Origin of the sequence: Planktotalea arctica (assembly GCF_002105285.1) — a bacterium.
GTDB classification, from domain to species: Bacteria; Pseudomonadota; Alphaproteobacteria; order Rhodobacterales; family Rhodobacteraceae; genus Planktotalea; species Planktotalea arctica.
Window position 1 is genome coordinate 1 of record NZ_MUHR01000003.1, and the last position, 57369, is coordinate 57369.

General features: G+C 58.0%; 52 protein-coding genes and 3 tRNA genes (1 of these 55 only partly in view). 36 read left to right on the plus strand and 19 right to left on the minus strand.

Translation table 11 applies throughout. The annotated features are described in order from the left end of the window. Positions 1-3219: Ig-like domain-containing protein (locus B9P63_RS03670; protein ID WP_139816195.1), on the plus strand; the 3219-nt coding region annotated here is incomplete at its 5' end. Between the two features lie 655 nt (positions 3220-3874). Continuing rightward, positions 3875-4573, plus strand: coding sequence for a Hint domain-containing protein (locus B9P63_RS03680; RefSeq protein WP_085307223.1), 699 nt, complete (start codon positions 3875-3877; stop codon positions 4571-4573). Here B9P63_RS03680 and B9P63_RS03685 read toward each other — a convergent pair. Further along, positions 4565-5155, minus strand: a complete 591-nt coding sequence (locus B9P63_RS03685) for a nucleotidyltransferase family protein (protein ID WP_342743549.1) — start codon at positions 5153-5155, stop codon at positions 4565-4567. The two genes, B9P63_RS03680 and B9P63_RS03685, sit on opposite strands and share 9 nt — an antisense overlap. Then, positions 5155-7560, minus strand: a complete 2406-nt coding sequence (locus B9P63_RS03690) for a GcvT family protein (RefSeq protein WP_085307224.1) — start codon at positions 7558-7560, stop codon at positions 5155-5157. Before B9P63_RS03690 ends, B9P63_RS03685 begins: the two co-directional genes overlap by 1 nt. Before the next feature lie 155 nt (positions 7561-7715). On the opposite strand from B9P63_RS03690, the gene B9P63_RS03695 reads away from it, so the two are divergent. Further along, positions 7716-10136, plus strand: coding sequence for a GcvT family protein (locus B9P63_RS03695; protein ID WP_085307225.1), 2421 nt, complete (start codon positions 7716-7718; stop codon positions 10134-10136). A gap of 115 nt (positions 10137-10251) precedes the next feature. Here the strand turns inward: B9P63_RS03695 and B9P63_RS03700 are convergent, their stop codons facing one another. Then, positions 10252-10449 carry a YgaP family membrane protein gene (locus B9P63_RS03700; RefSeq protein WP_085307226.1) on the minus strand — a complete coding sequence of 66 codons (198 nt, stop codon included), beginning with the start codon at positions 10447-10449 and terminating at the stop codon, positions 10252-10254. Positions 10450-10530: 81 nt separating this feature from the next. Next, a complete protein-coding gene (gene mmsB / locus B9P63_RS03705) occupies positions 10531-12447 on the minus strand; it encodes a 3-hydroxyisobutyrate dehydrogenase (RefSeq protein WP_085307227.1) in 1917 nt (638 codons plus the stop codon). A gap of 166 nt (positions 12448-12613) precedes the next feature. Here mmsB and B9P63_RS03710 point away from each other — a divergent pair, with 166 nt between their 5' ends. After that, positions 12614-13582 carry a glycosyltransferase family 2 protein gene (locus B9P63_RS03710; protein WP_085307228.1) on the plus strand — a complete coding sequence of 323 codons (969 nt, stop codon included), beginning with the start codon at positions 12614-12616 and terminating at the stop codon, positions 13580-13582. Positions 13583-13660: 78 nt separating this feature from the next. On the opposite strand, the gene B9P63_RS03715 is transcribed toward B9P63_RS03710, so the two are convergent. Beyond that, positions 13661-15160 carry a CoA-acylating methylmalonate-semialdehyde dehydrogenase gene (locus B9P63_RS03715; RefSeq protein WP_085307229.1) on the minus strand — a complete coding sequence of 500 codons (1500 nt, stop codon included), beginning with the start codon at positions 15158-15160 and terminating at the stop codon, positions 13661-13663. Between the two features lie 102 nt (positions 15161-15262). Between B9P63_RS03715 and B9P63_RS03720 the strand changes: the two genes are divergently transcribed. The 3 genes from B9P63_RS03720 to coaD all read left to right on the plus strand — a co-directional run bounded on the left by B9P63_RS03720 (position 15263) and on the right by coaD (position 17259). Further along, positions 15263-16177, plus strand: a complete 915-nt coding sequence (locus B9P63_RS03720) for a LysR family transcriptional regulator (RefSeq protein WP_085307313.1) — start codon at positions 15263-15265, stop codon at positions 16175-16177. Between the two features lie 77 nt (positions 16178-16254). Further along, positions 16255-16689: a CBS domain-containing protein gene (locus B9P63_RS03725; protein ID WP_085307230.1), complete on the plus strand. Its 435-nt coding sequence runs from the start codon at positions 16255-16257 to the stop codon at positions 16687-16689. A 78-nt stretch (positions 16690-16767) separates the two neighbouring features. Beyond that, on the plus strand, positions 16768-17259 hold the full coding sequence (gene coaD, locus B9P63_RS03730) for a pantetheine-phosphate adenylyltransferase (protein WP_085307231.1): 492 nt from the start codon (positions 16768-16770) through the stop codon (positions 17257-17259). A 20-nt stretch (positions 17260-17279) separates the two neighbouring features. On the opposite strand, the gene tpiA is transcribed toward coaD, so the two are convergent. The 3 genes from tpiA to B9P63_RS03745 all read right to left on the minus strand — a co-directional run bounded on the left by tpiA (position 17280) and on the right by B9P63_RS03745 (position 18909). Beyond that, a complete protein-coding gene (gene tpiA, locus B9P63_RS03735; RefSeq protein ID WP_085307232.1) occupies positions 17280-18029 on the minus strand; it encodes a triose-phosphate isomerase in 750 nt (249 codons plus the stop codon). Positions 18030-18082: 53 nt separating this feature from the next. Continuing rightward, a complete protein-coding gene (locus B9P63_RS03740) occupies positions 18083-18463 on the minus strand; it encodes a HesB/IscA family protein (protein WP_085307233.1) in 381 nt (126 codons plus the stop codon). 83 nt (positions 18464-18546) lie between these two features. After that, positions 18547-18909, minus strand: a complete 363-nt coding sequence (locus B9P63_RS03745; RefSeq protein WP_085307314.1) for an SUF system Fe-S cluster assembly protein — start codon at positions 18907-18909, stop codon at positions 18547-18549. Positions 18910-19030: 121 nt separating this feature from the next. Here B9P63_RS03745 and B9P63_RS03750 point away from each other — a divergent pair, with 121 nt between their 5' ends. After that, the gene (locus B9P63_RS03750) at positions 19031-20248 is read left to right on the plus strand and encodes a multidrug effflux MFS transporter (protein WP_176219095.1); all 1218 of its coding nucleotides are present in this window, start codon (positions 19031-19033) and stop codon (positions 20246-20248) included. Here the strand turns inward: B9P63_RS03750 and rimK are convergent. Continuing rightward, a complete protein-coding gene (rimK, locus tag B9P63_RS03755) occupies positions 20245-21633 on the minus strand; it encodes a 30S ribosomal protein S6--L-glutamate ligase (RefSeq protein WP_085307315.1) in 1389 nt (462 codons plus the stop codon). The two genes, B9P63_RS03750 and rimK, sit on opposite strands and share 4 nt — an antisense overlap. 129 nt (positions 21634-21762) lie before the next feature. On the opposite strand from rimK, the gene tgt reads away from it, so the two are divergent. Next, entirely contained in the window at positions 21763-22929 is a 1167-nt protein-coding gene (tgt, locus tag B9P63_RS03760) for a tRNA guanosine(34) transglycosylase Tgt (RefSeq protein WP_085307235.1), read from the plus strand. Positions 22930-23258: 329 nt separating this feature from the next. Beyond that, on the plus strand, positions 23259-25664 hold the full coding sequence (gene lon, locus B9P63_RS03765) for an endopeptidase La (protein ID WP_085307236.1): 2406 nt from the start codon (positions 23259-23261) through the stop codon (positions 25662-25664). Between the two features lie 109 nt (positions 25665-25773). On the opposite strand, the gene B9P63_RS19380 is transcribed toward lon, so the two are convergent. Beyond that, positions 25774-26127: a hypothetical protein gene (locus B9P63_RS19380; RefSeq protein ID WP_245830543.1), complete on the minus strand. Its 354-nt coding sequence runs from the start codon at positions 26125-26127 to the stop codon at positions 25774-25776. Here B9P63_RS19380 and B9P63_RS19385 point away from each other — a divergent pair. The 5 genes from B9P63_RS19385 (at position 26117) to B9P63_RS03790 (ending at position 27593) form a co-directional block, all read left to right on the plus strand. Next, positions 26117-26401: an HU family DNA-binding protein gene (locus tag B9P63_RS19385; protein ID WP_245830544.1), complete on the plus strand. Its 285-nt coding sequence runs from the start codon at positions 26117-26119 to the stop codon at positions 26399-26401. The genes B9P63_RS19380 and B9P63_RS19385 overlap by 11 nt on opposite strands. Positions 26402-26441: 40 nt before the next feature. After that, positions 26442-27023 carry a histidine phosphatase family protein gene (locus B9P63_RS03775; RefSeq protein ID WP_085307238.1) on the plus strand — a complete coding sequence of 194 codons (582 nt, stop codon included), beginning with the start codon at positions 26442-26444 and terminating at the stop codon, positions 27021-27023. Positions 27024-27089: 66 nt separating this feature from the next. Next, positions 27090-27165: transfer RNA gene (locus B9P63_RS03780), tRNA-Val, on the plus strand. Positions 27166-27291: 126 nt separating this feature from the next. Next, positions 27292-27368 (plus strand) — tRNA-Asp (locus tag B9P63_RS03785). A 148-nt stretch (positions 27369-27516) separates the two neighbouring features. Continuing rightward, positions 27517-27593, plus strand: a tRNA-Asp gene (locus B9P63_RS03790). 15 nt (positions 27594-27608) lie between these two features. Here B9P63_RS03790 and B9P63_RS03795 read toward each other — a convergent pair. Further along, entirely contained in the window at positions 27609-28478 is an 870-nt protein-coding gene (locus B9P63_RS03795; RefSeq protein WP_085307239.1) for an alpha/beta fold hydrolase, read from the minus strand. After that, positions 28475-29848: a M20/M25/M40 family metallo-hydrolase gene (locus tag B9P63_RS03800; RefSeq protein ID WP_085307240.1), complete on the minus strand. Its 1374-nt coding sequence runs from the start codon at positions 29846-29848 to the stop codon at positions 28475-28477. The genes B9P63_RS03795 and B9P63_RS03800 overlap by 4 nt, the downstream gene beginning before the upstream one ends. 293 nt (positions 29849-30141) lie before the next feature. Here B9P63_RS03800 and hemA point away from each other — a divergent pair, with 293 nt between their 5' ends. The 5 genes from hemA (at position 30142) to B9P63_RS03825 (ending at position 35704) form a co-directional block, all read left to right on the plus strand. After that, positions 30142-31365, plus strand: a complete 1224-nt coding sequence (gene hemA, locus B9P63_RS03805) for a 5-aminolevulinate synthase (RefSeq protein WP_085307241.1) — start codon at positions 30142-30144, stop codon at positions 31363-31365. A 123-nt stretch (positions 31366-31488) separates the two neighbouring features. Continuing rightward, entirely contained in the window at positions 31489-32742 is a 1254-nt protein-coding gene (locus B9P63_RS03810) for a helix-turn-helix domain-containing protein (protein WP_085307242.1), read from the plus strand. A gap of 103 nt (positions 32743-32845) precedes the next feature. After that, positions 32846-33991: a flavodoxin-dependent (E)-4-hydroxy-3-methylbut-2-enyl-diphosphate synthase gene (gene ispG / locus B9P63_RS03815; RefSeq protein WP_085307316.1), complete on the plus strand. Its 1146-nt coding sequence runs from the start codon at positions 32846-32848 to the stop codon at positions 33989-33991. Positions 33992-34034: 43 nt separating this feature from the next. After that, positions 34035-35168, plus strand: a complete 1134-nt coding sequence (locus B9P63_RS03820) for a DNA cytosine methyltransferase (RefSeq protein WP_085307243.1) — start codon at positions 34035-34037, stop codon at positions 35166-35168. Next, the gene (locus tag B9P63_RS03825) at positions 35165-35704 is read left to right on the plus strand and encodes a GIY-YIG nuclease family protein (protein ID WP_085307244.1); all 540 of its coding nucleotides are present in this window, start codon (positions 35165-35167) and stop codon (positions 35702-35704) included. Before B9P63_RS03820 ends, B9P63_RS03825 begins: the two co-directional genes overlap by 4 nt. A gap of 9 nt (positions 35705-35713) precedes the next feature. On the opposite strand, the gene B9P63_RS03830 is transcribed toward B9P63_RS03825, so the two are convergent. Both B9P63_RS03830 and B9P63_RS03835 read right to left on the minus strand, forming a co-directional pair. After that, on the minus strand, positions 35714-36460 hold the full coding sequence (locus B9P63_RS03830; RefSeq protein WP_085307245.1) for a DsbA family protein: 747 nt from the start codon (positions 36458-36460) through the stop codon (positions 35714-35716). An 18-nt stretch (positions 36461-36478) separates the two neighbouring features. Beyond that, a complete protein-coding gene (locus B9P63_RS03835) occupies positions 36479-37786 on the minus strand; it encodes a M48 family metalloprotease (RefSeq protein ID WP_085307246.1) in 1308 nt (435 codons plus the stop codon). A 55-nt stretch (positions 37787-37841) separates the two neighbouring features. Between B9P63_RS03835 and B9P63_RS03840 the strand changes: the two genes are divergently transcribed. Continuing rightward, on the plus strand, positions 37842-38987 hold the full coding sequence (locus B9P63_RS03840) for a pyridoxal phosphate-dependent aminotransferase (RefSeq protein ID WP_085307247.1): 1146 nt from the start codon (positions 37842-37844) through the stop codon (positions 38985-38987). Between the two features lie 72 nt (positions 38988-39059). On the opposite strand, the gene xth is transcribed toward B9P63_RS03840, so the two are convergent. Beyond that, positions 39060-39839 (minus strand): exodeoxyribonuclease III, encoded by a 780-nt coding sequence (gene xth / locus B9P63_RS03845; RefSeq protein WP_085307248.1) that lies wholly within the window; start codon positions 39837-39839, stop codon positions 39060-39062. Positions 39840-40406: 567 nt separating this feature from the next. Here xth and B9P63_RS03850 point away from each other — a divergent pair. Further along, complete coding sequence (locus tag B9P63_RS03850; protein ID WP_085307249.1) at positions 40407-40739, plus strand: DUF6749 family protein; 333 nt, start codon at positions 40407-40409, stop codon at positions 40737-40739. A gap of 64 nt (positions 40740-40803) precedes the next feature. Then, positions 40804-41895, plus strand: coding sequence for a DUF6902 family protein (locus B9P63_RS03855; RefSeq protein ID WP_085307250.1), 1092 nt, complete (start codon positions 40804-40806; stop codon positions 41893-41895). Positions 41896-41963: 68 nt separating this feature from the next. On the opposite strand, the gene B9P63_RS03860 is transcribed toward B9P63_RS03855, so the two are convergent. Beyond that, positions 41964-42287: a HesB/IscA family protein gene (locus B9P63_RS03860; RefSeq protein ID WP_085307251.1), complete on the minus strand. Its 324-nt coding sequence runs from the start codon at positions 42285-42287 to the stop codon at positions 41964-41966. An 81-nt stretch (positions 42288-42368) separates the two neighbouring features. Between B9P63_RS03860 and B9P63_RS03865 the strand changes: the two genes are divergently transcribed. From B9P63_RS03865 to B9P63_RS19130, 7 genes are all read left to right on the plus strand, one after another. Beyond that, positions 42369-43505 (plus strand): deoxyguanosinetriphosphate triphosphohydrolase, encoded by a 1137-nt coding sequence (locus B9P63_RS03865; RefSeq protein WP_085307252.1) that lies wholly within the window; start codon positions 42369-42371, stop codon positions 43503-43505. Positions 43506-43565: 60 nt separating this feature from the next. Next, complete coding sequence (gene argS, locus B9P63_RS03870) at positions 43566-45299, plus strand: arginine--tRNA ligase (RefSeq protein WP_085307253.1); 1734 nt, start codon at positions 43566-43568, stop codon at positions 45297-45299. A gap of 81 nt (positions 45300-45380) precedes the next feature. Continuing rightward, entirely contained in the window at positions 45381-46460 is a 1080-nt protein-coding gene (locus B9P63_RS03875) for an SPOR domain-containing protein (RefSeq protein ID WP_095532990.1), read from the plus strand. Then, complete coding sequence (locus B9P63_RS03880) at positions 46460-47467, plus strand: glycoside hydrolase family 3 N-terminal domain-containing protein (protein ID WP_085307255.1); 1008 nt, start codon at positions 46460-46462, stop codon at positions 47465-47467. Before B9P63_RS03875 ends, B9P63_RS03880 begins: the two co-directional genes overlap by 1 nt. Further along, a complete protein-coding gene (locus tag B9P63_RS03885) occupies positions 47457-48275 on the plus strand; it encodes a segregation and condensation protein A (RefSeq protein ID WP_085307256.1) in 819 nt (272 codons plus the stop codon). Before B9P63_RS03880 ends, B9P63_RS03885 begins: the two co-directional genes overlap by 11 nt. A gap of 46 nt (positions 48276-48321) precedes the next feature. Beyond that, positions 48322-48933 (plus strand): SMC-Scp complex subunit ScpB, encoded by a 612-nt coding sequence (gene scpB, locus B9P63_RS03890; protein WP_095532991.1) that lies wholly within the window; start codon positions 48322-48324, stop codon positions 48931-48933. Between the two features lie 77 nt (positions 48934-49010). Continuing rightward, positions 49011-49157 carry a hypothetical protein gene (locus tag B9P63_RS19130; protein ID WP_176219096.1) on the plus strand — a complete coding sequence of 49 codons (147 nt, stop codon included), beginning with the start codon at positions 49011-49013 and terminating at the stop codon, positions 49155-49157. A 130-nt stretch (positions 49158-49287) separates the two neighbouring features. Here the strand turns inward: B9P63_RS19130 and B9P63_RS03895 are convergent, their stop codons facing one another. From B9P63_RS03895 to ccmI, 3 genes are read right to left on the minus strand one after another with little or no spacing between them, the layout of a single operon-like run. Then, a complete protein-coding gene (locus B9P63_RS03895) occupies positions 49288-49518 on the minus strand; it encodes a DUF1289 domain-containing protein (protein WP_085307317.1) in 231 nt (76 codons plus the stop codon). Between the two features lie 9 nt (positions 49519-49527). Then, a complete protein-coding gene (gene ruvX / locus B9P63_RS03900; protein WP_085307258.1) occupies positions 49528-50001 on the minus strand; it encodes a Holliday junction resolvase RuvX in 474 nt (157 codons plus the stop codon). Continuing rightward, on the minus strand, positions 49998-51230 hold the full coding sequence (gene ccmI, locus B9P63_RS03905) for a c-type cytochrome biogenesis protein CcmI (RefSeq protein WP_085307259.1): 1233 nt from the start codon (positions 51228-51230) through the stop codon (positions 49998-50000). Before ccmI ends, ruvX begins: the two co-directional genes overlap by 4 nt. A gap of 245 nt (positions 51231-51475) precedes the next feature. On the opposite strand from ccmI, the gene B9P63_RS03915 reads away from it, so the two are divergent. The 6 genes from B9P63_RS03915 to B9P63_RS03940 form a co-directional block, all read left to right on the plus strand. Next, positions 51476-52720 (plus strand): sarcosine oxidase subunit beta family protein, encoded by a 1245-nt coding sequence (locus tag B9P63_RS03915; protein WP_085307261.1) that lies wholly within the window; start codon positions 51476-51478, stop codon positions 52718-52720. Beyond that, entirely contained in the window at positions 52717-53292 is a 576-nt protein-coding gene (locus tag B9P63_RS03920) for a hypothetical protein (protein ID WP_139816196.1), read from the plus strand. Before B9P63_RS03915 ends, B9P63_RS03920 begins: the two co-directional genes overlap by 4 nt. Next, on the plus strand, positions 53286-53615 hold the full coding sequence (locus B9P63_RS03925) for a sarcosine oxidase subunit delta (RefSeq protein WP_085307263.1): 330 nt from the start codon (positions 53286-53288) through the stop codon (positions 53613-53615). Before B9P63_RS03920 ends, B9P63_RS03925 begins: the two co-directional genes overlap by 7 nt. Next, positions 53612-56629, plus strand: coding sequence for a sarcosine oxidase subunit alpha family protein (locus tag B9P63_RS03930; RefSeq protein WP_085307264.1), 3018 nt, complete (start codon positions 53612-53614; stop codon positions 56627-56629). Before B9P63_RS03925 ends, B9P63_RS03930 begins: the two co-directional genes overlap by 4 nt. Continuing rightward, positions 56622-57188 carry a sarcosine oxidase subunit gamma gene (locus B9P63_RS03935; protein WP_085307265.1) on the plus strand — a complete coding sequence of 189 codons (567 nt, stop codon included), beginning with the start codon at positions 56622-56624 and terminating at the stop codon, positions 57186-57188. The genes B9P63_RS03930 and B9P63_RS03935 overlap by 8 nt, the downstream gene beginning before the upstream one ends. A gap of 134 nt (positions 57189-57322) precedes the next feature. Next, positions 57323-57369 carry the 5' end (the start) of a superoxide dismutase gene (locus tag B9P63_RS03940; protein ID WP_085307266.1) on the plus strand. The gene runs 553 nt beyond the window's last position, so 47 of the gene's 600 nt are visible here — the first part of the coding sequence; it begins with the start codon at positions 57323-57325; its stop codon lies beyond the right edge, outside the window.

Consider the following 57369-nt stretch of genomic DNA (forward strand, 5'->3'; position numbering starts at 1 on the left):
CTGGGCAACGACAGCGATCCGGACGGCGACCCCCTGACGGTGATCTCGGCAAGCTCGCCCAATGGCACGGTCACGATCAATCCCGATGGCACGCTGGATTACCAGTCCGATCCCGGTTTTGAGGGCACGGACAACATCACATATGTGATCGAGGACGGGCGCGGCGGTTCGGACACCGGCGTTGTGCGCGTTTCGGTGCGTGACACTGGCGGCGGCAACACTGCCCCGACTCCGGTCGCGGATGTTGCGGCGACGCCCGTCGATACGCTGCTGGACGATCTTGATGTTCTGGGCAATGACAGCGATCCGGACGGTGATCCGCTGACGGTTGTTGCGGCCACGGCTGGCAATGGCACGGTCACGATCAATCCTGACGGCACGTTGGATTACCAGCCTGATCCGGGCTTTGAGGGTATCGATACGATCACCTATGTGGTCGATGACGGCAATGGCAGCACGGTTTCTGCGCCGGTCACGGTCACGGTGGGTACGCCGCCGCTGAATTCTCCGCCCGTCGCAGTGAATGATGCGCCAGCAAGCACACCGCTGGATACGCTGCTCGAAGATATTGATGTTCTGGGCAATGACAGTGATCCGGACGGCGATCCTCTGACTGTTACGGCGGCCACAGCGCCCAACGGCACGGTTACGATCAACCCTGACGGCACGCTGGATTATCAGCCTGACCTCGGGTTCACTGGTGATGATACTATCACCTATGCGATCACCGACAGCATCAGTGGTACCGATACGGCGACACTCGTCGTGACGGTCGGCACGGCGAACCTGGATCCAAATGCGGATCCTGATACGTCGAGCACGACTGCGGGCACGCCTGTCACCATCTTCCCGCTTGGCAATGACAGTGATCCGGATGGCGATCCTTTGACGATCACCTCCGCGAGCGCGCCCGATGGCACGGTTACGATCTCTGCTGACGGGACCTCCGTAACCTATACGCCGGACCTCGGTTTCGATGATGACGTGGATTCGATCACCTACACTATTTCCGATGGCAATGGCGGCTCGGACACCTCTTCGATTCAGGTGATCGTGGGAACGCCGGGCCTTGACGGTATTGTCGAGGGCACAGGCGGTGATGATCTTATTGATCTTGGCTATCTGGGTGATCCGGATGGCGATCAAATCGACAACTCTGATGCGATTGCACCGGGCGCTGGCGCTCAGGATGATGTGGTCGAAGCAGGCGCGGGCGATGACACCATCGACTCCGGGCTTGGTGATGACTTTGTAACGGCTGGCCCTGGCGATGATGATATCACGACAGGCGAGGGCGATGACACAGTCTTCGGCGGCCTTGGCCTCGATACGATCGATACGGGCGCTGGCGAGGATTCGGTCTTTTCCGGTGATGGGGACGATTCCATTACGACCGGCGACGGCTCTGATACCGTGCTCGCAGGTATTGGCGATGACGTGATCGACACAAGCGGTGCAATTCCGCTTCTGGACGATGCGCCATTCCCCTCCATCCCGACTGACAGCGATCCGGAAGACGATCGCGACTTTGTCGATGCAGATGAGGGCAATGATCTGATCACCACCGGTGATGACGCAGATACGATCTTCGGCGGCGAGGGTGACGATACGATCAACTCGGGTATCGACGATGACGAAGTCTACGGGGATGGTGGCGATGACCTCATCAACGATGAGCAAGGCTCTGACTTTATCAATGCTGGCGCTGGCGATGATACGATCAATGCGGGTATCGACACCTTCTCCGATTACATCGGCGATGATCCCAACCTGCCCCTTACGGACAGCGGCATCACCTTTGTCACTGATCCTGATCGGGATGATGGCCGGGATACGGTCTTCGGCGGCGCGGGCAATGACATTATCAACACGGGCGATGATGCGGATAGCATCGACGGCGGTGCGGATAACGACACGATCAATGCGGGTATTGACGACGATACGGTGCGCGGCGGTCTTGGCGATGATAGCATCTTTGGCGGCCATGGCTCGGACACGATTTCCGGTGGCGACGGTGATGACTTCATCGATGCGGGCCACACGGGAACACCGGGTTATATCGGCGATGTCGAAGATGCGCTGGAGCTTCCGGGCCTCGAGCTGAATGACCGCGATGTGGTTACAGGCGGGGCTGGCAACGATACGATCTTCGGCGGCGACGACGACGACTCGATCATTGGTGGTCAGGGCAACGACTTCATCGATGGTGGCATCGACGATGACACGCTTATTGCGAGTTCCGGAAATGACACTGTCCTAGGCGGTTCTGGTGATGATCTTATCACTGGCGAGGGTGGTCTGGACTCACTTGTTGGCGGTGATGGTAGCGATACAATCGACGGCGGCGGCGACAGCGATACGATTATCGGTGGCGCAGGTGCAGACAGCATCTTTGGCGGTAGCGGCGAAGACAGCATTGTCGGCGCGACAGCAGGCGACACGATTGACGGCGGCGAAGGTCCAACGGACTTTGACACGCTCGATCTTCGCGGCGCAGGCGCGGCGGCAAACGTCGGGGGTCGTACGACCATCGATTATGATGCCCCGGGCTCTGAAGGCGGTATCGTCAACTTCCTTGATGCGGCAGATGTGCTCACGGGTACGGCGCGTTTCGACAATATCGAGAACGTCATTCCCTGCTTTACGCCCGGAACGCTGATCGCAACGCCAACCGGCGAGCGCAAAGTGGAAGATTTGAAGGCCGGGGACCGCGTCATCACGCGCGACAATGGCATTCAGGAAATCCGCTGGAGTGGTTCAAAGGATCTGAGCGGCGCACAGCTTGCTGCGAATGATCACCTGCAACCGATCCTGATCCGTGCAGGCGCTCTTGGGGCCAATCTGCCCGAGCATGATATTCTGGTTTCGCCGCAGCACCGTATGTTGCTGACAACAGATCAGGCGGCCATGTATTTTGAAGAACGTGAAGTTCTTGTGGCAGCCAAGCATCTGACGATCTTGGACGGTGTGGACCGTGTGACCAGTTCGGGCACGACCTATATCCACATCATGTTCGAACAACATGAGGTAGTTTTGTCCAACGGCACCTGGTCCGAGAGCTTCCAGCCAGGCGATTACACGCTTGATGGGATCGGCAAGGAACAGCGCGACGAAATTCTGGAACTTTTCCCGGAACTCGCCACGCAAGTTGGCTCCGAAGCCTATCAGGCTGCGCGCCGGACCTTGAAGAAATACGAAGCAGCACTTCTGCTTGGGTAAGGCACCCCTGTAGAGGTTCATGCCTCACCGAGATATGCAGCTCTGGTGAACAGGGGGCTGATCACCAGTATAGAAAAGAGGCGGGAAACCGCCTCTTTTCGCCATTGAAATGCGAGGCTTTTTACCATGGGATCGCTTTTTTACGGTTTATTATCAGATGTTTAAGAGAATTTTTTGTGAAGCGCTGCGTTTGTTCGCCCTTGGGGGCGCTGTGACAAGGGAACATGCGGCACCGGTTTTTTGAAGGAAGCCCCACGTCGCGGAATGCTTCATGACAAAGCGGCAGATGACACAACTCTGGGGCACGCGTGCAAGACATCTTACCGAGCCGTTTCACTGAGCCATCGCACCTTGCCGCCTGCGTGCGAATCGATTCAGCGAATGAGCAGTTTTTGTACGCTCCAAAGCCAAAATTCGGGAATGGTTTACGCGATTTTTTCCATCTGCGCGGGGCTTTTCGAAGGCTTTGAAACAGAACCTCTGTGCGCTGAGTTGTAACCCTCCCCTATAACACTTTTAGGTTGCACTCTTGCGCGGGTTTTCCCAAATGCCGTGAGTGAACCACATGTTTGCCGCATTTGCGCCCTGATTGAAGGGCATCTCTGTTTACGTAGAGTGAGACCACGGTAAGTTGGCCTGCGAAGAAGCGAGAGTGATGAGTGTTTTTGGTTCAGGTTTAAGTCTTCGTAACGCCGTTGGTTCTGTTGTGTGCGACTATCACGGTGCGGGTGGCCAACTCTCGCATCGAGCTACTTCCTACTGCCCCTGTTTTACCCCCGGAACGCTGATCAAGACTGACTTTGGCGAAGTTCCGGTCGAAGAACTGACTGTGGGCACGCGTGTTTTGACGCGTGACAACGGGTATCGTGCGATCGTTTGGACGGGTCATCGCCTTCTGGAACAAGACGTTCTAAGCGCGCATCCGTCGCTGTACCCGATCCGTATCTCCAAAGGCGCGCTTGGCCCGAACTTGCCCGAGCGCGACACGCGGGTGTCACCGCAGCATCGCATGCTATTGAACAATGACCAGATACGCGCATGGTTCGATGCGGACGAAGTCCTCGTGGCAGCGCATCTGTTGACCTGTTTCAAGGGTGTCGCACGCGAGGCTGTGCAGAATGTTACCTATATTCATTTCATGTTCGATCAGCACGAAATTGTTCTGGCGGATGGCGCATGGTCGGAAAGCTACCAACCAAGCGATATGCGCCTCGGGGCGATCGACGAGCAACACCGCGTCGAGCTTTTGAGCATCTTTCCAGAACTGGCAGACGATGCCGGATTGGTCTTTCCAGCCGCACGTGCGTCGATCGATGCTGCGCAGTTTTCCAAAGCGGTTCTGCCGTCAGAGTGACGCGCGCCATGCGCTCCACTCTTCGGGTGTATCAAGATCGAGGCGCGCCTTTTGTCCGTCCAGTGCGTGAAATCTGAGCTGCGCCTTGTGGCTTTTCAGGATCGGCGCTGCGCCTTGATCGCCTGATAGATCACTGAAACCACTTAGACATGCACGCGGAAAGATAACCGGATGTCCGGGTGTTCCATCTCGGCATGTGGCTTGTAAAATACCCTCGGGATCGCCTGCATAGGCCGCTACCAACTGCTTCAAATCACTGGTTTCAAGGCTTGGCATATCGGGTGGCAAGACCATCATTGCCTCGACGCCCTCGGGCATCGCAGCCGCCCCCGCGCGCAAGGAGGCGGACATGCCGTGCGCTGCATTTGGGACGGGGATTAGTGCCACGTCCAAAGCCGTGAGCGCTCTGGCCCTTGGGTGATCTAGGCTTGGCAAGGTGGCAAAAACCTCCATGCCAGCTGCCAAAGCGCGCGAGGCCATGAGGGCCAAACAAGGCTGGCCACCCACATCTTCGAGCAATTTGTCCGCCCCGCGCATACGCGACGACGCCCCCGCCGCAGGCAAGAGGCAGGCCATACGCATCAGCCGCGCATCCGTGCGCCGTCCGCATCGAACAGGGCTTCTGTGATCAATGTCGCCTTGCGCATTTGTCCAAGAATTTCGATCTCCACGACCAGTCCCTCTTGCGCCAAGGCGCGTGGGATCAACGCCTGTGCGATCGACTTGCGCGCATGATGCGAGTAGCCGCCGGAGGTGCAAAAACCCTGTACTTCGCCGTCGATCCACACAGGTTCATAAGCGACCACATCGGCCGTCTGCGCATCCACTTCGAAGGCGCAAAGCTGGCGGGTAGGGGGGCTGGCGCGCTCGTGTTCTGCCGCGGCGCGGCCGATGAAATCGGTGTTTTTCTTGAAGCTGATGAAACGATCCATTCCGGTTTCTGCGGCTGTATAGTCGGGGGAGAATTCCGACAGCCACGAGCCAAAGAATTTATCAAGCCGCAGGCTCATCATCGCGCGCATCCCGAAAGGTGTCATGCCGTGCTGTTTTCCCTCGCTCCAGAGCGTGGTCCAAAGGCGGCGCTGATCCATAGGATCGCAGTAGATTTCATAGCCAAGATCGCCCGTGTAGCTCAGGCGCTGCACGATGCAATCGACGCTGCCCAGTGTGATCATCTTGACGTCCATAAACCGCATTTCAGCAAGTTCTGGCGCAAGCGCATTGACGATTTGAGCAGATTTGGGGCCTGCGATCTGAAAGCCCGTCATGCGGTCCGACACATTGCGAACACTGACACCTTCTTGGTTATGCTGCTCGAACCAGCGGTGATGTATCGTTTGATATCCGTAGCTTGCAGTCAGTTGGAACCAATCCTCGCTTATGCAGGACACTGTGAAATCACCCATCAAACGCCCCTTTGGCGATAGCATGGGCGTCAGCGAGACACGGCCCGGCAAAGGGATACGCCCCGCCATGATCCGGTCCAGCCACGCGCGCGCGCCGCTCCCGGTGACTTCGAATTTACCAAAGTTTTGTAGCTCATTTATACCGACATGGGCGCGCACCGCTTCGACCTCGCGGCGGGTTGCGTCAAAGGCATTGGAGCGGCGGAAACTGGGGGTTTCGAATGCCGGCTCATCACCTACGGCAAAGTAATTTGCCACCTCCAATCCGAATTGCTGCCCCCAAACCGCACCCATTTTGGTGAACGTGTCATACATCGGCGTGGTGCGATGCGGGCGCGCAGCGGGCAGTTCTTCGTTGGGGTAGCTGACCGAAAAGCGCTTTTGATAGTTCTCAATGACCTTTGGCAATGTGTAGCCCTTGGTGATCCAAGGGCCAAAACGAGCAACATCCATCGCCGTGACATCGCGCTCCGTCTCGCCCTCGATCATCCATTGAGCCAGCATCAACCCAACGCCGCCACCTTGGCTAAAGCCTGCCATGACGCCGCAAGCGGACCAGTAATTGCGCAGGCCCGGCACAGGGCCGACCAGCGGATTGCCATCGGGCGCAAAGGTGAACGGACCGTGGATCACCGATTTGATGCCAGCGGTTTCGAGGACGGGAAAGCGTTTGTAAGCAAAAGCGATACTGTCTTCGATCTTGTCGTAATCGTCGGGCAAAAGTTCATGGCCAAAGTCCCACGGCGTGCCGTCAACGGCCCAAGGGCGGCAGGGTTGCTCGTAAAAACCAATGCACAGCCCGCGACCTTCTTGGCGCAGATAACTCTCGCCCGCGGGGTCCATCACATGCGGATGCTCGCCGTCCATCTCCATGATCTGGGGGATGTCATCAGTGACGATATATTGATGTTCCATCGGGTGCAGTGGCAGATAGGCACCCGCCATCGCGCCCACTTCGCGCGCCCAAAGACCACCCGCGTTAACGATATGCTCGGCGTGGATCGTGCCCTTGTTGGTAACCACATCCCACGTGCCATCGGGGCGTTGATTGGTCTCTTCCACCTTGCAGTGGGTTTCAATGCTCGCCCCGCCCATGCGCGCCGCTTTGGCATAGGCATGCGTCGTGCCGGACGGATCAAGGTGGCCATCAAGCGGATCATAAAGCGCGCCAAGGATGCCGTCTATGTTGGTCACCGGGGCAATTTTTCTGATCTCTTCGGGGCCGACGATTTCGGTTTCCAGCCCCATGTAGCGATGCTTGGCGCGCTCTGCGAGCAGCATATCGAACCGTTCCTGATTGTCCGCCAGCGTGACGCCGCCCACATGGTGAAGGCCGCAGGACATGCCGGTGATCTCTTCCAACTCTTTGTAAAGATTGATCGTATAGCCCTGAAGCGCTGCCATATTGGTGTCGCCGTTCAGCGTATGAAATCCACCCGCCGCGTGCCACGTCGAGCCAGAGGTCAACTCTGAGCGCTCGATCAGCATGACATCGGACCAGCCCAGCTTGGTCAGGTGATACAATACCGAACATCCGACGACGCCGCCGCCGATCACGGCTACTCTGGTGGTGGTTTTCATGGGGCTTTTCCTTGGTTTTGTCTGATGGTCCGGTTTTTCTAGAAAAATCACTACGCTCGTTGCCGCGTTGCGACATGTTATGTCGCCTTCATTGTATTAGTGCCACTTCAGATGGCTAGGCTGAAATAAATATCGCAGCTTTCGGGAGTTAAGCAATGCGCACTACTGCACAGGCAGTCGTTATCGGGGGCGGCGTGATCGGCTGCTCGATCCTTTATCATCTCACCAAACTCGGCTGGTCCGACGTGGTCTTGCTCGAGCGCGACGAGTTAACGTCGGGTTCGACCTGGCACGCGGCAGCGAATATTCACGGGCTGCACGACAGCACCAATATCTCGCGTATCCAACACTATACGATGAACCTCTATAATGCGCTGGAGGAGGAAACGGGCCAGTCTTGCGGCGTGTTCCAGCCTGGGTCTTTGTATCTCGCGCAGACGACCGAGCGCGTGCATCAACTGCGCTTGCAAGCGGCCAAGGCCAAGCTCTACGGGATGAATTTTTACGAGATTTCCATCGATGAAGCGCGCGAGCTGAACCCGATGGTCAACTACGATGGCATCAAATGTGTTATGTACGAACCCGAGGGCGGCAATGTGGACCCCTCGGGCGTTACAAATGCCTATGCGATTGGAGCCCGCAAACGGGGTGCGGAAATTAACCGCTTTACGCCCGTGACGGCGACAGAGCCGCAGTTGGATGGATCATGGATCGTCAAGACGCCGAAGGGCGACATTCACACGCAGTGGGTGGTGAATGCGGCCGGTCTGTGGGGGCGCGAAGTGGCGGCGATGGCGGGGTTTGAATTACCGCTTCAGCCGACCGAGCATCAGTATTTCGTCACCGAGAGCATTCCCGAGATCGAAGCGTCTGATCGTCGCCTTCCGTCAGTGTCGGACCGCGATGGTGAGTATTATTTGCGCCAAGAGGGGCAGGGCCTTTTGGTCGGTGCTTATGAGAAAGACATGAAATTCTGGGCCGAAGACGGCACGCCGCTCGATTTCGCCCATGATCTGTTTCCCGACGATCTAGAACGGATCGAAGAAAACATGATGAACGCGATCGAGCGTGTTCCTGCGGTTGCGAGCGCAGGGATCAAGCGGGTCATCAACGGACCTATGATCTGGTCGCCCGATGCCAATGTGTTGTTCGGGCCATTGCCGGAACTTGATAACTACTTCTGCTGTAACGGAATTATTCCAGGGTTTTCGCAATCTGGCGGCATGGGCCTGATGGCGGCGCAGTGGATGATCGAGGGTGAAACACAGTACGATATGTTCGGCTGGGATGTTGCGCGCTTTGATACTTGGGCCGACAAAGCCTTCACGCGCGCACGCGTCGAGGACAGCTATGGCCACCGTTTCGCGATCCATTTCCCCAATGAGGAACGCGCTGCGGGCCGCCCCGCGCGCATGCGCCCGGCCTATGTCAAGCAGGCGGAACTGGGCGCTGTGTTTGGGTTGAATTCCGGCTGGGAGCATCCGCTTTGGTTTTCTGGCGAAGCCGGGACCAAGGACACAAACGGCTTCACACGTCAGAATTGGTGGGGGCCTGTGGGTGAAGAGTGCCGCATGTTGCGCGAGAATGCAGGCATCATAGATATCTCGAATTTTGCGAAATATATCTGCAAGGGCGCGGGCGCTGCTGATTGGCTCAACGCAGTTTTTGCCAACAATATGCCCAAAGGGATCGGGCGTTCTTGCCTGACGCCGCTGATTGGTAAACGCGGCGGGATCGCGGGGGATTTTACCGTCACCAAACTGGCCGAGGACGAGTTCTGGATCATTGGCTCGGGCATGGCCGAGCGCTATCACAAACGCTTTTTCAAACAGGTTCCGCTGCCGGACGGCACGGTTTTCGAGAGCCGCACAAATGACATCTGCGGCTTCAACGTGGCGGGCCCGAAATCGCGCGAGATGTTGCAGCGCACGACAAATGCGTCGCTTGCGACAGAAGACTTCCCTTTCATGCGTTCGAAATCGATCGAACTTGCAGGCGTGCAGGTCCTCGCTTTGCGGGTCAGTTTCACGGGGGATCTTGGCTGGGAACTGCACTGCGCCGCGGCCGATCAAGCGCGCCTGTATGAGGCGCTGCTCGAGGCTGGCAAAACCATGGGCGCAGGCCCTGTTGGCGGGCGCGCGCTGATGAGCCTTCGGGTGGAAAAAGGCTATGGGTCGTGGAGCCGCGAATACAGCCCTGAATACTTTCCGCAAGAAGTCGGGCTGGAGCGGCTGTGCAAGATGGACAAAGAGTTCCTGAATAAATCTTCCGCCGCTGACACGATGGCGCAAGATGCGCGCGAACATATGGTTCTGCTGCACCTGAATGAGGCCGATGTCACCGCCTCCAACGCGGATGCGAGCGGGGGCGAGCCGATTTTCAAAAACGGTAAAGGCATCGGTCGCGTAACCTCCGGCACCTATGGCTACACGGTTGGCATGAGCCTTGCGCTTGGATTCGTTAAAGATGCGCAAGCGGGCGATTCCGTCGAGGTCATGGTGCTTGGCCAACCGCACCGCGCCACCATTCTGGCCGAGCCGCCCTTTGATCCGGCAGGCACACGCCTGCGCGCTTAGAACTTCGCCAAGCCCTTCCTCTTTCTTTAAATATCGCGGGGGAGTCTGATCTTTGATCAGACGGGGGCTGGCCCCCAAACAGCGGGGCGCGTGCAATCACGCGCCCCGCCATGTTTCAAGACCTCTTGCAGGTATTGATCCCGACCAGTCGATACAGCAGGCAGTTGCTCATCAACCCTGTCGCCAAAGGCACGATGCCGATTAGATAGGCCCAGCGATAGCTGCTCTCGGGGTTCAGGAAAAACCCGGCGATCAGCGCAAGACCGATCACGATGCGCAAGATGCGGTCGATGCCGCCAACATTCTTTTTCATAGCATGCTCCGATTCTAGATGCTGCACGCAGGATAACCGCGTGCAGCACAAAGGCTCGGTGACCTTGTCACACAAGGCGCGTCAGGGACGTCCGCTTTTCTCGAAGCGTGGCAGCATCGCGCTGAAATCCTGACCTGCGCCATCCTCGTCCTCGACAAATTGCGCATAGAGCGCCTGCGCCATCGCGCCCATCGGGGTATCCGCATCTGCGCCGATCGCCGCTTGCTGCGCGAGGCGCAGGTCTTTCAGCATCAAATCGGCGGCAAATCCGGGCTTGTAGCCGTTGTCCGCAGGCGATGTCGGCCCAACGCCGGGCGCAGGGCAATAGGCGTTCATCGACCAGCTATAGCCCGAGGATGTGCTGACCACATTGAACATTTTCTGGCGGTCCAGACCGAGCTTGTCGGCCAGCGCGAAAGCCTCGCAAGTGGCGATCATCGTCACGCCAAGGATCATGTTGTTGCAGATTTTTGCGGCTTGACCATTGCCGGACGCGCCGCAGTGAACCGCTTTTTGTCCCATGATTTCAAAGAGGGGCAGGGCTTTGTTAAAGCCCTCTTCCGCGCCGCCAACCATAAATGTCAATGTGCCGCCAGAGGCACCGCCAGTGCCGCCCGATACGGGCGCGTCAAGGGGCAGCACGCCCGCGGTCTCGCATAGCGCAGCCACCGCGCGCGCACTTTCAACGTCCACGGTCGAGCAATCCAGCAGCACCGCGCCCTTGTTCATCGCTGGGATCACCTCATCCGCGACAGAGCGCAGGATCACGCCGTTGGGCAACATGGTAATCACCACATCTGCGTTCATGGCGGCGTCTAGAGCGCTGGCAACCGCCACTGCGCCTGCGGCGCTGGTGCCAGCCACATCAAAGCTACGTACGTTATGACCCGCAGCCGCAAGATTGGCCGCCATTGGCCCGCCCATGTTTCCGAGCCCGATAAATCCGATTTGCATGGCTGTGCTCTCCTCTTCGAATGTCAGCTTGTCCTTGCCCAATGGGCGCAGCATGAAAGAGACATCAACGGCAGGTACTTTGTCCAGTGCGTGTTTCCATTTGGGCGCGCGGTCCTTGTCGATGATCAAGGCGCGAATACCTTCGAGAAAGTCGCCATGCTCCATCGCGCGGTGGGTGAAGCGATATTCAAGTTCAAGCGCGCGCGGTAGATCACGCGCGCTGCGAAGGCGGTGGATCATCTCGACGGCGCAGGCCATGGCAAGGGGCGAATTTCGCTCGATGGCGGCAAGAGATTTTTGTGCGAATTCAGAGGTATCCATGCGCAAGTTCGTGCAAATATCGCCAAGGGTCTCGCCGCAGAAACTGGCATTGATCGCCGCCATATGTTGCGCCAGCTCGGCGCTTGGCGGCTCGGTGACGGCGGCCTTGAGCGCGCCAAGATCGCCGCTTTGCAAAAGTGCGGCTTTGACCGCCTCCCAAGCCTCTTCAGGCAGGTAGTGGTCGGCAAATCCCGCCAGAATCGCATCGCCCGGACCCATGCGCGCCGTGCACAGGCCGAGGTATTCGCCAAGCCGCCCCGGCGCATGCGCAAGCAGCATCGAGCCGCCCACATCAGGCACCAGTCCAATGCCACATTCAGGCATGGCGATGCGGCTGCTTTGCCCCACAATGCGGTGCGCAGCATGGCAGCCCACGCCGACACCGCCGCCCATGGTGAAGCCTTGCAAGAATGACACGACCGGCTTTTGATACGCGGCGAGCCGCGCGTTCATACGGTATTCATCGCGCCAAAACCCTTGGCCGAAAGCGAAATCACCGGCTTTGCCGCTCTCATAAAGATCGGCGATATCGCCGCCCGCGCAAAAGGCTTTTTCGCCCACCGCATCAATCACGATCAGCGCGACGTCCGGGTCATTGGCCCAGCCCAGCAAGGCGGCATCGATCGCGCGGACCATGTCATAGGTTAGCGCGTTCAACGCTTCGGGGCGGTTCAGGGTGATATGGCCGCTGCGGCCGGATTTGCGGATGTCGATTTCGCTCATGGGGGATGCTCCCTCGCTCTTGTGGCTCACGTTCGCGCTTTTGTGAGGCTTTGGCGTCCTAAGGGCAACACCTTGCAGGCAATAGCTGGTGCGCGCGCGTGGATGCGTTGCGCCGTGTGGCTGGCTCGGTCAAATTGGTGACGTTATATTCCTGGGGCGGATTTATATGCAGCGCAGCGCAACGCGTATTGCCATCGCGGCCGCGACCCGTCGCCGTCCGCGTATGTTGGCCGATCTTTTACAATCTTTGCAGGCCTTGGATGTGCCGCAAGGGGCAGAGCTTTGCTTTTTCTTTGTGGAAAATGATGCAGAGCTGACAATATCCGAATTGGTCGATGAATTCTCGCGCCGCAGCGGTTGGAGCGCACGCGCGCTGCACGAGCCACGCCGCGGCATTTCGCATGCGCGTAACGCGGCGATGGAGGCGGCGACAGAGGCTGGCGTAGATTGGCTGGCCTTCGTGGATGACGATGAACAGGTGCGCCACGACTGGCTTCGCCTTTTATGGTCCGGTGCACGCGAATCGGGTGCACAACTTGCGGGCGGCCCCGTGTTGCCTGTTGCTCCTGCGCGCGGCAGCTCGGATGAGCAGAACGAGGTGTTGGCCTATTTCGAGCGCGCAGCCGCCGTGAGCGATGCACGCAAAGACGCGGCTATGGCGACGGGGCAACGCTTTGATCTGGCAACGAATAACTGGATTTGCGATTTGCACGCCTTCAATCTTGCAGGGCTGCGTTTTGATCTCAGGTTCGGGCTGAGCGGCGGTGAGGACACCGACCTGTCGCGCCGTGCCTATGGTGCGGGATTGAAACTGGCCTGGATCGCGCAGGCGATCGTGACCGAGGAGGTCCCCGCCGAGCGGTTGAGTGCGCGTTACATTTTCGAGCGCGCCCGCGCGCAGAGCATCACCAAGTTCCAACTTCTTAAAGCTGCGCGGCCCCAGCGTGCGCCGCTCGATGCTTCGGTGCAAGTCCTGTTCAAAGGTTTGTCCGGCAGTGTTCTGATCGCGCTTTCGCCCATTTCAGGGCGCTATAGCTATTTTCGTGGCATGCGTTCGCTTGGCATTGCCACAGGCTTTTGGGCCGGGCTGCGCGGAGTTGATCAGGCGAGTTATACGCGCGTCACGGGCGAATAAGCCAGCGGCCCTGCGGGGCGAGTTTATTGGCAAGATTAAGAACGGGCGCGCCTATGATTTGAGCGCGCCCGCTTTGGTTTAGTCCATCGGTTTGAAGTTGAACTCGCCGCCTTGTTTGATGCCCGAGGGCCAGCGCGCCGTGACTGTCTTGGTGCGTGTGTAGAATTTGAACGCATCGGGGCCATGCTGGTTAAGATCACCGAAGACGGATTTCTTCCAGCCGCCAAAGGTGTGGTAGGCCAATGGTACCGGGATGGGCACGTTGATGCCGATCATGCCGACGTTAACGCGGGATGCGAAATCGCGCGCGGCGTCACCGTCACGGGTGAAGATCGCGGTGCCGTTACCGTATTCATGATCCATCGCAAGTTTCAGCGCTTCTTCATAAGAACCGGCGCGTACGGTGGACAGAACCGGGCCGAAGATCTCGTATTTGTAGATGTCCATGTCAGGTGTGACGCGGTCGAACAGATGCGGGCCGACGAAAAAGCCGTCCTCGTAGCCTTGCAGGCTGAAGCCGCGCCCGTCCACGACAAGCTCTGCACCTTGATCGATACCGGTTTGCACGAGGCGTTCGATGTTGGTTTTAGCAGCGGATGTGACCACGGGGCCGTAATCCACGTCATTACCAGAGGTATAGGGGCCGACTTTCAGCTTTTCGATGCGCGGCACCAGTGCGGCAATCAAGCGATCAGCAGTTTCTTCGCCAACGGGAACAGCGACGGAAATCGCCATGCAGCGCTCGCCAGCAGCGCCGTAGCCAGCGCCGATGAGGGCATCCGCAGCTTGTTCGATATCGGCGTCGGGCATGATGATCATGTGGTTCTTCGCGCCGCCGAAGCACTGCACGCGTTTGCCGTTGGCGCAGCCCGTCGCGTAGATGTACTCCGCAATCGGCGTCGAGCCGACGAAGCCAACGGATTGAATGATGTCGTCGTGCAGAATCGCATCGACCGCTTCCTTGTCGCCGTTCACCACTTGGATGATGCCTTTGGGCAGGCCCGCTTCTTCGAGCAGTTCGGCAAGCATCAAGGGCACGGAGGGATCACGCTCGGAGGGTTTCAGAATGAAGGCGTTGCCGCAAGCAATCGCGGGTGCGAACATCCACATGGGGATCATTGCGGGGAAGTTGAACGGGGTGATTCCTGCGGTAACGCCAAGGGCTTGGCGCATGGAGTACATGTCGATGCCGGGGCCTGCCGCATCGGTGTAATCCCCCTTAAGCAATTCAGGTGCGCCGATGCAATATTCCACAACCTCGAGGCCGCGCTGCACATCGCCCTTGGCATCTGGAATGGTCTTGCCGTGCTCGCGCGAGAGCGCCTCGGCGAGCTTGTCCATGTCGCGGTTGAGCAGACCGACGAACGCCATCATCACGCGGGCGCGGCGCTGCGGGTTGGTCGCGGCCCAAGCGGGCTGGGCGGCGGCGGCGATAGCAACGGCCATGGCCATTTCCGCGCCATTGGCGAGCGGCACCTTGGCCTGCACTTCGCCTGTTGCGGGGTTGTAGACGTCTGCGAACCGCCCGGACGTGCCTTTGACGTGCGCGCCGTCAATATAATGTGTGAGTTCTTGCATGGATCGATCCTTTGGTTGATTAGGGCCAGTTTAATCTTGCAAAAATGCCTTGAATAGGGGCAAGTTCGCTGAAGGGTTTTGCAAAAACGCAAGGGGTGGGCCGTGGCACAGAATTGGGATGATCTGCGCGTGTTTCTCAGTGTAGCGCGCGGGCAGAGCCTTTCGGCGGCAGGCAAGCAGTTGCGCATCGATCCGGCAACGGTTGGTCGGCGCATCGCGCGCCTCGAGCAGCGCATGGGAACGGCCTTGTTCGCCAAATCCCCCCTTGGATATGAGTTGAGCGTTGCGGGTGCGCGGCTTTTGCCGCTGGCGGAGCAGGCCGAACAGGCGATGGGCGCGGCGGGAGATTTGATGGTGCAGGGCGGTGCGCGCGCAGGGGAAATCAGCGGCTCGATCCGCATCGGCGCGCCGGATGGCTGTGCCAATTTCCTTTTACCTCAGGTCTGCGCGCGCATCGTTGCGGCGCACCCTGATCTGGACGTGCAAATTGTGGCGCTGCCGCGTGTTGTGAACCTGTCCAAACGCGAAGCTGACATGGCGATCACGGTCAGCGCACCCAGCGCAGGGCGCTTAACGGTTCAGAAACTTTGCGATTATAAACTGCACCTTGCGGCAAGTCCGGAATATCTGGCCAAAGCCGCGAAATTGCGAACCAAACAGGATCTGAAGGGGCATCGGATGATCGGGTATATTCCCGATATGATCTTTGACAAGGAACTCGACTATCTCGGTGCGCTGGGGGTGGAACGTGTGCCGCTGGCCTCCAATTCGGTGGCGGTGCAGTTCCACGCTATACGCCAGGGCGCAGGCCTTGGGGTGGTGCATGATTTTGCCCTGCCAAGCGCGCCTGTTCTGCAACGTGTTCTGATGCAGGAGGTGAGCCTGCTGCGCAGTTTCTATCTTGTGCGACATAGCTCTGATCGCCGGCTTCAGCGCCTGAACCGCTTTGCCGAGGCGCTGGTGAGCGGTGTTCGCGCGGAAATCAGCCATCTGGAGGGCCTTTGCGCTGCGCGGTGATGCGACGCTTGCTTGACAGACCTGCAAATTGCGTAAACTCTATCAAAAGCGCAATAAAATTACCGGAGGACCGCCCAATGTTGGTGCAACATATTCTGAAATCGAAAGCCAGTGATGCGGTCGTCTCGGTCAAACCGGGCACGCTCGTGCGGGATGCTGCGCAAATTCTGGCCGAAAAGCGGATCGGCACTGTGGTGATCTCCAAGAACGGTGACACAGCCGATGGGATTTTGTCAGAGCGCGATATCGTGCGTGAACTGGCGGCGCGCGGCGCGAGTTGCCTTGGCGATAAGGTCGATGATTACATGACAACCAAGCTGGTGACCTGCACGCGTGCTGATAGTGCCGATGGTGTGCTCAAGATGATGACGGAGGGGCGGTTTCGCCACATGCCTGTGGTCGAGGATGGCAAGATGATCGGTCTCGTTACTATTGGCGATGCGGTAAAGGCGCGCCTGAGCCAGCTCTCCATGGAAAAAGAGGCGCTTCAAGGGATGATTATGGGGCATTAGGCCGCGCCGCGTGGCTTCGCCGCTTGCGTTTCGCGGCGCAATATTGTTGCGTGCGATCATGTAATAAGGAGCGCGGCGATGCGAACAGGTCTGTATCCGGGTACGTTTGACCCAGTCACTTTGGGTCATATAGATATTATTCGCCGTGCATGTGCGCTGGTGGATAGATTGGTGATCGGCGTTGCGATCAATCGCGACAAAGGCCCGATGTTTTCTCTCGAAGAGCGGGTAGAGATGATCGAGCGCGTGTGCGCCAAGCTCAGCGCGCAGACTGGCACCGAAATTGTCGCGCATCCGTTCGAGAATCTGCTCATTGATTGCGCGCGCGACGTGGGCGCGCAGCTAATCGTGCGCGGATTGCGCGCTGTCGCGGATTTTGAGTATGAATATCAAATGGTTGGCATGAACCGCGTGCTTGATGATAGTATTGAAACGGTGTTCTTGATGGCAGAAGCGCAGCATCAGGCTATTGCGTCGAAACTGGTCAAGGAAATCGCGCGTCTTGGCGGCGATGTATCGCACTTTGTGACGCCCGATGTGAATGCTGCGCTCAAGGACCGGCTGGGATAAAGCCGCTTCCTTTTATTGCGCTATATGGCGTCTAAGGCATTGATAATGGGCGTGAAATCATCCGCTGTCAGGCTCGCGCCGCCGACCAGTGCACCATCGACATTGGGTATCGCAAATATTTGCTCTGCGTTGGCAGCCTTGACCGAACCGCCATAGAGCAAGCGCACCGCGCGCGCGGTTTGTGCGCCAAAGCGTTGCTCGAGCCGGGCACGAAGGAAGTCGTGCACTTCGCCTATTTGTGCAAGACTTGGCACTTTTCCGGTACCGATCGCCCAGATTGGCTCATAGGCAATGACCAGATTTTCGCCGCTGACGTCGTCTGGGACGGACCCTGCAAGCTGGCTTGCGATAATGTCGAGCGTGTTTCCAGCCTCGCGCTCTTGCAAGGCCTCGCCCATGCAAATGATCACGCGCAGACCGGCACCAAGGGCTGCGCTTGCTTTGGCGCTTACGTCGCTGTCTTGCTCTGCGTGATCGCCGCGCCGCTCGGAGTGGCCCAGAATCACATAGCTCGCCCCGGCGTCAAGCAGCATCGCGGCCGAAATGTCGCCCGTATGCGCGCCGCTGCCACTTGCGTGACAATCTTGCGCGCCCAACGTGACGGGGCCGGTTCTAGTGATCTCACTGGCGCGGTGTAGAAGCGTCGCGGGCGGTGCTATCAGAATTTCAGAGATCGCCCCGACGTGTGTGCGCGCAAGCGTTTCGATCTGTGCCAGATCAGCGCTGGTGCCATTCATCTTCCAATTGCCTGCTGCCAGTTTGCGCCGCATCACCGACCTCCTTAAAAATTGTTGGACTTAGCTCACCTGAACGGCGCGCAAGGTCAAGACTTGGCGGCCTCTGCCTGCAATTCTTCCACGTCCTTGAATTTAATGGATTCGCCGCAACCACAGGCGTCGGTGACATTGGGATTGCGGAATTTAAAGCCCGATTCCAGCAAGGAGGTCTCATAATCGATCTCTGTTCCAAACAGGAACATTTGCGCCATGGGTGCAATCATCACGCGGGCGGCGTTCTGCTCGACCAATTCATCGTGTGGATCAACTTCGTTCACGTAATCCATGGTATATTCCATGCCCGCGCAGCCGCCTTTTTTTACGCCGATGCGCAGCCCCATATGCCCGTCCTTGGCCATGAGTTTGGCGATTTGCGCTTCTGCCTTGGCGGTTATGGTCACAGCTTGCTTGCCGGGAATCGCGAACATGATGAGCACTCCTTTGCCGTAAATTTAGGGTGTGTGACCTGCGCCTACAATTAGCACAGGGCCACATATTTTATGGTTTCGGTTTACATAAATCCAAGCTCGAGGCGCGCTTCGTCGCTCATCATCTCCATGCCCCAAGGCGGCTCCCAGACCAGCTCGACCTCGACATGCTTGACGCCTGCCATGGGTTCGATCGCTTCGGCGACCCAGCCGGGCATTTCACCGGCGACTGGACAGCCCGGCGCAGTGAGCGACATGAGCACGCGTACATCGTTTTCGGGGCTGATGTCGATCGTGTAAATCAGGCCAAGATCATAGATATTCACTGGAATTTCAGGGTCATACACAGTGCGGCACGCTTCTACGATTGGCTCGTAAAGCGCGTGATCCGTACTGGACGGGGCGATAAGCGGTGTGCCTTCTAGCGGTGCGGTCGCGTCGGTCATGATCAGCCTCATTCGTGTTCCTGACTGAATATATAGGGATTGGCGCGCGCAGCGTAAAGGGCAGGGCGACACTTGCGCTCAATACATCGCCGCGTCACAGATGGGCGGAAGGATCAGACCTATGCGCTTGCCCAGTTTCAGCCCTGCCAATTTGGGCCCAGCCACAACCGCGCCCCGGCGCGCGACGCTTATTTTGATGACGGCGGTTTCTGTGCTGACATTGAACCTGTTTCTGCCCTCGCTGCCCTCGATGGCGGCAGAATTCGGCGTTAGCTATGGCGCGATTTCAATGGCGATCGCAGGCTATCTTTTCCTCTCGGCGGTGCTGACGCTCCTGCTTGGTCCTTTGGCCGACCGCTTTGGGCGCAGGCCTGTCCTGCTTGGCACGTTTACCATCTTTGCACTGGCCTCCGCAGGGGCGGCGATCACGCAGGATTACGCGCTTTTTCTGGTGTTTCGCATGTGCCAAGCGGTCTGCGCGACTGGCTCGACCCTTAGTCGCGCGATTGTGCGCGACATGTATCCGCCGGGCAAAGGCACATCGGTGCTGGGCTATATCGCGATGGCGATGGCGGTCGCGCCGATGATCGGGCCGCTGATCGGCGGCGTGATGGAAGAGACCCTTGGGTGGCGCTCTGTCTTCTGGCTGTTTGCCGCATTGGGCGCGCTCTGCGTCACGGTAATTTATTTGGATCTGGGCGAAACTGCTTCGGGTACGGCGAAAACCAACGCAGAACAGGTGCAAGGTTACAAGGACGTCACGCGCGCGGCGGCCTTTTGGACGAACACGCTGGTGCTTGGTTTCTCGATTTCCGCGTTTTTTGTTTTTCTCGCAGGTGCGCCTTTGGTGGCGGGTGAGATCTACGGTCTTTCCCCTAGTTTTGTGGGCTTTGTGATGGGGGCCACGGCGCTGGGTTATTTTCTTGGCAGCTTCGTAACGGGCCGTATCGCAGAGCGTGTACCGCTTGGCGCGATGATGATCTGGGGGCGCTGGGTCGGGATGATCGGGCCGGTGGGCGCGCTTTTATTGGTGCTGAGCGGATTTGATACGCCCTATCTGGTGTTTGGATTGATGGTTACTTTGGGCGCGGCAAACGGCATCAGCCTTGCGGCGGCGAACACCGGCGCGATGAGCGTGCGCCCCGATCTGGCGGGCAGCGCCGCTGGTCTTTCGGGGGCGATCGCGACCGCTATGGGCGCGGTGTTCAGCGCTTTGACGGGTGCGCTTTTGACGCCCCAGAACGGTGATTGGCTGTTTTGTCTACTACTGGTTTTGATGTGCGCAGGGGCTTTGGCGGCGTCTTATCCCGCCTCCAAAACTTTCGAGCGCTTTGACTAAAGCGTAGTTTTACGTTTGCGAACAGGCTCGGGGCGCACGCGCGCTTCGATATGCTCGTAAATTAGCTCGGCCACGTTCTTTTGTGACGTCTTTTCAACACCTTCCAGTCCGGGTGAGGAATTGACTTCCAGCACTTTAGGACCGGTTTCCGAGCGCAGCAAATCGACCCCTGCCATGCCAAGGCCAAAGGCTTTGGCGGCTTTGATCGCCGTTTCGCGCTCTTCCTTGGTGATCTTTACCTTTGAGGCCGAGCCACCCTGATGCAGGTTGGAGCGAAACTCACCGGCGGCCGCCGTGCGCTTGATCGAGGCGACGACCTTGCCGCCGATCACAAGGCATCGCACGTCCTCGCCAGCCGCTTCCTTGACGAAATCCTGTACCAGAAAATTGGCCTTGAGGCCGCGAAACGCCGAAATCACCGATTCCGCCGCTTTTTTGGTTTCGGCCATGACCACGCCTTTGCCCTGTGTGCTTTCGAGTAGCTTCACAATCAAGGGCGCGGTGCCGACGAGCGAAATCAGGCTGCCGGTGTCCTTGGGACTGGCGGCGAAAGCGGTGTTGGGCATGCCGATCTTGTGACGCGCCATGAGTTGATGCGCGTGCAGCTTGTCGCGGCTGGCGGTGATGCCTTGGCTACCGTTAACACAGAACGTGCCGACCGTTTCAAACTGGCGGATAACGGCGGTACCATAGGGCGTCACCGATGCACCGATGCGCGGGATCACGGCGTCAAAGCGTGGCAGGCGTGCACCGTCATAATGCACTTCCGGTGATAGGGCGTTTATCGCCATATAACAACGTGTTGTGTCAATAACTTCAACTGTGTGACCCCGCTTTTCACCCTCTTCTACAAGGCGGCGGGTCGAGTAATTGTCCTCGCGCGAAAGGACCGCGATACGCAGCGCGCGGTTGGGCATTTCGCGCCGCATGGTGGCGCTATGGTAAATTTCGTAGCTTAGCTGCGGCTGGCAAAACCGCTCTGATGGGTTGACCGATACGCTTTCGTTCAGCGCTTGACGGCCCAGCAACATATGCGAAGCCATTCCGCGCCGATCGGTCAGGGTCACTTCGATCGGCCAGGAGGTTTCGCCGACGATGATGCTTGTCTCGATCACGTAGCGCAGCTCCGTTTCGCCGTTGGATGAGGTCACGTCGCGCCGATCGATCACGGTGGCGGAGCAGGGGATGATCAAATCTTCGCGCCCGGGAATCGGATGCACGGTAAAGCGCACTTTGGGTTGCTTGGCAGAGCCGAAAGGCTCGATCTCAGTCGCGTGCAATGCGGATGTGCGCGCGCCCGTGTCGATTTTCGCGCGCATCGCGGGCAGGCCAAGCGTTGGAAGTGATACCCATTCTTCCCAGCCAAGTGTGATCGGATCGTTCATTTTTCCTGCCTCGTTCAGCAAAGTGAAACCCATCCTAACGCAGGCCAATTGCTTTGCCCACAGCACATAAGGTGGCGATTTTGCTCAGCCCTCTTTTCAATCGGCGCGCGCACGATTACGACGCCTGCCATGACACATTCCCAGAACCAGCCTCAGAATCAGCCGAGCCCGCAACGGTTTTCCTATACTTTGAATGCCACCGACGGGCGCGCGCGCACCGGCGTCATTTCAACGCCGCGCGGAGAGATTCGCACGCCGGCCTTCATGCCCGTAGGCACCGCCGCCACCGTAAAGGCGATGATGCCCGAAAGCGTGCGTGCGACGGGTGCGGATATCTTGCTGGGCAACACTTATCACCTGATGCTTCGACCCACGGCAGAGCGGATTGACCGCCTTGGCGGGCTGCACAAGTTCATGAACTGGGATCGCCCGATTCTGACCGACAGCGGCGGCTTTCAAGTGATGAGCCTGTCCGAATTGCGCAAGCTGACCGAAGAAGGCGTGACCTTTAAAAGCCATATCGACGGCTCAAAACACCATCTTACGCCTGAACGCTCGATCGAGATTCAAAAGCTGCTCGGCTCGGACATTGTGATGTGCTTTGACGAATGCCCTGCGCTGCCCGCAACGGAGGCGGATGTACGCAAATCGATGGAATTGTCGATGCGATGGGCACAGCGTTCGCGCGACGCCTTTGGTGATCGCCCGGGGCATGCGCTTTTTGGTATTCAGCAAGGTGGGGTGACAGAGGAGCTCCGTGGAATAAGTGCGCAAAAACTGCGCGAGATTGAATTTGACGGCTATGCGGTCGGTGGTTTGGCCGTAGGCGAGGGGCAAGAGGCGATGTTCGGTGTTCTCGACTATGCACCGGAAATGTTACCAAAAGATAAACCGCGCTATTTGATGGGCGTCGGAAAGCCTGATGATATCGTCGGGGCCGTCGCGCGCGGCATTGATATGATGGATTGTGTGCTGCCCTCGCGCTCGGGCCGCACAGGGCAGGCCTGGACACGTCGTGGGCAGGTCAACATCAAGAACGCGCGTCATGCGGATGATCCACGCCCACTCGATAGCGAATGTGGTTGCCCCGCCTGCACAAAATATTCCCGTGCATATTTGCATCATGTTTTCCGGTCTCAGGAAATGATTTCCGGCATGTTGCTAACGTGGCATAATTTGCATTATTATCAGGATCTTATGCAAGGAATGCGCGATGCGATCGCGGCGGGAACCTTCGCGGCATGGCAGGTTGAATTTCACGCAACACGCGCCCTTGGCGACATCGAGCCGCTCTAGCGTTTACGATATTGCAAGGTATCGCCGTTAAGCGTGGTGGCATGACACTTTTGCAACTTTGCTCCGCTGCCTTTGCCTTGACGCTGATCGCGAGCCTCGTCGATGCTTCGTATTTGTTTTAAAGGCGGGATAAATCCTTGCTAGATTTTTGGCGAAGTTACCTGCCAGAGGCTAGCGCCCCTGCGCGCGCTTTGTTAACAAGGACGGCATCGGGCGCGTCGGCGGCTTGAAAAGCTGCTTTGCGTGCCCCATTTAAAGTGGCCAAACAGGAGATGATTAGTGCTGCCGCCAAGCGGGGCCGGATCGTCTTGCCAATATAAGGACAGAGCATGCAAGAGCCTCTTAATTCTTCCTACCCGGTGCTGCCGCTGCGCGACATCGTGGTCTTCCCACATATGATCGTGCCGCTTTTCGTGGGCCGGGAAAAGTCGGTCCGCGCCCTCGAAGAGGTAATGTCGGACGACAAGCAAATTTTGCTTGCCGCGCAGCAAGACCCGTCAGAGGACGATCCGCAAAGCGATGGGATTTTCCGCGCTGGCGTGATCGCCAATGTACTGCAATTGCTGAAACTGCCCGACGGCACTGTCAAAGTGCTGGTCGAGGGTCAATCGCGTGTGCGCGTGACCGAATATCTTGAAAACGATAGCTTTTTCGAGGCGCGGGCCGAATATCTGACGGAAATGCCAGGGGACGCGACGACGATCGAGGCGCTTATTCGCACCGTCGGCACCGAATTCGAGCGCTACGCGAAGGTCAAGAAAAACGTCCCCGAGGAGGCGTTGGCCTCCGTCTTGGAAACTGAAGATCCGGCTAAACTGGCGGATCTTGTCTCAGGCCATTTGGGCATCGAAGTACACCAAAAGCAGGATCTGCTTGAAACGCTTTCTGTCAGTGAGCGTCTTGAGAAGGTCTATGGCCTGATGCAGGGCGAGATGAGCGTTTTGCAGGTTGAGAAAAAGATCAAGACCCGCGTCAAAACCCAGATGGAACGCACCCAGCGTGAATACTATCTGAACGAGCAAATGAAGGCGATCCAGAAGGAACTTGGTGATGGCGAAGATGGCCAGAACGAAGTGGCCGAGCTGGAGGGCCGCGTTCTTGCGACCAAGCTAAGCAAGGAAGCGCGCGAAAAGGCCGATGCGGAGATCAAAAAGCTCAAGAACATGAGCCCTATGAGCGCCGAAGCGACGGTCGTGCGCAACTATCTTGACTGGATGCTGGCGATTCCGTGGGGTACGAAATCCCGCGTGAAGAAGAACCTAATCGCGGCGCAGCAAGTGCTCGATGCGGATCACTATGGCCTTGATAAGGTGAAAGAACGTATCGTCGAATACCTCGCGGTGCAGCAGCGCAGCAAAAAACTTAAAGGCCCGATTATGTGCCTTGTTGGTCCTCCCGGCGTGGGTAAAACGTCGCTTGGCAAATCCGTTGCGCGGGCGACGGGGCGTGAGTTTATTCGCATCTCTCTTGGCGGTGTACGCGACGAGAGCGAAATTCGTGGTCATCGCCGCACATACATCGGCTCGATGCCCGGTAAGATCATTCAGGCACTGAAAAAGGCGAAAACCACGAACCCGCTGATCTTGCTTGATGAAATCGACAAGATGGGCCAGGATTTTCGCGGTGATCCCGCTTCTGCGATGCTCGAAGTTCTCGATCCGGAACAGAACGGCACTTTTGTCGATCACTATCTCGAGGTCGAATATGACCTGAGCAACGTGATGTTCCTGACGACAGCGAATTCTTACAACATGCCCGGACCTTTGCTTGACCGCATGGAGATTATTCCACTCGCAGGCTACACCGAGGATGAAAAATGCGAGATCGCAAAGCAACATTTGATCGACAAGCAGGTGAAGAACCACGGCTTGAAAGCGTCTGAATTCGCGCTCACGGATGACGCGCTGCTTGAAATGGTGCGCGTCTATACGCGCGAAGCGGGCGTGCGTAATCTTGAGCGTGAAATCGCGAAACTGGCCCGTAAAGCGGTGACCAAGATTGTGAAAGGCGAAGAAACGTCGATCACGATAACACCTGAGAACCTTGATGATTATCTGGGCGTCAAGAAATATCGCTATGGCCTTGCGGAGCAAGAAGATCAGGTGGGTGTGGTCACCGGCCTTGCCTATACGTCGGTCGGCGGTGAGCTTTTGAACATCGAGGCGCTGCGACTGCCCGGTAAAGGGCGCATGAAAACCACGGGCAAGCTGGGCGATGTGATGAAGGAAAGCATCGACGCGGCGAGTTCTTATGTGCGCTCGATCGCGCCTGAAATCGGGGTGAAGCCGCCCAAGTTCGAGAAGTGGGATATCCACGTACACGTGCCCGAGGGCGCAACGCCCAAGGATGGTCCTTCTGCAGGATTGGCGATGGTGACATCTATTGTGTCGGTTCTCACGGGTATTCCGGTGCGCCGTGATATCGCGATGACGGGCGAGGTCACGCTACGCGGCAATGCTTTGGCGATCGGTGGTTTGAAGGAGAAACTGCTGGCGGCGCTTCGCGGCGGCATCACCACCGTGCTGATCCCGCAGGAGAACGAAAAAGATCTGCGCGATATCCCTGACAATGTGAAAGCGGGGATCAATATCATTCCCGTCTCGCATGTGAGCGAAGTCTTGCGTCATGCGCTTGTCGCGGTGCCGGAGCCGGTGGAGTGGGATGAGATCGCCGAAGAGGCGGCAGCGGCTGCTGCTTTGAAATCCGGGGACAGCGCGAGCAAAGTCGCGCATTGATCTGGAATGCTTGAAGTGAAAAACGGTGCTCTTGATCGGGCACCGTTTTTTACTGAAATGCGTTAAGATTTTTCTGCCCCATGGCAAAATATTGATCGGTATCGATAGGTTAAGATCGCTTGGATTTTTTAATACCTGCAGAAAACCATTGCAATACCCGGGCGGTATTGTGCGGCAAAACTGCCGACGCATGCCTTGACGGAGACAGGACGGCTAGATGCAGACCTGTTTTCTTGATAGTTTGTTTCCAATTGAGGGACAAAAGGTAAAAAGACATGGTAAAATCTAGCACATTGCAAACAGCTTCAGAAAAAAAGACAACAAAATCAGCGACAAAGCCTGCTGCGAAAAAAACTGCCGCACGCGTGCAATCGAGCACGTTGACTAAGGCTGCGGCCGCAAAATCAGCGATCGACGCAACGCCTAAACCCGTCGTTGTCACGTCGAGTTCGGTGTTGGTCACGGACCCGGCGCTGAAAAAGAAGGAATTGATTGATACGGTGACGGAGCGTTCGGGCATCAAGAAGAAAGATGCGAAACCTGTAATCGAAGCGATGCTGGAAGTGCTGGGCGAAACGCTTTCTGAGGGGCGCGAGATGAACTTGCAACCGCTTGGCAAGATAAAGATCAACCGCACCAAAGAGGTTCAGGGCGGTAATGTTCTGATTGTTAAAGTGCGCCAGAGCAGCCGTGTTCCGGGTAGCGGCAGAGCCCCCGACGTCGATGCGGCAGGATAAGTTCTAGACGCCTCAAGAGAATTTCGGATATGCGCAACGGATGACTTATCCTACAGTTTATTTGCTTCGCCACGGGCAAACGCAGTGGAACGTCGCCGCGCGTTTGCAGGGGCGTCTGGATTCCGATTTGACCGAGCAGGGCAGGGCGCAGGCCTTGCGTCAAGGCGCGCTTTTGTCGGAGCATTGGGGTGATTTGCGCGCGGCAGACATTTTGTGCAGCCCGTTGGGGCGCGCGCAGGCCACAGCGCATCTGGCGCTTGACGGGCTTGGGGCGGAGTTTCAAGCCGATGCACGCCTGCGCGAAATCACGGCAGGGTCTTGGGATGGGGCCCATCTGGACGAGATCGCGCGCAGTGATGCGCCGCTTTTTGAGCAGGCGCGCAATTCTTTCGAGCTGATGTTTCTTGCCCCCGACGGAGAGGGCGCTCAGGCGGTGATCGCGCGCTGCACGGATTTGCTGGACGCACTAAGCAAGACCAGCATTTTATTTACCCATGGCGCGACTCTTTGTGTGCTGCGAGGGCTGCTGCGCGGTCTGACCTTCGAGGAGATGTTGGATTTGAGCCATGAACAGGGCTGTATTTACAAGATCGAAAACGGTGTCGAAACGATCCTGCGATAAAGTCGCTAAAGGAGCGAATTTTTGAGTTGCACGGGCGCGCGGAACTGTCTAAACGAGCGTCAGATCGGGTGATTAGCTCAGTTGGTAGAGCGCTTCGTTTACACCGAAGATGTCGGGAGTTCGAGTCTCTCATCACCCACCATTCCCCCTTTTTGTTAGTCTCTTAAATCGGCTGAAAAATTCTGCGCTCTTGCATGAAACCATGCTTGACGGGTCGGGATTAGCCGCATATTACGGCCAAACATTCAGGAGACTGGATGAGCAGTGAGCGGTTGTAGCTCAGTTGGTTAGAGTACCGGCCTGTCACGCCGGGGGTCGCGGGTTCGAGTCCCGTCAACCGCGCCACTTGCTGCTTAAAAGGCTCCCTTCGGGGGGCCTTTTGCATTTCCGGCTCGGGCCTTACACCCGATTGCAATAATTTGATATCTCTGCAAAATTCGCACCGAATGGCGCTTGACGGCTCTGCGAGCTTGGCCTATCTCGCCCTCATTGCGCGGTTGTAGCTCAGTTGGTTAGAGTACCGGCCTGTCACGCCGGGGGTCGCGGGTTCGAGTCCCGTCAACCGCGCCATTTTTTCCTAGATGACTAATTTTGTCCCCAGAATGCGTGCAAGGCTGCTAACGTTTCTTCGGGGTAATGGTCCGGAAAGAAATGACCTCCGCGCATGGGTTTGGCGGTGAAATCACTTAGCTTTTCTGCCCATACACGGCGCATGTCATAGGCTTTGTCCATGATTCCGCGCTCGGCATATAGCACAAGGGACGGGCAGGCGATGCGCTGCTCCAGATCGCTTGCGTCCACTGCAAAATCCAATGTCGCTGCGGCGCGGTAATGATCGCACATGGCGCGAATCGTATCGCGCTGGCGCCAAGCCGTCTGGTAAGCGGCAAGGGCACCGGCGTTGAACTCTGGCTCATCTCCGGTGCCCCAACCTGTCAGGCAAGACATGAAGTAGCTGTCCGGATCATGGGCGATCATATCATCGGGGATTGGTGCTGGCAGAGCGAGGAAGAACCAATGATAGTAAGCCAAAGCCACCTCGCGGCTCAGCTCTGAAAAAAGTGTGTGGGTTGGAATAATATCCATCAAAGTCAATGTCTTGAACCGCATTGGTTCATCCAGCGCCAAGCGGTGCGAGACCCGCGCGCCGCGATCATGCCCGATCAGATGCGCGCTCTCGATCCCGAGGTGATCCATCAGCGCAAGGATGTCGCGCCCCATCTCGCGAAAGCTGTAATGCGCGACGCCGAGCGGTTTGGCAGAAGCACCGTAGCCGCGCAGATCAGGGCAGATCACACGGTAATTCTGGGCCAGATCAGGGGCAATGCCATGCCACATTGCCCGCGTTTGCGGGAAACCATGCAGCAGGATCACAGCGGGGCCTGAACCGGCCTGCGAGTAGGCGATCGGGCCGCAAGGACCGCCGTGAACAGCGGCGCGAAAGCCCTTTATCATGCAGAGAGCGCCGCAAGAATGCGCGCCCAGGAACGCGTGCCTTTGTGAAAGCTCTGCATGTCGTATTTCTCATTTGGCGAGTGGATTTGATCGTCATCCTTGCTGAACCCGATCAGCATCGCATCCACGCCCAGAATGTCCTTGAAGTGCCCCGCGATAGGAATAGATCCGCCGCATCCGATATATGAGGCAGGGCGTGGCCACTCGTCGCTGAGTGCTTTGCGCGCTTTTTCGAACATGGGATCGGTGATTGCCATTTGCGCCGCTTTGGAGCCTTTGCCGAGCGGGAATTCGGCGGTGTAATCTTCGGGCAGGCACGACAGGACATAGGCTTCGAAAGCGTCGTGAATCTTGTCAGGATCCTGCGTTCCAACTAGGCGAAAGCTGATTTTTGCGCCAGCCTCTGCGGGAAGAACCGTTTTGAATCCGTCCCCCGCATAGCCGCCCCAAATACCGTTCACATCGCAGGTCGGGCGCGACCAGATCATTTCGAGGGGCGTGCGATCTTGCTCGCCCGCGGGCACGCTAAGCCCCACATCGCCAAGATAGGCACTGTGATCAAAGGCGAGGTTTTGCCACTGCGCGCGGATTTCATCGCTGAGTTCGGGCACGCCGTCGTAAAAACCGGGCAATGTGATGCGCCCCGTCGTGTCGTGTAGCCCTGTGATAATCTTGGACAAAACCCGAATCGGATTCATCGCGATGCCGCCGTACATCCCCGAATGCAGATCGCGGTCTGGGCCTTTGATGATGACTTCCTCGGCAACAAGGCCGCGCAGCATCGTGGTGATCGCAGGCACTGCGCTCTCGAACAGGCCCGTGTCGCAGATCAGTGCGATATCGGTTGTGAGCTCCTTGGCGTTTTCCATCATGAACGGCACCAGCGAGGGTGATCCGCTTTCTTCTTCGCCCTCAAAGAAAAAGGTGATCTTGCAAGGCAATGATCCATGTACCGCTTTCCACGCGCGGCAAGCCTCGATGAAGGTCATCAACTGGCCTTTGTCATCTGAGGCACCGCGCCCGCGGATCACCTGGCCTTTGTCGGTGTCCTCAACCTGTGGCTCGAACGGCGGGCGATCCCAAAGTTCGAGCGGATCGACAGGCTGCACATCGTAGTGGCCGTAAAACAGCAAATGCGGGCCATCGCCGTCCACATGCCCAACCACCATAGGATGACCTGTGGTCATCCGCTTGGAGGCATCCACGCCAAGGGTCTTGAGATCGGCGACCAGCCAGTCGGCCGCATCATCGCAATCGCGCTTGAAGGCGGGGTCAGTGGAAATTGACGGGATTCGCAGCAGTTTGAGCAAACGCTCCGTCGCTTCTGGTAGGTTTTCGTCGATTTTGGCGAGGACATCGTCGAGTGACATAAGCACAAGGCTCCGTGTGTGTGAGAGAGAGTCGCGCAGACGCTAACAGGCTGTGCGCGCGTGTCCAGAACACGGTCTGTTTCCAAATTGAAAAGAGCCATCAGAAAACACGCGTAAAGATGCACCTGATTTACTTGATTTAGATCAAGGCTGCGACATGTGGACCACTGCTAAAGGATTGCCACAGGAAAACTCAGGGGTTATTCATTCACAAATTTGAATGCTGTGACTAAAACGCTCTTGGATATCGCATCGTCTACGCGATTGACGACACAAAGATGGGGAGAGGCCGCTTGGACTATACGGCTCAGCTTGATGCACGTTTGCAGAACCTTCACTCTGAAGGACGCTATCGCACGTTCATCGATATCGAACGCAAGAACGGTAATTTTCCACATGCGATGTGGCGTAAACCTGACGGGTCCGAGCAAGCTATAACGGTTTGGTGTGGCAACGACTATCTTGGCATGGGGCAAAACCCTGTCGTGCTCGATGCGATGCACGAGGCGATTGACGCAACGGGCGCTGGCTCTGGCGGCACGCGCAACATCTCTGGCACCACGGTCTATCACAAGCGCCTCGAAGCGGAACTGGCCGATCTGCACGGCAAGGAAGCGGCGCTGCTGTTCACCTCTGCCTATATCGCCAATGACGCGACGCTCTCGACGTTGCCCAAGCTGTTCCCCGGTTTGATCATCTATTCGGACGCGCTTAACCATGCCTCGATGATCGAGGGCGTGCGCCGCAATGGCGGGGCGAAACGTATTTTCCGCCACAACGACGTGGCGCATCTTCGCGAGCTTCTGGAGGCGGACGATTCGAACGCGCCCAAGCTTATTGCTTTCGAATCGATCTATTCGATGGACGGTGATTTCGGGCCGATCAAGGAAATCTGCGATCTTGCGGATGAATTCGGCGCGCTGACCTATATTGACGAAGTGCATGCCGTCGGCATGTACGGACCGCGCGGCGCAGGCGTGGCCGAGCGCGACCGGTTGATGCACCGCATTGATATCATTAACGGAACGCTTGCCAAAGCCTACGGCGTCATGGGCGGCTATATCGCCGCCTCCTTCAAGATGTGCGATGCGATCCGCTCTTATGCGCCCGGATTCATCTTCACCACCTCGATCCCGCCCGCGGTTGCGGCGGGGGCGGCGGCGTCGGTTGCGTTCCTCAAACGCACGCCCGAGCTGCGCGAGCAGCACCAGACACAGGCGAAAATCCTGAAATTGCGCCTTAAGGGCATGGGTCTGCCGATCATCGATCATGGCTCGCATATCGTTCCGGTGATGGTGGGTAATCCGCTGCACACCAAAAAACTCTCCGATATGTTGCTTGAGGATTTCGGAATTTACGTCCAGCCGATCAACTTTCCTACTGTGCCACGCGGCACCGAGCGGCTGCGCTTTACCCCGTCCCCCGTGCATGGTCCGGACGAGATGAACAAACTGGTTCAGGCGATGGATGCGCTGTGGTCTCATTGTGCGCTGAATCGTGCCGAATTAACGGCTTAGCGTTAAGACTGGTGCAAAATCTGTTGCACCATGCTAGCGTTGGCTCAATAACACCTGAGTTCGAATCGAACTTGTGGATAAGTTTGTGGGCAAGGCAGTAAATTTCGGCATGGGGCAGGGCGAATGATCGGGCGCAAAAAAACGCGCAAAGCGGAAGAGTTGGACGTCGCTCCCAAGGGATTCGACGACTACGATCTGCGGCTTGGCGACATGATGCGCGGCGAGCGTGCGACGCTTGGCAAATCCTTGCTCGACGTTCAGCGCGAGCTTAAGATCAAAGCTTCCTATATTTCCGCCATCGAAAACGCGGACCCCAGCATCTTTGAGACCCCCGGATTTATCGCCGGCTATGTGCGTTCATACGCGCGTTACTTGGGCATGGACCCCGAGCGCGCCTTTGACGCATTCTGCACCGAGAGCGGCTTTTCGACGGCGCATGGCATGTCCGTCGAGGCATCGACGATCAAAAAATCGCGCGCCGCCGAGATTATCGCCGCATCGCAAGTTGGCCGCGATCCGTTTGCGCAGCCCAGCACACCCTTCGTTCCGACAAACGACGCGTTCTTTTCGCGTGTTGAGCCGGGCGCAATTGGATCGACACTGGTTCTGGTGATGCTTTTGGGGGCGATCGGTTTCGGCGGCTGGACCGTCCTGAACGAAGTGCAGCAAGTGCGCCTTGCGCCTGTGGACGAAACCCCTGTGGTTCTGACCGATCTTGATCCGGTCACACGCGCCACGTCGCTGGCAGGCAATGCGTCTGAAACCGGGGCGGCTCGTATGGCGGGCGCGTTAAGCACGTCCGAGCAAGAAGGCCTTGATCGCCTTTATCGCCCCAAAGCGCTTGATATGCCGGTTCTCGTTGCACGCGATGCACCGATTTCCATGATCAATCCGCGCAGCATGGGTGCCTTTGCCTCTGCACAGACGAACACTCCCGATGTGCAGGCCCAGCCCGTTCTGCTGGCTGATGGCACGGTTCAGCTCGCACCAAGCGCTGCGCCTATTGGTGCGGTGCCGCAGGTCGTTGGACAAATTCCGGGTCAAGTGCAACTTGTTGCAGTGCGTCCCGCTTGGGTGCGTGTGCGCGCCGCTGATGGCTCTTCGGTATTCGAGGGGATTTTGAACGCGGGCGATACCTATGCGATTCCTGTGACCGAAGATCCCGCGACACTGCGCGTCGGCGAATCCGGCGCGATCTATTTCGCGGTGAACGGTCAACATTTCGGCCCTGTCGGTCCACGCGGGCAGGTGACGTCGAACGTCGCGCTCTCGGCTGAGGCGGTTTCGCAGAATTACGCCGTTGCGAATATTTCCGGCGATCAGGATTTGGCGCGCGTCGTGGCCGAGCTTCAGAGCATGTCGCTTCCTACCGAATAAGCCGCATCAAATAAGCCTTGCTAAATCACACCGCCACATTGCCCCGACTTTGCGCGCGCCCTATGTAGAGGTGAGTGAGACGTCCGTGCAAAAGGGAAACCCCATGTCGCTGAACCACATCCGCCCTTGGAAGAACATCTACCGCCGCACATCGCGTCAGATCATGGTTGGCAACGTGCCCGTGGGGGGCGATGCACCTATTGCAGTGCAAACCATGACCAATACCGACACTTCCAATGTGGCTGCAACTGTGGCGCAGGTACAGGCGGCCGCAGAGGCGGGCGCAGATATTGTGCGCGTCTCGACGCCTGATGAATCTTCGACCAAAGCGCTGCGCGATATCGTGCGCGAAAGCAGCGTTCCCATCGTTGCAGACATTCATTTCCACTACAAACGCGCGATCGAGGCGGCAGAAGCGGGCGCAGCCTGCCTGCGTATCAACCCCGGCAACATCGGCGACGAGCGCCGTGTGCGCGAGGTGATCGCAGCAGCCAAGGATCACGGATGTTCCATTCGCATTGGCGTGAACGCGGGCTCACTGGAAAAGCATCTGCTTGAGAAATACGGCGAGCCGTGCCCCGATGCGATGGTGGAAAGCGGGCTGGAGCATATTCGCATCCTGCAAGACAATGATTTCCACGAATTCAAGATCAGCTGCAAAGCCTCCGATGTATTCATGTCCGCCGCTGCGTACCAAAAGCTGGCTGAGGCGACGGATGCACCGATTCACCTTGGCATCACCGAAGCGGGTGGGCTGGTTAGCGGCACGATCAAATCGGCGATCGGCCTTGGCAATCTTTTGTGGATGGGCATTGGCGACACGATCCGTGTGTCCCTGTCTGCCGATCCCATAGAAGAAGTCAAAGTTGGCTTTGAAATCCTCAAATCGCTGGGCCTGCGCCATCGCGGCGTCAACATTATCTCATGTCCGTCCTGTGCACGCCAAGGCTTTGATGTGATCAAGACGGTGGAAGCGCTGGAAAAACGCCTCGAGCATATCAAGACCCCGATGAGCCTGAGCATCATCGGCTGCGTCGTGAACGGCCCCGGCGAAGCGCTGATGACTGACGTCGGGTTTACTGGGGGCGGCGCTGGTTCTGGCATGGTTTACCTCGCTGGCAAGCAAAGCCACAAGCTCAGCAACGAGCAGATGGTCGAGCATATCGTCGAGCAGGTCGAAAAACGCGCGGCGGTGATCGATGCGGAAATGGCGGCAGAGGCAGAGACCGAAGCAGCAGCGGCCGAGTAGACTTCGCGCTCGACTTGGCCACGGTGCCAGAGTATTTCAAGTTATGGTAAATGCCCCTCTACAGCGCCCCAAATTTGCGGAATTTTTCGCAGGCGGGGGCATGGTGCACGCCGCCCTTGGCGCGTCCTGGGACTGCGCGCTTGCCAATGATATCGACCCGATGAAATGTGCGGTGTACCGCGACAATTGGGGCGGTAATCGTCTGATCGAGGGGGATGTCGCCGGGCTCGATCCAAGCGCGCTGCATCAACCGCTCGATCTGGTCTGGGCCTCCAGCCCCTGTCAGGATTTCAGCCTTGCAGGTAATGGCAAGGGTCTCAAGGGGATGCGCAGCGGCGTGTTCTATCACTGGATGAAGCTGATCTCGCAAAGCGTCAAAGCGGGCTTTGCGCCGCGCGTGATTGCGTTTGAGAATGTCACGGGGCTGATGAGCCGCGCGCAGGGGCGCGATTTTACCTATGTTCTCAATTCCTTGGCGTCGCTTGGGTATCGCGTCGGAGCGCTTGAAATTGATGCGCGCCATTTCGTGCCGCAAAGCCGTCCGCGTCTTTTTGTGATCGCATTGCGCAAGGATATTGATGCAAATGCCCTTCGTCTGAGTGCGCCAACAGGTGTGTTCCACACCGAGAAACTGCGCCGTTATGTTAACGCCGCTTCGGTCGATCTGAAATCCGATTTCGTCTGGTGGGCGCATAGTGCCCCTGCGCCCAGCGATATCGCGCTCGAGCAGATCATTGACAAAAAACCTGATACCGCATGGTTCGAGGACAGCCAGGTCGATGCGCTTCTGGCGATGATGTCGGGGCCAAGCAGCGCGCGCATCGCGCAGGCGCGCCGCGCTGGCAAGCGCGAGATTGGCCTGCTCTATAAACGTGGACGCCCCGATGAAAACGGCAAGATCCGCCAACGCGCCGAGGTGCGTTTCGACGGCATCGCAGGCTGCCTGCGCACGCCCGCTGGCGGCTCGTCGCGCCAGACGATTGTCTTCGTGAAAGGCAATTCGATCAAGGCGCGCTTGCTCTCGAGCAAAGAAGCCGCGCGCTTGATGGGCCTGCCGGAGAGCTACAAAATGCCCGCGCGCTACAACAGTGCCTATAAGGTGGCAGGGGACGGCGTAGTCGTGCCGATCGTGTCCTACCTTGAGGCGCAACTGTTCCAACCGATGCTGGCCGCATGAGCCGCGCGCAGGAATTTCGCAAATCTGCTCTCAGCGCGCTAAGCGATGAAATTGGCGTCTACGCGCTTTGTGATCTGGACCAAGTACCTCTATACGTTGGACAATCCGTCGACGGTATCCGCTCGCGCGTGCGCCGTCATCTGACGTCTGCGCGCTCTGACGTGATCGCCAACCGGCAAGTGGATGTCTGGGAAATTGCGTATGTCTGGGCCTGGCCTGTGGCCGATCGGGCTGACATCGAACCGCTTGAAGCGGCGCTGTTCCAGCGGTTTGATGCGCAAAAGCCGCTAATGAACGGTAAGGTTTTGCCACTCCCACAGGGCGAAATCACCGAACCTGCCAAGCAAACCCTGCAAGTGATCGATGAGGATGAACGCCTGCGCCGCCTGCGTCCAGATCAACGCCTCGAGCGGCAGATCAGGCAATACGGCATCCTCGTGGATTACATCCAGACAGTAAAAAGCGCGCCTCACTTGAAGCGCGCTTTGGATGCTCATTTCGAGCGTCTCGTGACCTATCACAAGACCTTTCTTTAGAGGTGGCTTCTAGCCGCGCTCGTCGTCGATGATCTGCTGCATCGCATCGAGCGGCACGTAGCCGCGCACCAGTTGATCGCCCATCACGAAGGTCGGCGTGCCGCGAATTTGCAAACGCTGCGCCAGTGCGCGTGTCTCTGCGATTTCGCGGGTCACGTCGTCGCTGCCCATGCCTGCGATGATCGCCGCACCGTCAAGGCCAAGCCCGTCGGCAAGGCGCGCCAGCGCTGCTTCGGATGGCTCACCGCCGAAGCTGATCAACGCGTCATGCACCAGCTTGTAGGCGCCATCGCCTGCGACCAGTTTGGTGGCGATGGCAAAGCGCGACGAGATGGTCGAGGCTTCACCAAGGATCGGGAATTCCTTCACGATCAGCCTGATATTGCCGTCGCTTTGCAACAATTGCTCGACCTCGCCATGCGCTTTGCGGCAATAGCCACAGCGATAGTCCATGAATTCGACCACGGTGACATCTCCCTCGGGATTGCCGCCGACCCATGAAAACCCGTCGTTGAAAATCGCTTCTGCATTGGTGGCCACCAAAGACAGATCATCTTGCGCCTGTTGATCGGCCTGGCGCGCTTCCATCTGGTTGACCGCTTCGATGATCACCTGTGGGTTTTCCATCAGGTAAGCGCGCACTTCGGCACGGAAGGCTTCGCGCTCAGCGTCGCTCATGGCGCTCAGATCTAGGGCGGCGACAGGGGCGGCGAGGGCCGCAATACAAAGGCTTGTCATGGCCAAAAGGCGTTTCATCAAAGGCTCTCCCGTTTGTTATTCTTGTCGTTTTGCAGCACTGAGCACATCTTGCGCCCTTTGCCAAGGACCCGAGCCCGTTGGCAAGCGATCGGCCGCGCGTTTCGCATGCAGCGCCGCGTCCTTGAAGCGCCCGATCAGTGCGTGGCGCTCCGCGAGCGCGAGCGAGGCCATGGCTGGTTGGCCGCTTTGCGCATAGGCGCTGCCCAGATCACGTAGCACTGAAGGGTCGCGAAAATCGCGCGAACGCGCGCTCTCCAGCACTTTGAGTGCGCCGCTTGGATTGCCGTTAGCCAAAAGTGCGCGCCCATAGCCGCCAAGGATCAACGCGTTGTCCGGCTGTAGCTTGGCCGCGCGTGCATAGGCATTGGCAGCGGCTGAAAATTGACGTCCCTCAAGCAGGATCTGCCCCAGTAATTCATGATAATAAGCATCCTTCGGGCGCTCGTTCAAAAGGCGCTGCATGACGCCAGCGGCCTTGGCCGTTTGCGCGCGCCGATGATGGGCGATTGCTTGCATCATCATGGTGATATCCGCGCTTGGCATTTGTTCAGCGCGGCGCAGGGTGCTTTTGGGGGCTTGCTGAAAGGCCCAGATTTTAGCTTTTGCGCGTTCGAACCAATAGCCGGCATCGGCGCTATAGGGGCGGTCTCCGCCATAGGCGGCAACATAGGCCTGCATTGCGCGTACGCGATCACGGGTGAAGGGGTGCGAGCGCGCATAGGGGTCTTGGCGCGCGTCCGAGAGCATATCCTGACCTGCGAAAATATCGTGGACTTCAATTGCACCGCGCGTGGAAATGCCCGCAGCCGCAAGGTAGCGCACCGCCGATTGATCGGCCGAGCTTTCTTCGGCGCGGCTATGACTGAGAAAACTGCGCTGCGCGGATGAGGCGACCCCGATCGCCAGCGCGCCCGCCGCGCCACTGCCTGTGCCGCTCGCCGCTGCTGCCGCCGCCAGCGCGATTCCAAGGCCGGACACTGATTTGCGCGTGCCTGCCTGCACCATGCGCCGCGCGACATGTCCGTTCGCGATATGCGCTGCTTCATGGGCCAGCACCGCTTGCAAGGCTTCGGCGCTCTTCAGGCGTGTGATCATGCCTGTGTGAATAAAAATGGCGCGATTATCCACGACAAAGGCGTTGGGGACGCGATCATCGATCAACAGGATTTTAACCTGCGACGGACTTAGCCCCGCCGCTTGCAAGATAGGCCGCGCCAATTGCCCCAGCGCATGTTCGATGTCCGCGTCGCGAATAAGGCTACCTGCGCGGGCGGGCAGGGCCAAAAGGCTCAGCATTATCAGCAAACTGCCCAGCAGGCGCATTGACTGTCCTCTCGTTTCGCGGTGAAAGCGCATAGAACAAGAATGGGAGAGAAAGATGCGAAACTCAAGCCGTGGAGCGGTCGATCCCTTTATTGTGATGGACGTGATGGAAGCCGCGCGCGCCGCCGAAGCGTCTGGTCGTCACATCATCCATATGGAAGTCGGTCAACCGGGCACGGCTGCCCCCGCGGGCGCGCGGCGCGCGGCTGCGCTGGCGATGGAGCAGGATGCGCTTGGCTATACGGTCGCCCTTGGCCTGCCAGCGCTACGGGCGCGCATCGCGCAGCTCTACGGCGAATGGTACGGCGTTGATCTTGACCCCAATCGCGTGATCGTCACCTCGGGATCTTCCGCCGCCTTTCTGCTCGCGTTCACCGCACTCTTCGAGGCCGGGGATCGCGTTGCTATTGGCGCGCCGGGCTATCCGAGCTATCGCCAAATTCTCAAAGCGCTGAGCCTTGAGCCGGTCTTGATCGAAGCGCGCGATGAAAATCGCCTGCAACCCGTCGCGGATGATCTAAAAGGCCTCGACGCTCAAGGCCTGCTGGTCGCATCCCCGGCCAACCCCACCGGCACGATGCTGAACAAGGCTGCGATGACCTCGCTAATCCAAGCATCTGATGATGCGGGTGCCGCCTTCATTTCGGATGAAATCTACCATGGGATCGAGTATGAGGCGAAGGCGGTCAGCGCGCTGGAAATTACCGATGATGCCTATGTGATCAACTCGTTTTCCAAGTATTTTTCCATGACGGGCTGGCGCGTTGGCTGGATGGTGGTGCCAGAGAACCACGTGCGCGTGATCGAACGCCTTGCGCAGAATATGTTCATCTGCCCGCCCCATATCAGCCAGATCACTGCGCTTGCCGCGATGGATTGCACCGATGAGCTAGAGGCAAACATGCGCGTCTACACAGCCAATCGCGCGCTCATGCTCGACGAACTTCCCAAAGCCGGTCTCGGCGCGTTTGCGCCGCCAGACGGCGCCTTCTATGTCTACGTTGATGTCAGCGAATATACGAATGACAGCCGCGCCTTCGCTGCTGAAATTCTTGAAAAAGCAGGCGTCGCAGTTACACCCGGTCTTGATTTTGATGCGCAGCGCGGTCATCAAACCCTGCGCTTGTCCTATGCGCGCAGCACCGATGATATCCAAGAGGGCCTCTCGCGCCTCAAAACCTTCATGTCTGCGCGCACTTAATCGCTTCTTCGGTCTTGAAATACCTCGGGGGTCTGGGGGCTGGCCCCCAGCCTCAGCCCGCCGAAAGGGCGGCTAATTATCCAGCTCGACCCAAACCGGCACATGATCTGACGGCTTCTCACCCGCGCGGACATGCTTGTCGATCTGGCAATCCACCAGTATGTCCGCGACCGCTGGACTAAGCAGGAAATGATCGATGCGAATACCGTCGTCCTTGTTCCACGCACCTGCCTGATAATCCCAGAAACTGTAGTGCTCGGGGCCTTGCACACGCGCACGAAAGGCTTCGGTTAGGCCGAGATTCACCAAACGGCGATATGCGGCGCGGCTCTCGGGACGCGCGAGCGCATCTTCTTGCCAGACCTCGGGGCGGCGCGCGTCCTCGTCTTGCGGGATGATATTGTAATCGCCAGCCATCAAAAACGGTATCTCTTCGGCCAGCAAGGTCTCTGCACGTTTTTGCAAACGCGCCATCCAGGCCAGCTTATAGTCGTATTTCGGCCCCGGCACCGGATTGCCGTTGGGCAGGTAGAGCCCGCAAATGCGGATCGCCTGTTTGCCTACCACCGTGGCTTCGATCCAGCGGGCCTGCTCGTCCGTATCATCGCCGGGCAGACCGCAGCTCACGTCCTCAAGTGGTAATTTGGACAGGATCGCAACGCCGTTGAAAGATTTTTGCCCATGGGTGTGCACGTTATAGCCCATGTCCTCGAATATCTCGCGCGGGAAATTCTCGTCGACGGATTTGATTTCCTGCAAGAGCGCCACATCGGGCTGCGCCTCTTTCAGCCATTCGGGCAGGGCGGCAATACGCGCTTTTATACCGTTGATGTTGAATGTTGCGATTTTCATGGGCGCGCGCTCCTGTGCTGCTCGTTAGCTATCCTCAAGCGGGGCAGGCGTGCAACCAAGTGCCAGTCAAAAACGTAAAATCGGAGTGGTTTTTCCCCTGCGCCGCAATTGCGATTTGCTATCGCTGAGCAAAGATCCCTGATCAAGGACCATATGTGTAGGATAGTAAATTTCTTAAAATTCAAGTCTGGCGCGCTCCAAATCATGTGCCTGCGTTCGCGCTTAGGGCATGCGCAAAGTAAGATGAACGCTGCTTTGGCGGTCTGATGCCTCCGCATCAAAGGGATGAATTGTCGTAAATTGATTCGCCATTAGGGGGAATTTTGGGGTGCAATTCCCTATATGCGTGTTGCCTGCATTCGCTTCCAGACATTCGTTTTCCAGACGGTTTGAAGTTTTTTTCAGCCTGTGGATCAATCTTGAAAGTGCTTTTTCGACAGAGTGTTGGCCATAGCTGTGCCTGTGGATAAGAGGGTTGATAAACACGCATTAAGATAAAAATACTTACAAACACACGTTATGCGTGCAAGCATTTCTCCTACCGAAACACCCAATAGGAGAACGACAATGTCTGCACTTCGTAAAACCACGACACATTTCACATCCCTCAAGGCGGGCCTTCACAGCGGCACCGACACCCAGCTTTTCACCGCAGGCTATACGCCAAGCGCTGACACCGGGCTTCACGGTGGCGCATGTACAGAAATGTTCACCGCCGGTTACTCGCCAAGTGTTCAGGCTGATCTGCATGAAGGCGACGCGGTCCAGCTTTTCACCGCAGGTTATGCTGCGACGCTTGGCGGAGCGAGCACGCATTTGTTTTCCTCCGGCTCTGCGCCGCGCAGTGAAAGCACCCAAATGAGCGGCACCCTGAGCGAGATGTTCTCCTCCGGTTCTTAACCTGCGCCAGAAGCCAGATAAATTGCCCGCCGGGGCCGTACATCAAGCGACAAGGAAACCTGAAATGTCCAGCAACGTGATCGCACTGCCCCGGCACACTCTCTCCAAACCCCGGCCTTTCGCGGCTTTAGCGCAGAGCTTTGCGCGTCATCGCAGGGACCAGAGTGATGTCTATTGGCTTAAGGAGAACGCCGAACTTCTTAGCATTCTCGAGTGCACCGGTGCGAAAGTTCAGGCGCAGGATCTTGAGTGCTATCTGCCGTTCTATCAATCCCTACCCGAGCGGATCACCTTTTTCCCGCAGTATTATCGCTTCTTGACCTCCATCGCACTGGATCTTGAAGCTTTGGGCATAGAGGGCGGGCATGCCGCAACCCTATGCGCATTTGTGTACGAAAATAATTTGATCGAGGCTGAGCTGTCGGATCTACAGCGTGCAGAAACTGCGCGCCTGCTGATGCGGCGCAGCCTCGAGGTGCAAGGTGATCAAGCGCTGCGCCGCCGTCTGCACCGGTTTATCGACAATTGTGCGACCTTCGCATTGCCCAATCGCAAGGTCGCCTACGAGCTGACGCATATCGTGTTTTATCTCTCTGAGTATGGCCGGCGTGATCCCGAACTCAGCGCGCAGGCCTGCTCCAGTTTGATGTTCACGGGTATTCTTGCCCATTTGGAACAAAATGCCGATCTGCTTGCGGAAGTCTGCGTGGCTCTGCGCTACGCTGGGCGGGTGCCGCCCGCTCGCTGGGAGCAGTGGATTGAAACGGTGGTGAACGGTTTTGATCGCGTTGCCGATCTCGACGGCGCAGGGGACCATTATCATGAATATCTGGTCACCAACTGGGCCTGCGCGCAAAAAGAGAGTGAGGCGTTTGGCGCGCGTTATTGCGCTACAGGGCAGGGGTTTTTCAGTCCCGTTGTGCCGCTTGGCGCGTTATCTTTTTTGTCCGAGGTGCTGTTTGACTGGCAAGGACCGCGCATTGCGTCTTGGGCTGCAATGGAGGATCGTGTGTATGATGCGCTGCCGCATGACATTGCACAGCATTTGAGTGACGTCGTCGAGGCCAGCGCAGATTTCGACGCGCTGTTCTCGCATTTCGTGCGTGCACCGCGCGCGCGTAAAGCAACGCGCGCGCCGCTTATGCGCAATGTGTAGCAATTTGAACCGGGCGCTGCGCTAACGCCTGTAGGGCACAGACGCGCAAGGCCACGCGCGGGCTTGGCTTACATCGAAAAGCTGGTGCCGCAGCCGCATGAGCTGCTTGCGTTCGGGTTTTCGATGGTGAACCGCGCGCCGATCAACTCTTCGGAAAAATCGATCACAGCGTTTTCGAGAAAGGGCAGGGATGTGGCATCTACCACCACCTTTTCGCCCGCGCCTTCAAGCACGAGATCATCGGCTTCGGGTGCGTCCAGCTTGATTTCATATTGAAATCCGGAACATCCCCCGCCTTCGACGGCGACGCGCAGCGCCTGTCCTTGACCGGCTGCGCCGATTTCCGAGAGGCGCTCGAAGGCGCGCGGGGTAACTTTGGGGGGAAGGTTCATTGCTTGCGCTCCGCCTGTTGGCTCTTTGACTTGCGTTCAATATAAGGACACATAGGGCAAGCGGCAAGGACGGGGACAGTCATGCACGCATCATATTCTTGCGATCCGGCGCAAACGCGGGGTCGATTGGTGGCGGAAGAGGAAAGCGCGCATCGCACGTGCTTTCAGCGCGACCGCGATCGTATCATCCATTCCAGCGCGTTTCGGCGTTTAAAGCATAAAACCCAAGTGTTCGTAGAGCATGAGGGCGATTATTTTCGCACGCGCCTGACCCATTCGATAGAGGTTGCGCAAGTCGCGCGCACCATTGCGGGGGCTTTGGGCTTGGACAGTGGGCTGACAGAAGCGATCGCGCTGGCCCATGACCTTGGCCACACACCTTTCGGGCACACGGGCGAGGATGCGCTTGACGCGCTGATGCAGCCCTACGGCGGCTTTGATCACAACGCGCAAGCGGTGAAGATCGTTACCTCGCTGGAGCGGCATTATGCGGATTTCGATGGTCTCAATCTTACATGGGAAACGCTTGAAGGGCTGGCCAAGCATAACGGCCCCGTGACGGGCGCGTTGCCGCATGCGCTGTCTGATTATAACCGGCGTCATGATCTGGAGCTGCACACCCACGCAAGTGCCGAGGCGCAGGTCGCAGCGCTTTCCGATGATGTTGCTTATAATAATCATGACCTGCACGATGGTTTGCGCGCAGGGCTGTTTTCCGAGCAAGACATCTGTGCGCTGCCCATCATCGGCGCGGCTTTCGCCGAGGTGGATGGACTTTATCCGGGCCTTGATCCGTCGCGGCGCATGCACGAGGCGCTGCGCCGTGTGTTCGGGATTATGGTATCCGATGTGATCGCCGCAAGCCGTACGGCCTTGTCCGATAGCGGCGTGCAATCGGCGCAGGATATTCGCGATCTTGGTCGCCCTGTTGTGATGTTTTCCAAAGACTTGTGGCGTGACCTTAAGGTGATACGTGAATTTCTATTCACCCGCATGTATCGCGCCCCGACTGTTGTGGAGATGCGCACGCGGGTCACTAAAGTGGTGGAAGACCTTTTCCCGCTGTTCATGCAGCGCACAGATTTGTTGCCCGCAGAATGGCGCGCCGACGTTGAGCGCGCAAAAGATGAAGTTGCGCTTGCACGTATCGTGGCCGATTACATCTCCGGCATGACCGACCGTTTCGCTCTGCAAGAACATGAGCGGCTTTTGGGCTGAGCCATTGAAAGTTGCGCCGCGCATGATAAGACGCGGCCAAACCTATAGGAACGCGTTTGCATGAACCTCTTCTCCGATATCCGCACAACTGTCTTGAGCGCGCTTGAAGCGATGCAATCCGAGGGCGCATTGCCGGCGGGCCTCGACTTCGCCAATGTCACCGTGGAGCCGCCACGCGACGCCTCGCACGGCGATATGGCGAGCAATGCTGCGATGGTGCTTGCAAAGCCTGCAGCGATGAATCCCCGCGTGATTGCTGAAGCCTTGGCCGCCCATTTAACTGCCGATCCGCGCATCGAGAGCGTCGAGGTTGCTGGACCGGGGTTCTTGAACATGCGGCTTTCGGTGACGCTCTGGCAGGGCGTGCTTGCGAAGATCCTCGATCAAGGCGCAGACTTTGGCCGCGCGGACACAGGGCAGGGCAAGAAGGTTAACGTCGAATATGTCTCCGCCAATCCCACTGGCCCTTTGCATGTGGGCCACACGCGCGGCGCGGTCTTTGGCGATGCGCTTGCCAGCCTGCTGGATTACGCGGGTTACGCCGTCACGCGCGAATACTACATCAACGATGGCGGCGCACAGGTCGATGTGCTCGCGCGCTCGGTCTACCTTCGCTACCAGGAAGCGCACGGGCAGGAGGTCGCGTTCGAGGATGGGACTTATCCCGGCGATTATCTCATCCCAGTCGGCAAAGCGCTAAAGGAAAAGGTGGGTGACGCCTATCTCGGCAAGCCCGAGAGCGAATGGCTGCTGGAAATCCGCGAGTATGCCACAGAGGCGATGATGGATCTGATCCGTGCCGATCTGGCGTCGCTTGGCATCAAGATGGATGTCTTCTACTCGGAAAAATCGCTTTATGGCACGGGCCGGATTGAAGCGGCGATTGCGGCGCTCAAAGATAAGGGTCTGATCTATGAGGGCGTGCTTGAGCCGCCAAAAGGCAAAAAGCCCGAGGATTGGGAGCCGCGCGAGCAGACGCTGTTCAAATCGACAGCGCACGGCGATGATGTGGACCGCCCCGTGATGAAATCGGATGGCGCATGGACCTATTTCGCGCCCGATATCGCATATCACTACGACAAGGTCATGCGCGGGTTCGACATGTTGATCGACGTCTTCGGCGCGGATCATGGCGGCTATGTCAAGCGGATGAAGGCGGCGGTTTCCGCGCTCTCTGATGGCAAGGTGCCGCTTGATGTGAAGCTGACGCAGCTGGTTAAGCTCTATAAAAACGGTGAGCCTTTCAAGATGTCCAAACGCGCAGGCACCTTCGTGACCCTGCGCGATGTGGTCGATCAGGTGGGCCCCGGCGCAACGCGCTTTCACATGCTCACGCGCAAGAACGATGCGCCGCTGGATTTCGATTTCGACAAGGTGTTGGAGCAATCCAAAGACAATCCGGTTTTCTACGTGCAATACGCCAATGCGCGGGTGAATTCCGTGCTGCGCAAAGCCGAAGCGGCCGGCCTCGATCTGAGCGCCGCGCCTGATCTGAGCCAGATCAACCACGAGGCAGAGATTAACGTCGCCAAGAAGTTGGCGGAATGGCCGCGTCTGGTCGAATTGGCGGCGCGCACCAACGAGCCCCATAGGATCGCCTTCTATCTGTTTGATTTAGCTAGTGAATTCCATGCGCTTTGGAATCGTGGCAATGATCTGCCTGAACTCAGGTTCCTGCAAGACGGCGAAGATGCCACATCTGTTGCAAAAATCGCCCTCGCGCGCTCTGTGCAGGTTGTGATCTGCGCAGGCCTCGGTATCTTGGGCGTCGAACCGGTTGAAGAAATGCGCTAAAAGACATTTCACAAACTGGACTTTGAGCAGTTCTTAAAAGATGCTGGCGGCACCGTATCGCCCGCACAGATGTGAGGCAAAATGGCAGATTTCCCGATGAACGGGCGCGATTACGCGCCTCAGGCTGGATCATATCAGGCGTACAGTGGCTATCAGCAGCCCCACAATCATCCTGCGCCCACCCCGCCTGCGACGAATGGCAATTCGGTCAAGGCTTTCGCAGCGCTGAGCGGTGCGGGTCTGTCTTTGGCATTATTGGTTGGTGTCGGCGTTTGGGGCTATCAGTTGATCGCGCGCGATGTCGCGGGCGTGCCTGTTGTGCGTGCGGTGCAAGGCGAAATGCGCATTCGCCCCGCTGAACCGGGCGGTGCACAAGCGTTGAACCAAGGGCTTTCGGTGAATGATGTGGCCGCCGCTGGCGGCACGGCCGGCCCGTCGGATCGCATCGTGCTTGCGCCCGAACCCATTGATTTGGCAAGCGAAGATACCCCGCTGATTGATCAGCTTGCGGCCGCGCAGCCCCGTTTTGCGCCTCAGAGCGAAGCCGCCAATAACTCGGCCAGCCTCAGCCTGAGCGGTACCGAAGATGACGCGCAGGGCAATCAGGATTTGAGAATGGCCTCGATTGAGGCTCTCGCAGCGCAAATAGCGGCAGGCGCGACCCCGCTCAGCACGCAAGGGCAGGTGGTGGTCTCTGCCCCTGTGATAACCTCGCTTTCGGGCGTGCCAAGCGTCGGCAACGGGCAGGGTCAAGCGCTCACGGTTAGCCCAAGCGCGATCGCGCCCAGCACGCCAGGCCTTGCGATTTCGCTGCGCCCGAAAATTCGCCCCGAGGGCGTGCGCACCGCCTCGCTTGACGCAGTGAGCGCTGCCAGCGGCACGCGCGAAATCGACCCGGAGACGATCCCTGCAGGAACCCGCCTCGTTCAGCTTGGTGCCTACGAAAGCCCCGAAGTCGCGCGCACTGAATGGGAGCGGTTCTCGACCCGTTTTGCAGACTATATGGAGGGCAAGGACCGCGTGGTTCAGCGCGCGCAAAGCGGCGGACGCACGTTCTATCGCCTTCGCGCCATGGGCTTTTCCGATCTTGCCGATGCGCGCCGCTTCTGCTCGGCCCTGACAGCGCAGAACACCGATTGCATTCCCGTGGTCACACGTTAATGCACTACGGCGCAACGATATTTGGCTGTGAGGGCCAAACACTTAGCGCAGCCGAAGCCAGCTTTTTTCGCGCCTCCGACCCCTTCGGCTTTATCCTCTTTGATCGCAACCTCGCCGGGGCTGATCAAATTCGCGCGCTCTGCGATGCACTGCGCGATACGGTCGGGCGCGATGCGCCGATCCTGATCGATCAGGAAGGCGGGCGCGTGCAGCGATTGCGCCCGCCATTGGCAAGCGAATGGGTGCCGCCCCTCGAGGATGTGCAGCGCTTTGGCGCCAACGCGCCGCGCGCCATGTATTTGCGTTACCGCATCATCGCGGCTGAATTGATGGCCCTTGGAATAGATGCCAATTGTGCGCCCATGGTGGATATTGCGACTGAGGAGACCCATCCTTTTCTGAAAAACAGATGCTATGGCAATGACTTGGAGACAGTCGTCAAGATCGGTCAAGCCGTCGCGGGCGGTCTGCTCGATGGCGGCGTGCTTCCGGTCCTCAAACATGTGCCCGGCCATGGCCGCGCGGTGGCGGACAGTCATCTCGATTTACCTGTCGTCGAGACCAATGGCGAAGTGCTGCGCAAAAGCGATTTCGCCGCATTTTGCGCGCTCAATGATCTGCCTATGGGCATGACCGCGCATATCACCTACAGCGCTTTTGATGATCGCCCCGCAACGCTTTCGCCCAAGATGATGGGGCTGATCCGCGAGGATATCGGCTTTGACGGGCTGATCATGACCGATGATATCTCGATGAAAGCGCTCACCGGCTCGCTTGGCGAACTTTCGCGCCTCTCGCTTGATGCGGGCTGCGATGTGATCTTGCATTGTAACGGTAAAATGGGCGAAATGGAGGACGTCGCTGGCGCTTCGGGCGCTATGACGACGCAGGCGCTCGCGCGGGCGAAGGCGGCACTCGCCTGCCGCCGTACACCGGATCCGGTTGACATTTCCCATCTGCAAGCGCAGCTTGAAGCGCTTCTGGATGGATCGGTGAATGAGCTCTGAATTACCTGCCACCTCCGGCGATTGGAACGCCGAAAGCGCCGCGCGCCTGAGCGTTCAGGACCGCTTGGCCGCCGAGGCGCTTATTGTCGATGTGGATGGCTACGAGGGTCCGCTCGACGTTCTTCTGACGCTATCGCGCACGCAAAAGGTTGATCTGCGGAAGATTTCGATCTTGCAACTGGCGCGTCAATATTTGCTGTTTGTTGAAAAGGCCAAGGCGCTACGCCTCGAACTGGCGGCGGATTATCTGGTGATGGCCGCCTGGCTCGCCTTTTTGAAATCACGCCTGCTTTTGCCGCCCGATCCGAACGAAGAGGGGCCTTCGGGCGAAGAACTCGCGGCGCATCTCGCCTTCCAACTCGAACGCTTGCAAGCGATGCGCGATGCTGCGGCCCGCCTTATGGCGCGCGATCGTCTCGGGCGCGATTTCTTTGCACGCGGAAGTCCCGAAGTCGTGGAGCGGGTGAGAAAAGTCAGCTATAGCGCAACGCTTCTGGACCTGATGCAGGGCTATGCACGCATCCGCACGCGCGATGAATTCCGCCCCTTCGCGTTGGACCGCGATGCGGTCTACACCATGGAGCAAGCGCTGGTGCGCATGCGCTCCATGCTTGGTTTTGCAGGCGATTGGGGCGATATTTCAACCTATCTACCCGAGGGCTGGCACGATGATCCGGCCAAACGGCGCTCTGCGACTGCGTCCATCTTTGCTGCCTCGCTCGAATTGGTGAAAGAGGGCAAGGCAGAGCTACGCCAATCCGGGCTATTCGAGCCGATACAACTGCGACGGAGAGAGCCGCGTGAGTGACGATCAAGCAACGCAAATAGAGCAAAGCCTCTTTGAGGCCCCGCCCATGGGCGAGCAGGAACGTATGGTCGAAGCCGTGCTTTTCGCCAGCGCCGAACCGGTAAGCGTGGCCGAACTCAATGCGCGCATGCCCCATGGCTGCGACGCCGCCGAGGCCTTGGTGCACCTGCGCAAACGCTATGAGGGGCGCGGCGTCGGGCTGGTTAAAACCGGCAATGCCTATGCAATGCGCACCGCGGCCGATCTCAGTTTTCTGATGCAAAAGGAAACAGTTGAAACGCGCAAACTCAGCCGTGCGGCCATCGAAACCCTTGCGATCATTGCCTACCATCAACCCGTCACGCGCGCCGAAATCGAAGAAATCCGCGGCGTCTCTGTGTCGCGTGGCACTGTGGATCAATTGCTGGAAATGGAATGGATCCGCTTTGGCCGGCGCAAGATGACCCCGGGGCGGCCCGTGACATTCGTGGTTACTCAGGGTTTCCTCGATCATTTCGGGCTTGAAAGCGCCCGCGATCTTCCCGGCCTCAAAGAATTGCGCTCTGCGGGTCTTCTGGAAAACCGCCCGCCGCCAACCCTTGGCATTGCGCTCGGGCTTGGCGATGAAGACCAGGACGGTGCCGTCGATGAAAACCAAAGCGAGCTTTTCGAGGAATAAACCCGCGTGCCTGCCCTGAAATCTACACATTCACCCACTATGCAGCCATTAGAGGCACAAATATCAGGAGCAAATCCATGAATATGAACCAAATCATCAATATGGTGATCCGCCGCTTTATGAGCATTGCGATCAACAAAGGCATCAGCGCGGGCGTCGACCAGGTGGCCAAACGCAAGAACCGCCCGGCGCAGGATACGGATATTTCGGCTGATACCAAGTAAACGGGCCACGCGCCTTTATGTCTTCTCTGGTCTTGAAATACCTCGGGGAGGCGATCTTTGATCGTCGGGGCAGCGCCCCATCTGGCCGCGTTAGCGGCTAACCCTGTCTGCGCGTTGCGCAGGCATTGCGCTACCGTTTGAGCCGCGCGGCGCGCCCGCCGCGACGCCCCTTGGGGGCCGCCTCGCGCTTAGGCAATTCAGCCATGATCAAACGGCGCACCTCGGGCGTCATTTTCGACCAAGCGGAAATCTCATCGATCGATCGATTGCACCCTGTGCAAAGCCGGGTTTCGGGATGCACCACACAAATCTGGATACACGGGCTATCCACCTCGTCGCGCTGCCAAACATTCTCGTTCATCGCCATCCCCTACGTCTTTCGCATGTTGTGCAAACGATCCAGTAACCCTTGCAAGATATATGAGGCGGCGACATGATCGATGACCTCGGAGCGACGCTTTCGCGATGTATCCGCCTCAAGTAGCGCGCGTTCGGCGGCGACGGTCGACAGGCGCTCGTCCCAATAGGCGACCGGCAGATCGTTTTGGCGCGCAAAATTGCGCGCAAAGGCGCGCGTCGACTGGCAGCGCGGCCCCTCAGAACCATCCATGTTGAACGGCAACCCCAATATGATCCCACCGATCTCGCGCGCTTTGAATATCTGCTCGAGGCGGGCTGCATCGGCGGTGTATTTGCTACGCCGCACCGTTTCCAGCGGCGTGGCCACAGACATCAGCCGATCGCTCACCGCGACGCCAATCGTCTTGGTGCCAAGGTCGAGCCCGGCAATCGCGCGCTGTGCGGGCAGGGCGACGGCGAAATCCTCAAGGCTCTCATAGATCACTGGGTGACGCCCAACTTGCGCGCCGCGTCGCGCACAATCCTGAGCGCGTCGGGGCGATCGGCAAAGACGTCCTTGGCGTTTTGCCAGATCAATGCGGCGCGGTCTTCATCACCAAGCACGCCTATTGCTGCAATCAACTGCGCCCATTCCTCAGGGCTGCCGCCAGTGCTCACTAGGCGATCTTCGAGACGATCGACCATGCCGCGCACCATGTCCTGCCGGTCCTGTTCGCTCATTTCGGCGGCATTTTCCACATCCTCGGCGCTCGGCCCTGCAAGGGCGGTTTCTTTCAAGGGGGGCAATTCGTACTCGACGCCTGCGCGAAACGCCAGTTCTTCGATTTGCTCGCGGATGGGCGCGGTCCAGCCGGCATCATCTGGGCTGTCCTGCAGCAGCGTCGCCCATGCGCGAAACGCCACGTCGGGGCGCCCGATCTGCATCATCATCAAGCCGGTATAATAGCGCGCCGCACCGTTTTCAGGGTCTTTTTGCAAGGCTGACGCCAGTGCGACCTCGGCTTGGGGCGACACATATCCTCCCGCCGCGATCACCAGCATATCGGCGTAAGTGGCATAATCCTCGGCGCTTGCAGCATCGCCTTTCAGGCGCAAGACTTCGGCCTGCGCCAAATGCGCTGCCGCTGCGTTGCCAAGGCGCATTTCGTGCATCGCCAAAAGCGTTACGCCTTGCAGATCGCCTGGGCGCTGCGCCACGGCGGCACGCAATTGCGTGACCAGTTTTATGTAGTCTTCGGAGGCGTTTGGCGACGGCACGGGCGCGGGCAGCGAGCTTTGTGCGCTTTGCTGGCTGGGGCGTTGCTTGCGGGCCATATCCGCCTGTTCGATCCGCGTCGACAAGGCCAGATCACCATAACCCGGCGCGCCCAGATCATTATAGAGATAAAGCGAGCCGCCAATCAGTGTGGCGCTCAGCAGCGCGATCACCGCGTAGCGCATCGCGGCAGGGCTGCGCACATTGGCTTGGCCGTCTTGCAAGGATTTGTCGGCGGCCAGAATGCGGCGCGAGATCTCGTTCAGCACGCGCTCGGCGTCCTCGCCCTCAATAATGCCGCGTTCGATGTCGCGTTCCACCTCCGCCAGTTGATCGCGGTACACTTGCAGATCGAATTCGGCCGCAGGGCGCATGCCCGTATGTCCGCGCCACAGCGCAAGCGCCAGAAGTGCAGAGGTGCCAAATGCCAAAACGGTCGTAATCAGCCAGAAGGTCATGGATCATCCCTTAATGTTTCTTCCCATCTAATCTGCTTGGAGCGTAAAAAAAAGGGGGGCAGGAGGGGCATCTTGCCGCTTGGCGTGGTGCAAATCCGCGCAAGACTGCAAACAAGCGCGCCCATGTCGCGATTGGACTGAAAACTGCCGCGCGTAGTATCCTCTTTTCCCCCATCAGGCCCAAAACCGAAGTCAGAGGCGAATCCGATTTCGCTGTCCAGTTTCACTTATCCGAGGCCCCTGTCATGAAGCGTTATTCAGCCTTTGCCATCGCACGCGAAGCCTTGCGGTACCACACCGGATGGGAGCGCGCATGGCGGTCCCCGCAGCCAAAGTCGAAATATGATGTCATCATCGTCGGCGCGGGCGGTCATGGCCTTGCCACGGCCTACTACCTTGGCAAGAATTTCGGCATCACCAATGTCGCGGTGATCGAAAAGGGCTGGCTTGGTGGCGGCAACACGGGGCGTAATACCACGATTATTCGCTCTAACTATCTGCAAGACCCTTCTGCGGCGATTTACGAAAAGTCCCGTTCGCTTTACGAGACGCTAAGCCAAGATTTGAACTACAATATCATGTTCTCCCCGCGCGGCGTTTTGATGCTGGCGCAGACCCAGCATGAAATTCGCGGTTACAAGCGCACGGCGCATGCGAACGCGCTACAAGGTGTGCCGACCGAGTGGATTGAACCGGGTCGCGTTAAAGAGATTTGCCCGATTATCGAGCTGAACGGTCCGCGCTATCCCGTGCTGGGCGGTTTGTTCCAAGCGCGCGGCGGCACAGCGCGCCACGATGCGGTCGCATGGGGCTATGCGCGCGCGTGCTCTGATATGGGCATGGATATCATCCAGCAGTGCGAAGTCACGAATGTGCGCACAGAGGCTGGAAAAGTCGTCGGCGTTGACACCACCAAAGGCGCGATTGATTGCGACAAACTTGGCGGAATTGTCGCGGGCCACTCGTCTGTCTTGGCAGAAATGGCGGGCTTTCGTTTGCCGATGGAAAGCGTGGCGTTGCAAGCGCTGGTGTCAGAGCCGATCAAACCCGCGATGGATATCGTGGTCATGGCCAACACTGTTCACGGCTACCTTAGCCAGTCTGATAAGGGCGAAATGGTCATCGGCGGCGGCACGGACGGCTATAACAACTACACGCAGCGCGGATCGTTCCATCATATCGAGGAAACTGTGCGCGCGCTGATCGAGACGTTTCCGATGCTGTCACGCCTCAAGATGCTGCGCCAATGGGGCGGGATCGTGGACGTGACGGGGGATCGTTCTCCCATGCTGACGAAAACGCCGATTGAAGGCATGTTCATGAACTGCGGTTGGGGCACGGGTGGTTTCAAGGCCATTCCGGGGTCTGGCTGGGCTATGGCGGAACTGATGGCGAAGGGGGAGTCGCCTTTGACGGATGAGTTCTCTATGTGGCGCTTCAAAGAGGGCAAGTTCATCGATGAGAGCGTTGCCGCGGGGGTGGCGCATTGACCAAACTGTCCTTTTTTGATGGCCGCATCTTTTTAGTGGACCTACTTTGGGCCATTTCGTTGTTGATTTGGCTGGCGATTTCACTTTGGTGTGTTTTTACTTCAAACGGAGATTTACTTCCAAGAATGGGTGCATTTTTAATTGCTGCTGTAGCACTTTATTACTCTCAAATGACAGATTTAGATCCACAGCCCTTTGGTGCCTCCACTAAGTTTGCGGTTATCAGCCAGCATCTGCAAATGAACTCAAGTGACATCAAACTCGCAATGAAGAAAATAATTCTCCTAGCGATTGCTCTTGAGAAAACAATGAAATCCCAAAGTCGCAAAGTTCCAGAAGCGGTCTCAAATATTTCGGCACTCGCGAAGCATGAGAATTTTGAATCCTTCGAAGAAATTGATTTGGATGAAGTTGAAGCAATTGCTCAAGAGCAAGCGAAGAAAGAAGATGAACACCGCCAATCACTTCTGAAGTTGAGACAAAAACTTCAGAACTTTCAGGCAGTTCTACTTGCCATAGGCACCATTCAATGGGGTTTTGGCGATTTGATTGGAGTTAAATGCCCATGCTAATCCTAGATTGCCCATGCTGCGGCGTAAGCGGCGAAGAAACGGAATTTCATGCGGGGGGCGAGGCGCATCTTAAGCGGCACTCGGTTGGCTCTACGGATGATCAGTTCGAAGAATATCTGTTCATGCGGGAAAATCCGCGTGGGGTTCATTTTGAGCGCTGGCGCCATAACAATGGCTGCGGCAAGTGGTTTCACGCGGCGCGCTGCACGCAGACGCTTGAGGTGTTCGGCACTTATAGCGCCCAGACCTATGAGCCACCCAAAGAGATCAAGGATGCGATCAGCGCCAAAAGGCCCGGCTGGTCTTGGAGGAATTTCTCATGAGCACACGTCTTAAATCTGGCGGCCGCTTTACGAGTGGCGGCGCGCAGCTTTCATTCGATTTCAACGGTAAGAAACTAAAGGGCGTTGCGGGCGACACGCTTGCCTCTGCCTTGCTCGCCAATGATCAGATGATGGTGGGCCGCTCGTTCAAATACCACCGTCCGCGCGGCATTGTTGCCAGCGGTGGTGAAGAGCCGAACGCGCTTTTCAACATGGGCTACACGAACACGTTCGAGCCGAACCAACGCGCCACGACGACAGAGTTGTTCGAGGGCCTTATCGCGGGCTCGCAAAACCATTGGCCATCGCTGGAATTCGATATTGGCGTGCTCAACACCTATGTGAGCCGCCTGTTACCTGCGGGTTTCTACTATAAAACCTTCATTCATCCGCGCTCTTTCTGGAAACACATTTACGAGCCGATTATTCGCCAGTCTGCCGGCCTTGGCAAAGCGCCGCGTGCAGAGGATCGTGATCCCGATACCTACGAGCATTTCTACTTTTTCGCCGACGTGATGGTGATTGGCGGCGGCGTTGCGGGTCTGCAAGCGGCCAAAGCTGCGGCGCTCACGGGCGTCAAGGTTCTGCTGGTCGAGCAGACCGCCCATTGGGGCGGGCGCGCGCCTGTGGATGGCGGCGAAGTGAATGGCACACCTGTCGAGGCATATTGCGAGGGCTTGGTGGCCGAGTTGCAGGCGATGGATAACGTCACCATGCGCACGCGCCTGATGGGCGCTGGCGTTTATGATCACGGCTACACGCTCGGGTACGAGCGTTTGAACGATCACCAGCCAGATGCAAGCGGCCCGCGTCATCGCCTTTGGCGTATTCGCGCGGCGCAGATCATCACGGCGACAGGTGCGATTGAGCGGCCTTTGAGCTTTGCGGGCAATGATATTCCCGGTGTCATGCTTGCCTCTGCGGTGCGCGATTATGCGGTGAACTACGGTGTTTCTGTTGCGGATCGCACTGTTGTTGTGACCAATAACGATGATGCCTACCGCACGGCGATCACGCTGAAAAACCTCGGCCTCGATGTGCCTTGCATCATTGATGCGCGCGCGGGCGGTGCCGGTGCCTTGGCGGATGAGGCCAAAGCGCTTGGCATTCGTATCGAGAACGGCAAAGCCATTGCAAAGGTCAAAGGCGGCAAGCGCGTCACGGGTGTGATCCTGTGCGCGCAGGCGGGTGAGGGCGCAGAGTTAGAAGAGATCGCCTGCGACGCGGTGGCCATGTCCGGCGGCTGGTCCCCTGTGGTTCACCTGTGGTCGCACTGCGGCGGCAAGCTGGTCTGGGACGATGCGCAATCGCACTTCCGCCCCGACAGCGAACGCCCGCCTTCGGGCGCAAATGGCGAGGGCTTTGTCTCTGTCGTGGGTAGCGCAAACGGTCATATGCAGATGGCTGAACTCGTCGGCGACGCGCATGGCGCTGGCTTGGCGGCTGGCAAGGCGGCGGGCGGCACTGCGGTGAAAACCAAAGCGCCCGAGGGGGCTTATAGTTCCGAGAACGCGGTGGAGCCTGTGTGGCTGATGCCTCAAGGCGCTGGATACAAGCTGCGCTCTAAGGCTTGGCTGGATTATCAGAACGACGTGAAAGTGTCGGACGTTCAACTTGCCGCGCAAGAGGGTTTCGAGAGTGTCGAGCATGCCAAGCGTTATACGACTTTGGGCATGGCGACGGATCAGGGTAAATTGAGTAATATCAATGGATTGGCAATTCTTTCTGACGCGCTGGGTCAGCCTATTCCGCAGACTGGCACGACCACGTTTCGCCCGCCTTATACGCCCATCTCCATGGGTGCGATTGGTGGAGAAGCGCGCGGTAAAGTGTTCCAACCATTGCGTAAGACCCCGCTCTATGGCTGGAGCGACAAGAACGGTGCCGATTGGGAGCCTGTCGGCGCGTGGCGGCGTCCGTTCGCCTATTTGCAGCCGGGTGAAAGCGTGCACGATGCTGTCAATCGAGAGGTGAAGAACACCCGCGAAGCCCTTGGTTTGCTTGATGCTTCCACGCTGGGAAAGCTTATCGTGAAGGGGCCGGACGCGGGTAAATTTCTCGACATGCTCTACACCAATATGATGAGCACGCTGAAACCGGGGAAATGCCGCTATGGTTTGATGTGCTCAGAAAATGGCTTTCTGATCGATGACGGTGTCGTTGCGCGGCTCGATGAGGACACGTTCTTGTGCCACACCACGACGGGCGGTGCCGAAACGATCCATGGTCACATGGAAGAGTGGCTGCAAACCGAGTGGTGGGATTGGAACGTCTATGTGGCCAACGTCACAGAGCAGTTCGCGCAAATCGCAGTGGTTGGACCGAACGCGCGCAAGGTGCTGGAAAAGCTGGGCGGTATGGACCTCTCCAAAGACGCTTTGGCGTTCATGGAGTGGGCGGACGGTACGATTGGCGGCTTTGACGCACGCGTGTTCCGCATCTCCTTCTCGGGCGAGTTAAGCTACGAAATTGCTGTTCCAGCAAGTCAGGGACTCGCATTCTGGGAGGCACTGATGGCGGCGGGCGCAGAGTTTGGTGCGATGCCGTATGGCACGGAAACGCTGCATATTCTTCGCGCCGAAAAGGGCTTTATCATGATCGGGGACGAAACCGACGGTACGGTTATCCCGCAAGACTTGAACTTGCACTGGGCTCTGAGCAAGAAAAAAGAGGACTACCTCGGCAAACGCGCGCATCAGCGCAGCCATATGGCGGACCCGGATCGCTGGAAGCTTGTGGGGCTTAAGACGCTGGACAAATCGGTGCTGCCGGACGGTGCATATGCGGTGGAGCCGGGCGTCAATGCCAATGGTCAGCGCAATATGTTCGGGCGGGTGACCTCGACCTATTACTCCTCCAATCTTGAGCGCGGCATTGCCATGGGGCTGGTCAAGAACGGACCGGATCGCATGGGCGAAGTGATTGATTTCCCGAAAGTGGACGGCACGATCATAAAGGCGAAAATCGTTGATCCTGTGATCTATGATAAAGACGGAGCAAAGCAAAATGTCTAATGCTGTGAGTGCGTTGCAGGGTGCATCTTATGTAGGTGGCATCGCGGAAATACGCGAGCTGGGCCTGCGCGGAATGATCACGCTGCGCGGTGATCTGGCGGATAAAAAGCTGATCAAGGCGGTTAAAGGGATTGCGGGCACCATGCCCGATGCGCGCCGTATCGCGATGAACGACAAGGCGGGCGCGGCTTGGATGAGCAGCGATGAGTTGCTTTTGATGGTGGATCACGCAGATGCGCCAAGCACGATCGAGGCATTGAACAGCGCGCTGAAAGGCACGCATTTTCTCGCCGCGAACGTGTCTGATGCGCGGGCGGTGTTTGAAGTGTCAGGGCCAAGCGCGCGCGAAGTCATGGCGAAACTCGCGCCCGTCGATTTTGCGCCGGATGCCTTCACGCAAGGGATGTTTCGCCGCTCGCGCCTTGCGCAGGTGCCCGCCGCGCTCTGGATGAGCCGCGAGGACGCGTTCACTGTGGTCTGTTTCCGCTCTGTCGGGGAATACATGTTCGATCTGCTCAGCGTTGCAGCACAAGGTGGCTCGGAAGTCGGGGCTTACTAAGGCGCTCCCAAGCTGCGCACCCGCGCCGTGGCCGCATCAATTTTATTGTGTGAAATTGCGGCCACTGCCCTTGACGTTACGGCGTCGGGGCACTCTATCTGAAGTGAGAGAGATCAACAGAGGGGCCTGATAAAATGGCATTCGAACTTCCAAAACTTCCCTACGCACACGACGCTTTGGC

Excerpts from the sequence above, each read along its gene's own strand:
- rimK (WP_085307315.1), bottom strand. The coding sequence starts at position 21,633 with ATGAACGATCCGATCACACTTGGCTGGGAAGAATGGGTATCACTTCCA.
- argS (WP_085307253.1), top strand. The coding sequence starts at position 43,566 with ATGAACCTCTTCTCCGATATCCGCACAACTGTCTTGAGCGCGCTTGAA.
- B9P63_RS19130 (WP_176219096.1), top strand. The coding sequence starts at position 49,011 with ATGAATATGAACCAAATCATCAATATGGTGATCCGCCGCTTTATGAGC.
- B9P63_RS03710 (WP_085307228.1), top strand. The coding sequence starts at position 12,614 with ATGCAGCGCAGCGCAACGCGTATTGCCATCGCGGCCGCGACCCGTCGC.
- B9P63_RS03825 (WP_085307244.1), top strand. The coding sequence starts at position 35,165 with ATGAGCCGCGCGCAGGAATTTCGCAAATCTGCTCTCAGCGCGCTAAGC.
- B9P63_RS03860 (WP_085307251.1), bottom strand. The coding sequence starts at position 42,287 with ATGAACCTTCCCCCCAAAGTTACCCCGCGCGCCTTCGAGCGCCTCTCG.
- B9P63_RS03695 (WP_085307225.1), top strand. The coding sequence starts at position 7,716 with ATGCGCACTACTGCACAGGCAGTCGTTATCGGGGGCGGCGTGATCGGC.
- xth (WP_085307248.1), bottom strand. The coding sequence starts at position 39,839 with ATGAAAATCGCAACATTCAACATCAACGGTATAAAAGCGCGTATTGCC.
- B9P63_RS03930 (WP_085307264.1), top strand. The coding sequence starts at position 53,612 with ATGAGCACACGTCTTAAATCTGGCGGCCGCTTTACGAGTGGCGGCGCG.
- B9P63_RS03680 (WP_085307223.1), top strand. The coding sequence starts at position 3,875 with ATGAGTGTTTTTGGTTCAGGTTTAAGTCTTCGTAACGCCGTTGGTTCT.
- lon (WP_085307236.1), top strand. The coding sequence starts at position 23,259 with ATGCAAGAGCCTCTTAATTCTTCCTACCCGGTGCTGCCGCTGCGCGAC.
- B9P63_RS03725 (WP_085307230.1), top strand. The coding sequence starts at position 16,255 with ATGTTGGTGCAACATATTCTGAAATCGAAAGCCAGTGATGCGGTCGTC.
- B9P63_RS03690 (WP_085307224.1), bottom strand. The coding sequence starts at position 7,560 with ATGAAAACCACCACCAGAGTAGCCGTGATCGGCGGCGGCGTCGTCGGA.
- tpiA (WP_085307232.1), bottom strand. The coding sequence starts at position 18,029 with ATGCGGCGCAAACTGGCAGCAGGCAATTGGAAGATGAATGGCACCAGC.
- B9P63_RS03855 (WP_085307250.1), top strand. The coding sequence starts at position 40,804 with ATGTCCAGCAACGTGATCGCACTGCCCCGGCACACTCTCTCCAAACCC.
- mmsB (WP_085307227.1), bottom strand. The coding sequence starts at position 12,447 with ATGAGCGAAATCGACATCCGCAAATCCGGCCGCAGCGGCCATATCACC.
- B9P63_RS03685 (WP_342743549.1), bottom strand. The coding sequence starts at position 5,155 with ATGCGTATGGCCTGCCTCTTGCCTGCGGCGGGGGCGTCGTCGCGTATG.
- B9P63_RS03795 (WP_085307239.1), bottom strand. The coding sequence starts at position 28,478 with ATGATAAAGGGCTTTCGCGCCGCTGTTCACGGCGGTCCTTGCGGCCCG.
- B9P63_RS03740 (WP_085307233.1), bottom strand. The coding sequence starts at position 18,463 with ATGTTCGCGATTCCCGGCAAGCAAGCTGTGACCATAACCGCCAAGGCA.
- B9P63_RS03830 (WP_085307245.1), bottom strand. The coding sequence starts at position 36,460 with ATGAAACGCCTTTTGGCCATGACAAGCCTTTGTATTGCGGCCCTCGCC.
- ccmI (WP_085307259.1), bottom strand. The coding sequence starts at position 51,230 with ATGACCTTCTGGCTGATTACGACCGTTTTGGCATTTGGCACCTCTGCA.
- B9P63_RS03840 (WP_085307247.1), top strand. The coding sequence starts at position 37,842 with ATGCGAAACTCAAGCCGTGGAGCGGTCGATCCCTTTATTGTGATGGAC.
- B9P63_RS03875 (WP_095532990.1), top strand. The coding sequence starts at position 45,381 with ATGGCAGATTTCCCGATGAACGGGCGCGATTACGCGCCTCAGGCTGGA.
- B9P63_RS03935 (WP_085307265.1), top strand. The coding sequence starts at position 56,622 with ATGTCTAATGCTGTGAGTGCGTTGCAGGGTGCATCTTATGTAGGTGGC.
- B9P63_RS03880 (WP_085307255.1), top strand. The coding sequence starts at position 46,460 with ATGCACTACGGCGCAACGATATTTGGCTGTGAGGGCCAAACACTTAGC.
- B9P63_RS03885 (WP_085307256.1), top strand. The coding sequence starts at position 47,457 with ATGAGCTCTGAATTACCTGCCACCTCCGGCGATTGGAACGCCGAAAGC.
- B9P63_RS03820 (WP_085307243.1), top strand. The coding sequence starts at position 34,035 with ATGGTAAATGCCCCTCTACAGCGCCCCAAATTTGCGGAATTTTTCGCA.
- B9P63_RS03745 (WP_085307314.1), bottom strand. The coding sequence starts at position 18,909 with ATGACCGACGCGACCGCACCGCTAGAAGGCACACCGCTTATCGCCCCG.
- scpB (WP_095532991.1), top strand. The coding sequence starts at position 48,322 with ATGGGCGAGCAGGAACGTATGGTCGAAGCCGTGCTTTTCGCCAGCGCC.
- B9P63_RS03750 (WP_176219095.1), top strand. The coding sequence starts at position 19,031 with ATGCGCTTGCCCAGTTTCAGCCCTGCCAATTTGGGCCCAGCCACAACC.
- B9P63_RS03925 (WP_085307263.1), top strand. The coding sequence starts at position 53,286 with ATGCTAATCCTAGATTGCCCATGCTGCGGCGTAAGCGGCGAAGAAACG.
- B9P63_RS03715 (WP_085307229.1), bottom strand. The coding sequence starts at position 15,160 with ATGCAAGAACTCACACATTATATTGACGGCGCGCACGTCAAAGGCACG.
- B9P63_RS03915 (WP_085307261.1), top strand. The coding sequence starts at position 51,476 with ATGAAGCGTTATTCAGCCTTTGCCATCGCACGCGAAGCCTTGCGGTAC.
- B9P63_RS03850 (WP_085307249.1), top strand. The coding sequence starts at position 40,407 with ATGTCTGCACTTCGTAAAACCACGACACATTTCACATCCCTCAAGGCG.
- B9P63_RS03895 (WP_085307317.1), bottom strand. The coding sequence starts at position 49,518 with ATGAACGAGAATGTTTGGCAGCGCGACGAGGTGGATAGCCCGTGTATC.
- B9P63_RS03835 (WP_085307246.1), bottom strand. The coding sequence starts at position 37,786 with ATGCGCCTGCTGGGCAGTTTGCTGATAATGCTGAGCCTTTTGGCCCTG.
- tgt (WP_085307235.1), top strand. The coding sequence starts at position 21,763 with ATGACACATTCCCAGAACCAGCCTCAGAATCAGCCGAGCCCGCAACGG.
- ispG (WP_085307316.1), top strand. The coding sequence starts at position 32,846 with ATGTCGCTGAACCACATCCGCCCTTGGAAGAACATCTACCGCCGCACA.
- coaD (WP_085307231.1), top strand. The coding sequence starts at position 16,768 with ATGCGAACAGGTCTGTATCCGGGTACGTTTGACCCAGTCACTTTGGGT.
- B9P63_RS03700 (WP_085307226.1), bottom strand. The coding sequence starts at position 10,449 with ATGAAAAAGAATGTTGGCGGCATCGACCGCATCTTGCGCATCGTGATC.
- B9P63_RS03775 (WP_085307238.1), top strand. The coding sequence starts at position 26,442 with ATGACTTATCCTACAGTTTATTTGCTTCGCCACGGGCAAACGCAGTGG.
- B9P63_RS03865 (WP_085307252.1), top strand. The coding sequence starts at position 42,369 with ATGCACGCATCATATTCTTGCGATCCGGCGCAAACGCGGGGTCGATTG.
- B9P63_RS03800 (WP_085307240.1), bottom strand. The coding sequence starts at position 29,848 with ATGTCACTCGACGATGTCCTCGCCAAAATCGACGAAAACCTACCAGAA.
- B9P63_RS03810 (WP_085307242.1), top strand. The coding sequence starts at position 31,489 with ATGATCGGGCGCAAAAAAACGCGCAAAGCGGAAGAGTTGGACGTCGCT.